Source organism: Paracoccus cavernae (genome assembly GCF_042430175.1).
GTDB lineage: Bacteria > Pseudomonadota > Alphaproteobacteria > Rhodobacterales > Rhodobacteraceae > Paracoccus > Paracoccus cavernae.
Map to the genome: position 1 here is coordinate 1 of NZ_JBHMDZ010000046.1, position 56384 is coordinate 56384.

55 protein-coding genes, 1 tRNA gene and 1 other RNA gene (1 of these 57 running past the window's edge) are annotated in these 56384 nt (G+C 63.6%); 32 read left to right on the forward strand and 25 right to left on the reverse strand.

The window, feature by feature from the left end:
• From ACFFUC_RS15240 to ACFFUC_RS15250, 3 genes are all read left to right on the forward strand, one after another.
• A partial coding sequence (locus tag ACFFUC_RS15240) for a helix-turn-helix domain-containing protein (RefSeq protein WP_377687688.1) occupies positions 1-366 on the forward strand: 366 nt, incomplete at its 5' end.
• Positions 363-1178 (forward strand): DNA cytosine methyltransferase, encoded by an 816-nt coding sequence (locus tag ACFFUC_RS15245; protein WP_377687690.1) that lies wholly within the window; start codon positions 363-365, stop codon positions 1176-1178. The genes ACFFUC_RS15240 and ACFFUC_RS15245, both read left to right, overlap by 4 nt.
• Positions 1179-1245: 67 nt before the next feature.
• The gene (locus ACFFUC_RS15250) at positions 1246-1971 is read left to right on the forward strand and encodes a tyrosine-type recombinase/integrase (protein WP_377687691.1); all 726 of its coding nucleotides are present in this window, start codon (positions 1246-1248) and stop codon (positions 1969-1971) included.
• A 98-nt stretch (positions 1972-2069) separates the two neighbouring features.
• On the opposite strand, the gene ACFFUC_RS15255 is transcribed toward ACFFUC_RS15250, so the two are convergent.
• Positions 2070-2154 (reverse strand) — tRNA-Leu (locus ACFFUC_RS15255).
• Between the two features lie 584 nt (positions 2155-2738).
• Here ACFFUC_RS15255 and ACFFUC_RS15260 point away from each other — a divergent pair.
• Positions 2739-3077, forward strand: a complete 339-nt coding sequence (locus ACFFUC_RS15260) for a P-II family nitrogen regulator (RefSeq protein WP_377687692.1) — start codon at positions 2739-2741, stop codon at positions 3075-3077.
• Positions 3078-3151: 74 nt separating this feature from the next.
• Positions 3152-4561 carry a type I glutamate--ammonia ligase gene (gene glnA / locus ACFFUC_RS15265; protein WP_377687693.1) on the forward strand — a complete coding sequence of 470 codons (1410 nt, stop codon included), beginning with the start codon at positions 3152-3154 and terminating at the stop codon, positions 4559-4561.
• A 66-nt stretch (positions 4562-4627) separates the two neighbouring features.
• On the opposite strand, the gene ACFFUC_RS15270 is transcribed toward glnA, so the two are convergent.
• Both ACFFUC_RS15270 and ACFFUC_RS15275 read right to left on the reverse strand, forming a co-directional pair.
• Positions 4628-5434, reverse strand: coding sequence for a heme-dependent oxidative N-demethylase family protein (locus ACFFUC_RS15270; RefSeq protein WP_377687694.1), 807 nt, complete (start codon positions 5432-5434; stop codon positions 4628-4630).
• Positions 5435-5481: 47 nt separating this feature from the next.
• A complete protein-coding gene (locus ACFFUC_RS15275) occupies positions 5482-6864 on the reverse strand; it encodes a GntP family permease (RefSeq protein ID WP_377687695.1) in 1383 nt (460 codons plus the stop codon).
• Positions 6865-7157: 293 nt separating this feature from the next.
• On the opposite strand from ACFFUC_RS15275, the gene purB reads away from it, so the two are divergent.
• The 4 genes from purB to gap all read left to right on the forward strand — a co-directional run bounded on the left by purB (position 7158) and on the right by gap (position 11155).
• Positions 7158-8465, forward strand: a complete 1308-nt coding sequence (gene purB, locus ACFFUC_RS15280; protein WP_377687696.1) for an adenylosuccinate lyase — start codon at positions 7158-7160, stop codon at positions 8463-8465.
• Between the two features lie 73 nt (positions 8466-8538).
• Positions 8539-9570, forward strand: coding sequence for a flagellar motor switch protein FliG (locus ACFFUC_RS15285; RefSeq protein WP_377687697.1), 1032 nt, complete (start codon positions 8539-8541; stop codon positions 9568-9570).
• Positions 9571-9879: 309 nt separating this feature from the next.
• Complete coding sequence (locus ACFFUC_RS15290) at positions 9880-10023, forward strand: hypothetical protein (protein WP_377687698.1); 144 nt, start codon at positions 9880-9882, stop codon at positions 10021-10023.
• 130 nt (positions 10024-10153) lie between these two features.
• On the forward strand, positions 10154-11155 hold the full coding sequence (gap, locus tag ACFFUC_RS15295) for a type I glyceraldehyde-3-phosphate dehydrogenase (RefSeq protein ID WP_377687699.1): 1002 nt from the start codon (positions 10154-10156) through the stop codon (positions 11153-11155).
• A 201-nt stretch (positions 11156-11356) separates the two neighbouring features.
• On the opposite strand, the gene ACFFUC_RS15300 is transcribed toward gap, so the two are convergent.
• Positions 11357-11671 carry an antibiotic ABC transporter gene (locus ACFFUC_RS15300; RefSeq protein WP_377687700.1) on the reverse strand — a complete coding sequence of 105 codons (315 nt, stop codon included), beginning with the start codon at positions 11669-11671 and terminating at the stop codon, positions 11357-11359.
• Positions 11672-11798: 127 nt separating this feature from the next.
• On the opposite strand from ACFFUC_RS15300, the gene pyrC reads away from it, so the two are divergent.
• The 8 genes from pyrC (at position 11799) to ACFFUC_RS15340 (ending at position 20316) form a co-directional block, all read left to right on the forward strand.
• Positions 11799-12842 (forward strand): dihydroorotase, encoded by a 1044-nt coding sequence (gene pyrC, locus ACFFUC_RS15305; protein WP_377687701.1) that lies wholly within the window; start codon positions 11799-11801, stop codon positions 12840-12842.
• Positions 12839-13510, forward strand: coding sequence for an orotate phosphoribosyltransferase (locus ACFFUC_RS15310; protein WP_377687702.1), 672 nt, complete (start codon positions 12839-12841; stop codon positions 13508-13510). Before pyrC ends, ACFFUC_RS15310 begins: the two co-directional genes overlap by 4 nt.
• A 119-nt stretch (positions 13511-13629) precedes the next feature.
• Complete coding sequence (locus tag ACFFUC_RS15315) at positions 13630-15126, forward strand: replicative DNA helicase (RefSeq protein WP_377687703.1); 1497 nt, start codon at positions 13630-13632, stop codon at positions 15124-15126.
• The gene (locus tag ACFFUC_RS15320; RefSeq protein ID WP_377687704.1) at positions 15123-15476 is read left to right on the forward strand and encodes a DMT family protein; all 354 of its coding nucleotides are present in this window, start codon (positions 15123-15125) and stop codon (positions 15474-15476) included. The genes ACFFUC_RS15315 and ACFFUC_RS15320 overlap by 4 nt, the downstream gene beginning before the upstream one ends.
• Positions 15463-16659 carry a multidrug effflux MFS transporter gene (locus ACFFUC_RS15325; protein WP_377687705.1) on the forward strand — a complete coding sequence of 399 codons (1197 nt, stop codon included), beginning with the start codon at positions 15463-15465 and terminating at the stop codon, positions 16657-16659. The genes ACFFUC_RS15320 and ACFFUC_RS15325 overlap by 14 nt, the downstream gene beginning before the upstream one ends.
• Before the next feature lie 87 nt (positions 16660-16746).
• Positions 16747-18141, forward strand: coding sequence for a helix-turn-helix domain-containing protein (locus ACFFUC_RS15330; RefSeq protein ID WP_377687706.1), 1395 nt, complete (start codon positions 16747-16749; stop codon positions 18139-18141).
• A gap of 365 nt (positions 18142-18506) precedes the next feature.
• The gene (locus ACFFUC_RS15335) at positions 18507-19817 is read left to right on the forward strand and encodes a DUF5930 domain-containing protein (RefSeq protein ID WP_377687707.1); all 1311 of its coding nucleotides are present in this window, start codon (positions 18507-18509) and stop codon (positions 19815-19817) included.
• Positions 19807-20316 (forward strand): bactofilin family protein, encoded by a 510-nt coding sequence (locus ACFFUC_RS15340; RefSeq protein ID WP_377687709.1) that lies wholly within the window; start codon positions 19807-19809, stop codon positions 20314-20316. Before ACFFUC_RS15335 ends, ACFFUC_RS15340 begins: the two co-directional genes overlap by 11 nt.
• Before the next feature lie 106 nt (positions 20317-20422).
• On the opposite strand, the gene ACFFUC_RS15345 is transcribed toward ACFFUC_RS15340, so the two are convergent.
• The 4 genes from ACFFUC_RS15345 to ACFFUC_RS15360 all read right to left on the reverse strand — a co-directional run bounded on the left by ACFFUC_RS15345 (position 20423) and on the right by ACFFUC_RS15360 (position 23477).
• Positions 20423-21286 (reverse strand): DUF2189 domain-containing protein, encoded by an 864-nt coding sequence (locus ACFFUC_RS15345; RefSeq protein ID WP_377687710.1) that lies wholly within the window; start codon positions 21284-21286, stop codon positions 20423-20425.
• 86 nt (positions 21287-21372) lie between these two features.
• Positions 21373-21867 carry a pantetheine-phosphate adenylyltransferase gene (gene coaD / locus ACFFUC_RS15350; protein ID WP_377687711.1) on the reverse strand — a complete coding sequence of 165 codons (495 nt, stop codon included), beginning with the start codon at positions 21865-21867 and terminating at the stop codon, positions 21373-21375.
• Between the two features lie 141 nt (positions 21868-22008).
• Entirely contained in the window at positions 22009-22449 is a 441-nt protein-coding gene (locus tag ACFFUC_RS15355) for a CBS domain-containing protein (protein WP_377687713.1), read from the reverse strand.
• A gap of 134 nt (positions 22450-22583) precedes the next feature.
• Positions 22584-23477: a LysR family transcriptional regulator gene (locus ACFFUC_RS15360; RefSeq protein WP_377687714.1), complete on the reverse strand. Its 894-nt coding sequence runs from the start codon at positions 23475-23477 to the stop codon at positions 22584-22586.
• A gap of 156 nt (positions 23478-23633) precedes the next feature.
• Between ACFFUC_RS15360 and ACFFUC_RS15365 the strand changes: the two genes are divergently transcribed.
• The 5 genes from ACFFUC_RS15365 (at position 23634) to ACFFUC_RS15385 (ending at position 29046) form a co-directional block, all read left to right on the forward strand.
• A complete protein-coding gene (locus tag ACFFUC_RS15365; RefSeq protein WP_377687715.1) occupies positions 23634-25133 on the forward strand; it encodes a CoA-acylating methylmalonate-semialdehyde dehydrogenase in 1500 nt (499 codons plus the stop codon).
• Between the two features lie 275 nt (positions 25134-25408).
• The gene (locus tag ACFFUC_RS15370) at positions 25409-26554 is read left to right on the forward strand and encodes an acyl-CoA dehydrogenase family protein (RefSeq protein ID WP_377687716.1); all 1146 of its coding nucleotides are present in this window, start codon (positions 25409-25411) and stop codon (positions 26552-26554) included.
• Between the two features lies 1 nt (position 26555).
• The gene (locus tag ACFFUC_RS15375) at positions 26556-27557 is read left to right on the forward strand and encodes an enoyl-CoA hydratase/isomerase family protein (protein WP_377687717.1); all 1002 of its coding nucleotides are present in this window, start codon (positions 26556-26558) and stop codon (positions 27555-27557) included.
• Position 27558: 1 nt separating this feature from the next.
• Positions 27559-28431: a 3-hydroxyisobutyrate dehydrogenase gene (gene mmsB / locus ACFFUC_RS15380; protein WP_377687719.1), complete on the forward strand. Its 873-nt coding sequence runs from the start codon at positions 27559-27561 to the stop codon at positions 28429-28431.
• Positions 28432-28563: 132 nt separating this feature from the next.
• Positions 28564-29046 carry a hypothetical protein gene (locus tag ACFFUC_RS15385; protein ID WP_377687720.1) on the forward strand — a complete coding sequence of 161 codons (483 nt, stop codon included), beginning with the start codon at positions 28564-28566 and terminating at the stop codon, positions 29044-29046.
• Positions 29047-29075: 29 nt separating this feature from the next.
• Here ACFFUC_RS15385 and recN read toward each other — a convergent pair whose 3' ends face one another.
• From recN to ACFFUC_RS15450, 13 genes are all read right to left on the reverse strand, one after another.
• On the reverse strand, positions 29076-30719 hold the full coding sequence (gene recN, locus ACFFUC_RS15390; protein WP_377687721.1) for a DNA repair protein RecN: 1644 nt from the start codon (positions 30717-30719) through the stop codon (positions 29076-29078).
• 6 nt (positions 30720-30725) lie between these two features.
• On the reverse strand, positions 30726-31574 hold the full coding sequence (locus ACFFUC_RS15395) for an outer membrane protein assembly factor BamD (protein WP_377687722.1): 849 nt from the start codon (positions 31572-31574) through the stop codon (positions 30726-30728).
• Positions 31575-31714: 140 nt separating this feature from the next.
• Complete coding sequence (lpxC, locus tag ACFFUC_RS15400; RefSeq protein WP_377687723.1) at positions 31715-32641, reverse strand: UDP-3-O-acyl-N-acetylglucosamine deacetylase; 927 nt, start codon at positions 32639-32641, stop codon at positions 31715-31717.
• A 235-nt stretch (positions 32642-32876) separates the two neighbouring features.
• Complete coding sequence (gene ftsZ / locus ACFFUC_RS15405) at positions 32877-34517, reverse strand: cell division protein FtsZ (RefSeq protein WP_377687724.1); 1641 nt, start codon at positions 34515-34517, stop codon at positions 32877-32879.
• 221 nt (positions 34518-34738) lie between these two features.
• On the reverse strand, positions 34739-36073 hold the full coding sequence (gene ftsA / locus ACFFUC_RS15410; protein ID WP_377687725.1) for a cell division protein FtsA: 1335 nt from the start codon (positions 36071-36073) through the stop codon (positions 34739-34741).
• Positions 36074-36112: 39 nt separating this feature from the next.
• Positions 36113-37168, reverse strand: a complete 1056-nt coding sequence (locus ACFFUC_RS15415; protein ID WP_377687726.1) for a cell division protein FtsQ/DivIB — start codon at positions 37166-37168, stop codon at positions 36113-36115.
• Positions 37156-38079: a D-alanine--D-alanine ligase gene (locus ACFFUC_RS15420; RefSeq protein WP_377687727.1), complete on the reverse strand. Its 924-nt coding sequence runs from the start codon at positions 38077-38079 to the stop codon at positions 37156-37158. The genes ACFFUC_RS15415 and ACFFUC_RS15420 overlap by 13 nt, the downstream gene beginning before the upstream one ends.
• Positions 38080-38220: 141 nt before the next feature.
• The gene (gene murB, locus ACFFUC_RS15425) at positions 38221-39141 is read right to left on the reverse strand and encodes a UDP-N-acetylmuramate dehydrogenase (protein WP_377687847.1); all 921 of its coding nucleotides are present in this window, start codon (positions 39139-39141) and stop codon (positions 38221-38223) included.
• Between the two features lie 72 nt (positions 39142-39213).
• Positions 39214-39510, reverse strand: coding sequence for a hypothetical protein (locus tag ACFFUC_RS15430; protein WP_377687728.1), 297 nt, complete (start codon positions 39508-39510; stop codon positions 39214-39216).
• A gap of 25 nt (positions 39511-39535) precedes the next feature.
• Positions 39536-39841: a DUF2484 family protein gene (locus tag ACFFUC_RS15435; protein ID WP_377687729.1), complete on the reverse strand. Its 306-nt coding sequence runs from the start codon at positions 39839-39841 to the stop codon at positions 39536-39538.
• On the reverse strand, positions 39838-41265 hold the full coding sequence (gene murC, locus ACFFUC_RS15440; RefSeq protein WP_377687730.1) for a UDP-N-acetylmuramate--L-alanine ligase: 1428 nt from the start codon (positions 41263-41265) through the stop codon (positions 39838-39840). Before murC ends, ACFFUC_RS15435 begins: the two co-directional genes overlap by 4 nt.
• Complete coding sequence (locus tag ACFFUC_RS15445) at positions 41262-42350, reverse strand: UDP-N-acetylglucosamine--N-acetylmuramyl-(pentapeptide) pyrophosphoryl-undecaprenol N-acetylglucosamine transferase (protein ID WP_377687731.1); 1089 nt, start codon at positions 42348-42350, stop codon at positions 41262-41264. Before ACFFUC_RS15445 ends, murC begins: the two co-directional genes overlap by 4 nt.
• A complete protein-coding gene (locus ACFFUC_RS15450; protein WP_377687732.1) occupies positions 42351-43517 on the reverse strand; it encodes a peptidoglycan glycosyltransferase FtsW in 1167 nt (388 codons plus the stop codon). It abuts the gene before it with no gap.
• Positions 43518-43910: 393 nt separating this feature from the next.
• Here ACFFUC_RS15450 and ACFFUC_RS15455 point away from each other — a divergent pair, with 393 nt between their 5' ends.
• The 7 genes from ACFFUC_RS15455 (at position 43911) to ACFFUC_RS15485 (ending at position 51029) form a co-directional block, all read left to right on the forward strand.
• A complete protein-coding gene (locus tag ACFFUC_RS15455; RefSeq protein WP_377687733.1) occupies positions 43911-44774 on the forward strand; it encodes an ATPase in 864 nt (287 codons plus the stop codon).
• Positions 44774-45700 carry a homoserine O-succinyltransferase gene (locus tag ACFFUC_RS15460; protein WP_377687734.1) on the forward strand — a complete coding sequence of 309 codons (927 nt, stop codon included), beginning with the start codon at positions 44774-44776 and terminating at the stop codon, positions 45698-45700. The genes ACFFUC_RS15455 and ACFFUC_RS15460 overlap by 1 nt, the downstream gene beginning before the upstream one ends.
• A 53-nt stretch (positions 45701-45753) precedes the next feature.
• Positions 45754-46623: a polyphosphate kinase 2 gene (ppk2, locus tag ACFFUC_RS15465; RefSeq protein WP_377687848.1), complete on the forward strand. Its 870-nt coding sequence runs from the start codon at positions 45754-45756 to the stop codon at positions 46621-46623.
• Positions 46624-46801: 178 nt separating this feature from the next.
• Positions 46802-47842, forward strand: coding sequence for an ABC transporter substrate-binding protein (locus ACFFUC_RS15470; RefSeq protein WP_377687735.1), 1041 nt, complete (start codon positions 46802-46804; stop codon positions 47840-47842).
• Positions 47843-47925: 83 nt separating this feature from the next.
• Positions 47926-49185 carry an alpha/beta hydrolase fold domain-containing protein gene (locus tag ACFFUC_RS15475; protein WP_377687736.1) on the forward strand — a complete coding sequence of 420 codons (1260 nt, stop codon included), beginning with the start codon at positions 47926-47928 and terminating at the stop codon, positions 49183-49185.
• Between the two features lie 93 nt (positions 49186-49278).
• Positions 49279-49633, forward strand: a transfer-messenger RNA (tmRNA) gene (ssrA, locus tag ACFFUC_RS15480).
• 100 nt (positions 49634-49733) lie between these two features.
• Complete coding sequence (locus tag ACFFUC_RS15485) at positions 49734-51029, forward strand: glutamate-5-semialdehyde dehydrogenase (RefSeq protein ID WP_377687737.1); 1296 nt, start codon at positions 49734-49736, stop codon at positions 51027-51029.
• 118 nt (positions 51030-51147) lie between these two features.
• On the opposite strand, the gene ACFFUC_RS15490 is transcribed toward ACFFUC_RS15485, so the two are convergent.
• Positions 51148-51627, reverse strand: coding sequence for a histidine phosphotransferase family protein (locus ACFFUC_RS15490; RefSeq protein ID WP_377687738.1), 480 nt, complete (start codon positions 51625-51627; stop codon positions 51148-51150).
• Between the two features lie 238 nt (positions 51628-51865).
• Here ACFFUC_RS15490 and ACFFUC_RS15495 point away from each other — a divergent pair, with 238 nt between their 5' ends.
• Positions 51866-52045: a DUF3553 domain-containing protein gene (locus ACFFUC_RS15495; protein ID WP_377687739.1), complete on the forward strand. Its 180-nt coding sequence runs from the start codon at positions 51866-51868 to the stop codon at positions 52043-52045.
• Between the two features lie 112 nt (positions 52046-52157).
• Here the strand turns inward: ACFFUC_RS15495 and ACFFUC_RS15500 are convergent, their stop codons facing one another.
• Positions 52158-52316 (reverse strand): hypothetical protein, encoded by a 159-nt coding sequence (locus tag ACFFUC_RS15500; RefSeq protein ID WP_377687852.1) that lies wholly within the window; start codon positions 52314-52316, stop codon positions 52158-52160.
• Here ACFFUC_RS15500 and olsB point away from each other — a divergent pair.
• A complete protein-coding gene (gene olsB / locus ACFFUC_RS15505) occupies positions 52245-52970 on the forward strand; it encodes an L-ornithine N(alpha)-acyltransferase (protein WP_377687849.1) in 726 nt (241 codons plus the stop codon). The two genes, ACFFUC_RS15500 and olsB, sit on opposite strands and share 72 nt — an antisense overlap.
• Positions 52967-53896 carry a lyso-ornithine lipid O-acyltransferase gene (olsA, locus tag ACFFUC_RS15510; RefSeq protein WP_377687740.1) on the forward strand — a complete coding sequence of 310 codons (930 nt, stop codon included), beginning with the start codon at positions 52967-52969 and terminating at the stop codon, positions 53894-53896. Before olsB ends, olsA begins: the two co-directional genes overlap by 4 nt.
• A gap of 112 nt (positions 53897-54008) precedes the next feature.
• Here olsA and ACFFUC_RS15515 read toward each other — a convergent pair whose 3' ends face one another.
• Positions 54009-55787: an SLC13 family permease gene (locus tag ACFFUC_RS15515; RefSeq protein ID WP_377687741.1), complete on the reverse strand. Its 1779-nt coding sequence runs from the start codon at positions 55785-55787 to the stop codon at positions 54009-54011.
• An 89-nt stretch (positions 55788-55876) separates the two neighbouring features.
• Positions 55877-56384, reverse strand: partial view of a TIGR00282 family metallophosphoesterase gene (locus tag ACFFUC_RS15520; protein ID WP_377687742.1) — the 3' portion only. The gene runs 326 nt beyond the window's last position; the window shows 508 of its 834 coding nt (coding positions 327-834); the start codon falls outside the window, past its right edge; the stop codon is at positions 55877-55879.

Below are 56384 nucleotides of genomic sequence, written 5' to 3' on the forward strand. Positions count from 1 at the left end.
GCCCCGCCTGCGCACATCTTTGGGCCGATGCCAAACGATGCACCCGATGACCTCAAGCTGGAGCGCGCGAAGTGGATCGCAGCACAAGCTTCCGCTGGCTATTCCACGCGCCAGATCGCGACCGCGCTGAACATCAGCCCCACTACCGTTCGCGGTGCCGGCGCGGTCGGCCGCGAGCTCGCGCCCGCCAAGCAGGCCATCGGCCTGCCCAGAGCAAGCTGGGAGGATCTGCACCCTGCGCCGCGCCACGAAACCGCGCCGCGCCCCTCGTTGGCGCGCACGCCACCGCCCGATCGCCAGAAGCAGAGCCAGATCGACAAGGTGATCGGGTTTATCCGCGAAATCCACGCCGAGTTCATGGCATGACCCTTCACCCCCACCTTCCCATGATCATCGACAGCTTCGCGGGTGGCGGTGGCGCATCAACCGGCATCGAGCTGGCGTTGGGACGCTCGCCCGATGTCGCGATCAACCATTCCCAAAAGGCGCTGGCGCTCCATGCAGCAAACCATCCGGAGACGCTGCACCTCGACAGCAATATCTGGGACGTCGAACCGCTGACCGTGACGCAGGGGCGGCATGTCGGCTTGCTCTGGGCCAGCCCCGACTGCAAGCATTTCTCGAAAGCCAAGGGCGGAGCACCCCGTGACCGCAACATCCGCGATCTGGCATGGGTCGTGGTGCGGTGGGCAAAGTGGGCCAAGCCAGACGTAATTTGCATGGAGAACGTCGAGGAGTTCACCACATGGGGGCCTGTCGATAATGATGGCCAGCCCATCAAGGAATTCGCGGGGCAGACATTCGACGACTTTATAAACGGCCTGAAGGCTGCTGGCTATCGCGTCCAATGGCGCGAGCTTCGCGCCTGTGACTATGGCGCACCGACGATTCGCAAGCGCTGGTTTCTTGTTGCGCGCCGCGATGGACGCCCCATCGTCTGGCCAAAGGCCACGCATGGCGATCCTGCATCGGCAGAGGTCAAAAAGGGCAAGCTCTCGCCTTGGATCGGCGCCGACAGCTGCATTGACTGGTCTCTGCCTTGCCCCTCGATCTTCGACACCAGCGCCGAGGTAATGGAAAAGCTCGGTCTGAAAGCCAAGCGACCGCTGGCCGACAACACCTTGGCCCGCATTGCGCGCGGCATGAAGCGCTATGTGATCGAGGCCGAGCGCCCTTAGCAAAGGAACCCAAGCCAACTACCGCCGTCACTGCGAGGAAATCCGGCTGAAGAACGGGGACAAGGATGTGCGCAGCTTCAGGCGCAAACATGCCCTCGCAGCGCGAGACGCGCTTCAGGCAACATGGTCGAAGGCCAACGAGCGCGTTGCCGTCCTGTCTGTGCTATGCCGCCACGCCGTCGACCTGGAGTGGATCGAGCGCAATCCCGTCGAAGACATCGCCAAGCTCGAGGGGGGAGAATACGAACCGTGGCCGTCAGACATGCTCTTGGCTTTCGAGCGCGCATGCGAGGAGCTCGGGCAGAAGACCGCTCGGGCAATCTACGAACTCGGGATTGGGACTGGGCAACGCCTCGGCGACTGCATCGCCATGCAATGGTCAGACTTCGACGGCGAATATATGGCCGTCGTGCAGGAAAAAACCGGCGTCAAGATCTGGATCTATTGCCCCTCGCGGCTGCGGACATACCTCGCGACGCTGCCTAAGGCCGGCCGCCACATTCTATCCAAGACGGCAACGGAACCCTTGGGAAAACGCGCAGTCCAGAAGGCCGTCGAAGAGGTCAGGGACAAGATCGGCGCCCGTCACGGCGCGAATCGTCTGGTGATCCACGGCTGGCGATACACGGCCGCCGTACAGCTCTCGGATGCCGGGTGCAGCGACGCCGAAATCCAAGCTGTCACGGGGCACAAAACCTTGGAGATGGTGCGTAAGTACCGCGCACAAGCCAACCAGAAGAAGGCGTCGAAGCGCGCACAGCTGCGCAGGGAACAGAAGGAGAGCGAGACGTGAACTTGCGAAAGAAATTGCGAAACTTCGATTTAGAGGCTCTTAAAACCGCCGCGAAAGCCGCTCGCGTTGCTTCTATTTTTCTCGCTAAATCAGTCATTTGGTACGGGTGGAGGGACTTGAACCCCCACGCCTCACGGCGCCAGAACCTAAATCTGGTGCGTCTACCAATTTCGCCACACCCGCATCCAAGCCGGAGTTGGCCAAGCCTGCTCCGGTCGCTGTCTCTTAGCAAAGGGTTTGCACCGATGCGAGAGGAAATCGTCACGAATCCAACGCCGGAACGCAGTCGGCTTTAGCCCGTTTTGCCTTCGGTCCGCGTGGATTCACGTGGATCAGCCGGAAGGCCGAGGCGGGCAGCTGCGGGCCCGCGCGATTGATGCGGGCACCGCCTCTATCCAAAGTCCTCCGCACCGGCGCGACGCGTCACTGCAAGACGACGAATCACCGCAACCCGACAAGGCGGGCACCCATCTCATCCGATGCGGTTTTCGCCAAAGAACCTGGCCCCCTACCCAATAATCAACCGCACAAACACCGCCCTCCCCCTCCGCATCCCTGCCCGCAAATCCGCGAAGCCAGAGCCGCGAGAAGGCCGCTCCCCGCAGGGCTACGGCCAGCACTTGCCTATAAATTAATCACAAAGCCCGAATTGCAGGCACTCCCCCGCGATTCCGGTTTTCCGCCCCGAGCGCCGCCGCATAGAGATGGACGCGCTCCGTCAAAGCGTCCAATCAGGGTTCAGGCAAGTCGTGAGGAAGGATCAGGCGATGAAGAAAGTCGAGGCGATCATCAAGCCGTTCAAACTGGATGACGTAAAAGAAGCGCTGCAAGAAGTTGGCGTTCAAGGTCTCTCGGTGACCGAAGTTAAAGGCTTCGGACGTCAGAAAGGCCATACCGAGCTTTACCGTGGCGCCGAATATGTCGTCGACTTCCTGCCCAAGGTGAAGATCGAAATGGTCCTGCCCGACGATCTGGTCGAGGCCGCGATCGACGCCATCGTCAGCGCCGCCCGCACCGAAAAGATCGGCGACGGCAAGATTTTCGTCACCCCTGTCGAACAGGCAATCCGTATCAGAACCGGTGAAACCGGCGACGACGCCCTCTGAACTCCTCCGCGCGATAGAAGATGACCCCGCCCGAGGCCCCAAGCGGCCCGACGGACCACCCAGAAAGGACAACCATGACCACCGTCTCCGACGTTTTGGCAATGATCCAGGAAGAAGACATCGCCTATGTCGACGTCCGCTTCACCGATCCCAAAGGCAAGCTCCAGCATGTGACGCTGGTCTCGGACCTCGTCGACGAGGACTTTTTCGAAGAAGGCTTCATGTTCGACGGCTCCTCGATCGCCGGCTGGAAGTCGATCGACCAGTCCGACATGAAGCTAATGCCCGATGCGGCTTCGGTCTATATCGACCCCTTCTATGCCGAGAAAACGCTCTGCGTGCATTGCGACGTGGCCGAGCCCGACACCGGCGAAGCCTATAACCGCGACCCGCGCTCGATCGCGAAAAAGGCCGAGGCCTATCTGAAGGCCACCGGCATCGGCGATGCGACCTATTTCGGCCCCGAGGCGGAATTCTTCCTCTTCGACGACGTGCGTTACTCGATCACGCCCCAGAAGGTCTCCTTCGAGATCGACAGCCACGACGCCGCATGGAACACCGATACGATCTACGATTCGGGCAACCAAGGCCACCGCGCGCCCCATAAGGGCGGCTATTTCCCCGTGAACCCGATCGACAGCGCCCAAGACATCCGCGGCGAGATGCTCTCGACCATGAAGCGCATGGGCATCAAGGTCGACAAGCACCACCACGAGGTTGCCACCGCGCAGCACGAACTGGGCATGATCTTCGGCGGTCTGGTCGAGCAGGCCGACAACATCCAGAAATACAAATATGTCATCCACAACGTCGCTGCCGCCTACGGCAAATCGGCGACCTTCATGCCCAAGCCCATGAAGGGCGACAACGGCTCGGGGATGCATGTGAACATGTCGATCTGGAAGGACGGCAAGCCGTTGTTCTCGGGCGACAAATATGCGGACCTCAGCCAGGAGGCTTTGTGGTTCATCGGCGGCATCCTCAAGCATGCGAAAGCCCTGAACGCGCTGACCAACCCCTCGACCAACAGCTACAAACGCCTGATCCCGGGCTTTGAAGCGCCGGTTCTGCGCGCCTATTCGGCCCGCAACCGCTCGGGTGCGGTCCGTATTCCGTGGACCGAATCGCCCAAAGCCAAACGCGTCGAGGCCCGCTTCCCCGATCCGGCAGCGAACCCCTATCTCGCTTTCGCGGCGCTTCTGATGGCCGGCCTTGACGGCATCAAGAACAAGATCGATCCGGGTCCGGCTTCGGACAAGGACCTCTACGATCTGCCGCCGGAAGAGCTGGCCGAAATCCCGACCGTTTGCGGCTCGCTGCGCGAAGCGCTCGAAGAGCTGGAAAAGGACATGGACTTCCTGCTGGCGGGCGACGTCTTCACCCGAGACCAGCTCGACAGCTACATCAAGCTGAAATGGGAAGAGGTCTATGCTTTCGAGCATACCCCCCACCCGATCGAATATGCGATGTACTACAGCTGCTGACCGGCAGCCCCCCGACAAGAAAGCCGCCCCGAGGGGCGGCTTTTTCGTATCCGGCCGCCCCCCGTCTCAGGCCGCCTCGCGGATCGGGAACTCCTCCAGTACCGCCTTCTGCTCGGCGGTCAGATCCTCTGGCAGGATGATCGAGGTATGGATCGAGAAAACCACCGCACCGCTTTCCGGCAGACGAAACAGGCACTGCCTTTCGACACGGATGAAAGGCAGATCGCCCTCGGGCACGCGGCCGATCTCTTCGGTGCGCGGATTGTGCAGCGGGGCATTCGAATGGTGGGCAGTGCCGCGCAACATGCCGATGCCCGGCCGGATCCCGTCCAGCAAACGTTGAACCCTTTTACCGATATCCTCGGTATATTTCGCGACCGGCTTGTGGATGCGCATCATCGGCCGCCCGAATTTCTGCGCCAGCGTCCAGCCCGCCGGAAAGCACAGGATCGCCCCACCCAAAAGATGCTCGCCCGCCCCCTCCGAGCCCTCGGGCACCTCCTGCATCAGGCAGAGATCCTCGGCCACCAGACGTCCCAAAGTCAGCAAAGGCTGTGCAGGATCGGCCCGAACCTCGACACCGTCCGGACGGCGGATCATCCCGCGCGGGCCGATCTCGTAGCCCCGCGCGGGCAGGCCGCGCAGAACCATTGCATAGAGTTCGTCCGCCGCTGCACGCGCCCCGACCGAAAGCCGGTGAACGGCATCTTCACGCTCGGCAATCAGCCGTTCGCGCAGTGCCATCTGGGCGGCAAAGGCATCGTCGACGATCAGCCAATCGGACTCGTCGACAGGGATCACCCCCGGCAAACGCCGCGTCCTCGGGTCCATCCACGGCGCAAACCCCAAAGACTTCTGAAAGATCGCTTCCATTTCCCAACCCCTTGGCTTTCCTCCCATTCTTCATCATTCAAATACCCTTAGCCAAGACTGCCGAGCAAGATCACGACGATTGTCGCAATCACCGGAATGGCGACCGAGACGACAAAGATGTCGCTGTAGCTTTTCTTGTGGGTCATGCCGGTAATCGCCAGCAAGGTGATCACCGCACCGTTATGGGGCAGCGCGTCGAACCCGCCCGAAGACAGCGCCGTCACGCGGTGCATCAGCTCCATGCTGATGCCCTGATCGCGCGCCATCGTCGCGAACTGCTCGCCCAGGGTGTTCAACGCAATCGACATCCCCCCCGAGGCCGAACCCGTAATCCCCGCCAGCACGTTCACCGCCACCGCGAGCGAGGCGACCGGATTGCTCGGAAACAGCCCGAGCACCGCATCGCGGACAAAAGCGAAAGCCGGAAGCGAGGCGATGACCGCGCCGTAACCCACCTCCGATGCCGTGTTGAAGATCGGCAGAAGCGAGCCCATCGTGCCGCTGTTGATCGTCTCTTTCACCGCGACAAAGCGGCGCCAGTTCAGGGCAACCGCCGCCACGATCGCCGCCGTCAGCGAAATGATGATCGCCCAGATGCCGGCGACTTTCGCCAAAGTCGTCTCGCCGTAAACCGGCTCGGCCAGATATTCGGCGCTCATGTTCGGAATGACGAGATAGGTGAACACCGCATTCAGCGCGATCACCATGACCACCGGCGTGATCGCCGAGGCAAAGCCGGGCAAGTCGGCGTCCTCGGGCAAGGTACTATCGGCCGCGGTCGCGGCATGAACCCCATAGCCCTCGCCCCGCCCTGCAGCAGCAGCCGCCCGCCGGTCGAGCCAAAGCGTGCCGCCGATCAGCATGATCAACCCCGCCAGCGTCCCCAGAAACGGCGCGGCAAAGACATTGGTACCGAAAAACGGGATCGGAATGGCGTTCTGGATCGCTGGCGTGCCGGGAAAGGCCGTCATGGTAAAGGTGAACGATCCCAAAGCGATCGCCGCGGGCAGCAGCCGCTTGGGAATATCCGAGCGCCGGAACAAGGCATTCGCGATCGGATAGATCGCAAAGGCCACGACGAACAGCGAGACCCCGCCGTAGGTCAGAACCCCGCATGCGAGAACCACCGCCAAAATCGCGCGATTGGCCCCGACCTTGTCGACGATTCCTTCGGCAATGGTGCGCGCCGCGCCGCCGTCGGCCATGACCTTCCCGAAAATCGCCCCCAGCAGGAACAGCGGGAAATAGGTGGTCACATAGCCGCCCAAAGACTTCATGAAGACCTGCGTATAGGTCGCCAGAACCGGCGCACCTCCCGACATCAGCACCGCCAAAAGCGCCATGAGCGGCGCGAGGATCAAAACGTTGATGCCCCGATAGGCCAGATACATCAGCAAAAACAGCGACAGGAAAATCCCGATTAGCCCCATCTTTCCCCCCAATATCGATTTGTCCAATTGACCCGAGCTTGGGCGATTTTCCACGCGGGGGCAATGAACCACGCCGAACAGGCGATCCGCGACCCTCACCCCTCAAGCCGCGGCGAGGGGAATCACCCGAAATCCGCGCCCGTGGGCTGTCTGCGATCCGGAACAGGGAAATTTCCGCGCCTTTCCCGACCGCTTGGCAGGTTTTGCGCCTTCTTCATCACCCAAATACCCCGGCCAAGGTTGCTCAAAAGCGCGTCCCGCGCTAAATCGCGGTCAACTATTTGGAGGCACCGATGATCCCGCGCTATTCCCGCCCCGAAATGACCGCCATCTGGTCGCCCGAAACCAAGTTCAAAATCTGGTACGAGATCGAGGCCTATGCCTCCGACGCCCAGGCCGAGATCGGGGTGATCCCGAAAGCCAGCGCCGAGGCGGTCTGGAAGGCCAAAGACGTCGAATTCGACGTCGCCCGCATCGACGAGATCGAGGCCGTGACCAAGCATGACGTCATCGCCTTCCTGACCCATCTTGCCGAGCATATCGGCCCCGAAGAGGCGCGCTTCGTCCATCAGGGCATGACCTCCTCGGACGTGCTCGACACCACGCTCAACATCCAGCTCGTGCGCGCGACCGACATCCTGCTCGCGGATATGGACCGCCTGCTCGCCGCGTTGAAAACCCGCGCTTTCGAGCACAAGGACACGGTCCGCATCGGCCGCAGCCACGGCATCCATGCCGAGCCGACCACGATGGGCCTGACCTTCGCCCGCTTTTATGCGGAAATGGAGCGCGGCCGTCAGCGTCTGGTCCATGCCCGCGCGGAAATCGCGACCGGCGCGATCTCGGGCGCGGTCGGCACCTTCGCCAATATCGACCCCTTCGTCGAAGAATATGTCTGCGAGAAACTGGGCCTGACCCCCGAGCCGATCTCGACCCAGGTTATCCCGCGCGACCGTCACGCGATGTTCTTCGCCACGCTCGGCGTCATCGCCTCGTCGATGGAAAACGTCGCGATCGAGATCCGCCACATGCAGCGCACCGAGGTCCTCGAAGCCGAGGAATATTTCTCGCCCGGCCAAAAGGGTTCGTCGGCGATGCCGCACAAGCGCAACCCCGTCCTGACCGAAAACCTGACCGGCCTCGCCCGCCTCGTGCGCATGACCGTGGTTCCGGCAATGGAAAACGTGGCCCTTTGGCACGAGCGCGACATCTCGCACAGCTCGGTCGAACGCGGCATTGCGCCCGACGCGACCATCACGCTCGATTTCGCGTTGAACCGTCTGGCCGGCGTGATTGAAAAGCTGGTGATCTATCCGGACAACATGCTCAAGAACATGAACAAGTTTAAAGGTCTTGTCATGTCGCAGCGCGTGCTTCTGGCGCTCACCCAAGCCGGTGTCTCGCGCGAGGATGCCTACCGCCTCGTGCAGCGCAACGCCATGAAAGTCTGGGAAAAAGGCGCGGATTTCAAAACCGAGCTTCTGGGCGATGCCGAAGTCACCGCGGCCCTGTCGCCCGCCGAAATCGAAGAGAAATTCGACCTTGGTTACCACACCAAACATGTCGACACGATCTTCCGCCGCGTTTTCGGCGAGGCCTGAGACCCGGGGCTAACCGGCCGTTAGCCTTTCTCTGCCAATCTGCCCCCGAGTCGCAAGAATCGGGGGTATTTTCATGTTCATGGACGACGGCTTCGTCACCAAAGTGCTGACCTCGCGCCAGAAGGCCGCGATCGTGGTGCGCTATTTGCTGACGACGGGCGACGACCTCGACCTCTCGGCCTTGCCCCCCGCCGCGCAGGCCGGCCTTGCCGAGGAAATCGCCTCGATGGAGCTGATCGACAAGGATACGCGCGATGCGGTGGTCGACGAATTCTGCAACCAGATCGAGGCGATCGGCCTCCATTTCCCCGGCAATATCGACGGGGCGCTGAACCTGCTTCAGGGGCATCTTTCCGACAATACAACCTCGCGACTGCGACGGCTGGCGGCGCTGTCGGGGGCGAGCGATCCTTGGGAAAGGATCGCATCGCTGCCGGTCAAGATTCTCGCCGAACTCGCGCGGACCGAAGCCGTCGAGGTCGCGGCCGTCATGCTCTCGAACCTGCCCGTACCGCGCGCCGCCGAAACCTTCGGCCAGATCGACCCCGAGCTCGCGCGCCAGATCGCCTATGCCATGTCCCTGACCAGCTCGATCGAGGCGCCGGCGCTGCACCGCATCGGCATGGCTCTGGTCCATGCCGCCGATCTCGTACCCCAGCCCGCGCTCGACAGCGGTCCGGTCGAAAAGGTGGGCGCGATCCTCAACTTCTCGCAGGCCGCAACCCGCGAGACCGTGCTTGCGGGACTTGACGACGACGACGCCGATTTTGCGGAAAACGTGCGCAAGGCCATCTTCACCTGGGCCAATATCCCCGCCCGTATCGATCCCCGCGACATCTCGCGCATCACCCGCGAAGTGGACGGGATTACCTTGATCAAGGCCATGGCGGGTGCCAAGGGCAAGGACCAGCCGACGGTCGATTTCATCCTCTCGGCCCTGTCCTCGCGTCTCGCCGATTCGATGCGCGAAGAGATCACCGCTCTGGGCAAGGTCACCGCCAAAGATGCCGAAGAGGCGATGAACGCGGTCGTCGCCGCCATCCGCAGGATGGAAGCAGCGGGCGACCTCTTCCTGATCGCCGCCGATGCCGAAAGCGAAGATTGACCCTGCCCTCCTCCGGCCCGAAAAAACGCGGCGCAGGGCAATATGCAGGGAGAGGCAAGCGTCGGAACCTGCACGCATGCTGCCTTGCCCCTTTGCGGCGCGACGCGCAGGACTTGCGGACCCGCAGCATATGCGGAAGCGCTTGCGTCACGCGGGCGGCTTGCCTAGCAATCAGCTCGGGCATGGCCAAAGCCTTGCCCGCGCGGCACCCTTCAAGACGGGACGTCGCGCTTGCTGTCCGGCCGTCTCGGGCGGGGTCGATCAAGACAAAGCCGCGGCAATCGCAACCGTGGCGGTCAAGGAGCTGCGATGAGTAATCAAAACGCCATCTGGTTGGCCGCCTTCGTCGTCGCGGTCTTCGTGATCGACGCCTTGGCCTTTGGCGGCCACCTGCCGATTTTTCTTGGAAAGCAGTTTGCCGAGCTGATCGAGTATCTCAGCTTCTGGCGCTAACACCCGCCTTCTGGCGCTAACATCCGAGTTCCGTCGCCTTTTCCGCTCATATTGCGATCCCGACATTTGCAATCGCCTTGAAATGCTGGCTATTTGCAGCCGAACCCTGAATCAGCGGCAGAGGAATACCATGACTGTTAAGGTAGCAATCAACGGCTTCGGACGTATTGGTCGCAACGTGCTTCGCGCGATTGTGGAATCGGGCCGGACCGATATCCAGGTCGTCGCGATCAACGATCTCGGCCCGGTCGAGACCAACGCGCATCTGCTGCGCTTCGATTCGGTCCACGGCCGCTTCCCGCATGAAGTCAAAGTCAGCGGCAATACGATCGACGTCGGCACCGGCCCGATCGAAGTCACCGCCATCCGCAACCCGGCCGAACTGCCCTGGGGCGATGTCGATGTCGCGATGGAATGCACCGGCATCTTCACCGATCGCGAGAAAGCCAAGATCCACCTCGAGAACGGCTCCAAGCGCGTTCTGGTCTCGGCTCCCTCGAACGGCGCGGACAACACCATCGTCTTCGGCGTCAACGACAAGACCCTGACCAAAGACCAGCTGGTCGTCTCGAACGCGAGCTGCACCACGAACTGCCTGTCGCCGGTCGCCTATGTCCTCAACGAAGCCATCGGCATCACCAAAGGCTTCATGACCACGATCCACAGCTACACCGGCGACCAGCCGACGCTGGACACGATGCATGGCGACCTCTACCGCGCCCGCGCGGCCGCTTTGTCGATGATCCCGACCTCGACCGGTGCGGCGAAAGCCGTCGGCCTGGTTCTGCCGGAGCTCAAAGGCAAGCTCGACGGCGTCGCGATCCGCGTGCCGACCCCGAACGTCTCGGTCGTCGACCTGACGTTCGAGGCATCGCGCGCCACCTCGGTCGAAGAGATCAACGAGGCGATCATCGCCGCGTCGAACGGCAAGCTCAAAGGCGTCCTCGGCTTCACCAACCAGCCGAACGTCTCGATCGACTTCAACCACGATTCGCACAGCTCGGTCTTTGCGCTCGACCAGACCAAAGTCATGGAGGGCAACTTCTGCCGCATCCTGACCTGGTACGACAACGAATGGGGCTTCTCGAACCGCATGTCCGATACCGCTGTCGCCATGGGCAAGCTGATCTGATCGCGACTGCCGCATTGCCGCAAACAAAGACGCGCCCCGAAAGGGGCGCGTTCTTCGTTCGGCCTGTCGCTTGCCGATCCTGATCGGGATCACTTGCGGGGGCCTATGTCTTCCTCCGAACCGGACCTGCCGGCCCGACCTCTTTTCCTCGTTCGCCGCTGCGGATCGTTCCGCCCGCGACCGGCCTCAACTCGAGCGGCCTCAGCTCGACTTGCTCAACCGGCGCGCATTGGCCTTGGTGCGGCGACGATAGGGACGCAAAGCCGCCGAAACGACCTGATCGGCGCGTGCGCCGCGTGCCGCAGCCCGCAAGGCCGCCGTCATCGCTTCATTCGCGGCATCGGCCTTTTCCTGCACCATGCGTTGCGGTTCGCCGGCATCTTGATGGACCAGCCCCATGAGGCCCGCGGTCCGCATGGCGATCACAGCTTGCGAGTCCCAGGCGATCTGGGCCATCTGCTGCCAAAGCGCCCAAGGGGCGAACATGGCATTCGGGCCGAAATATCCTGATTTCATCTCTTTTCTTTTCCTTTCCTGTCGCGCAGTTCCAATGCTGAACCTCTAAGATAGTGATGCCAAGTTCCACTTTAGGGCAAGAACCGCCCTTTCATTGTCGCGCGACAACGCAATATAAGGCGAAATCATGACGCATTCATTGACAATCAGCCGCCCCGACGACTGGCATCTGCATTTGCGCGATGGCGCGATGCTGGATGCAGTTTGCGGATATTCCTCACATTTCGGCCGCGCGATCATCATGCCGAACCTTGTGCCTCCGGTCGTGACCGCAGAGCAGGCCGCCGCTTACCGCGACCGGATTCTCGCCGCGCGCCCCGAGGGCATGACGTTGCGTCCCCTGATGACGCTTTACCTCACGGAAGCCACAAATCCGGCCGATATCGTCGCGGCCCATGCGGCCGGGATCATCTCGGCGGTCAAGCTGTATCCGGCGGGTGCGACGACCAATTCCGCCAGCGGCGTGCGCGATTTCGACAAGGCCCGTCCGGTGTTCGACGCCATGGCCGAGGCCGGCATTCCGCTGTGCTTCCACGGTGAAGTCACCGATCCGGAAGTCGATATTTTCGACCGCGAAGCGGTTTTCATCGACCGCGTGCTTGAACCGATCCGCCGCGCCCAGCCTGCGCTGCGCGTGATCATGGAACATATCACGACGAAAGACGGTGCAGACTACGTCCGCTCGGGCGACAATATCGCGGCGACGATCACCACCCATCACCTCGTTATCAACCGCAACCACATCCTCGTGGGCGGGATCAAGCCGCATTACTACTGCCTGCCGGTCGCCAAACGCGAAAGCCACCGTCTGGCTTTGCGCGAAGCCGCGACCTCGGGCGATGGCCGCTTCTTCCTCGGGACCGATTCAGCGCCCCATCCCGATCACGCCAAGGAAAGCGCCTGCGGCTGTGCGGGTTGCTTTACCGCGCCCAATACCATGTCGATCCTCGCCCATGTCTTCGAGGAGGACGGCGCGCTCGACAAGCTCGAGGCCTTCACCTCGCTCAACGGTCCGGCCTATTACGGCCTGCCGGTCAACGCCGACAAGATCCGTCTGGTCAAGCGCGACACTCCTGCGGCATATCCCGCGAAAATCCAGGCCGGCGACGAGACGGTAACCGTCTTTGATCCCGGCTATCCCCTGTACTGGCATGTCGAGGACGCCCAATGACCCTGCCCTTCCCGCCCCGCGAAGAAATCGCCCGCCTTTCCGCCCGCATGCTGCTTGAAATCGGTGCCGTCCATTTCAACGCGGTCGAGCCCTATACCTATGCCTCGGGCCTCAAGGGGCCGACCTATATCGACTGCCGCAAGCTGATCTCCTTTCCGCGCATCCGCTCGACCTTGATGGATTTCATGGCGGCGACGGTCCTGCGCAATGCGGGCTTCGATGCTTTCGACAATATCGCGGGCGGCGAGACCGCGGGTATCCCCTTTGCCGCGCTGGTCGCCGAACGGCTTGAACTGCCGATGACCTATGTGCGCAAGAAACCCAAGGGTTACGGCCGCAACGCCCGTATCGAAGGCGCGATGACCGAGGGCCAGCGCGTCCTTCTGGTCGAGGATCTGACCACCGACGGCGGCTCGAAGCTGAGCTTCGTCGATGCGATCCGCGAAACCGGCGCGACCTGCGGCCATACCGCCGTGATCTTCTACTACGACATCTTCAAGGATACGCCGAAACGCCTCGGCGATCACGGGGTCGAACTGCATTACCTGTGCACCTGGTGGGATGTTCTCGCCGAGGCACGCGAGCAGGGCAAATTCGACAAGGCGACGCTTGACGAGGTCGAGGCCTTCCTGTCCGATCCGCGGGCATGGCAGGCCGCGCATCCCTGATTGATATGCACCGGCGGTCCGGATTGCGCTTTGCATGCCGGACCACCAGATTTGCGAGATAGCCCCAAGCCCCGCTTTGTGAGATAAGCGGGGCTTCACTGACTTGAGGATCGAGAGAAATGACCGAGCTGCGCGCTTTGGAAATCAGACCCCCGGCGGAACTCGCCAGCGCAGCAGCCGAGCAGGCCGTCCCCTTCTCGATCGAGGCGGAGCAGCAGCTTCTGGGCGCGCTTCTGACCAATAACGAGGTTTTCGACCATGTGACGCGCATCATCGCGCCGCCGCATTTCTACGACCCCGTGCACCGCCGCATCTACGAAATCTGCGCCGAGCGGATCACCAAGAACGCGCTGGCGAGCCCGGTGACGATCAAAGCCTTCATGGAAAACGATCAGGGCCTGAAGGATCTGGGCGGTCCGGCCTATCTGGCGCGACTGGCGGCAGCGGCGATCTCGTCCCATGCCGCGCGCGATTATGCGCAGATGATCCGCGAATTCGCACTGCGCCGCGATCTGATCGGGCTCGGTCAGGACATCGCCTCGCGCGCCTCGCATGTGACGGTCGACGACAATGCCGAGGACCAGATCAAGGCCGCCGAACAGGTGCTTTACAAGCTCGGCGAACAGGGCGTCGCGGAACGTGGTTTCCAAAGCTTCCTTTCGGCCGTCACCGGTGCCTTGAACGCGGCCAATGCCGCATATAGCCGTGGCGGCGGGCTTTCGGGGGTCTCCTCGGGGCTGGTCGATCTCGACCATAAAATGGGCGGCCTGAACCGTTCCGACCTCATCATTCTGGCCGGTCGCCCCTCGATGGGGAAAACCTCGCTTGCCACCAACATCGCCTTCAACGTCGCCAAGGCGCACCGGATGGGCGAGTTGCCCGACGGCTCGCACGGCACGGTTTCGGGCGGCGTCGTGGGTTTCTTCAGCCTCGAGATGTCGGCCGACCAGCTCGCCGCGCGTATCCTGTCCGAAGCGGCCGAGGTCCCGTCCGAAAACATCCGCCGCGGCGACATGTCCGAGGACGAATTCCGCCGCTTCGTGCAGGCCGCGCATGATCTGCAGAACTGCCCGCTCTATATCGACGACACGCCCGCGCTGCCGATCAACCAGCTTGCAGCGCGCGCGCGCAAACTCAAGCGCACGATGGGGCTCGATCTGCTGATCGTCGACTATCTCCAGCTTCTGCGCGCGGCCACCGCCAAGGACAGCCGCGTCAACGAGGTCTCCGAGATCACCCAAGGGCTCAAGGCCGTCGCCAAGGAGTTGGATATCCCCGTGATCGCGCTGTCGCAGCTCTCGCGTGCGGTCGAAAGCCGCGAGGACAAGCGGCCGCAGCTTTCCGACCTGCGCGAATCCGGCTCGATCGAACAGGACGCCGATATCGTGATGTTCGTGTTCCGCGAGGAATATTACAAGGAACGCGAGAAGCCCGCCGATCACGAGCTGGACAAGATGGCGACCTGGCAGCAGGTCATGGAGGCCTGTCACGGCAAGGCCGAGGTCATCATCGGCAAGCAGCGTCACGGTCCGATCGGCACGGTCGAGCTGAGCTTCGAAGGCCGCTTCACCCGTTTCGGCAATCTCGAGAAACACCGCTCCAACTGGGATCAATGATGTCTCTGCCCATTCCGGCCGTCACCATCGGCCTGCTGCTGGCCTCGAATATCTTCATGACCTTCGCATGGTACGGCCACCTGAAATACAAGGCCGCGCCCCTGTTCATCGTCATTCTGGCCAGCTGGGGCATCGCCTTTTTCGAATACCTGCTGCAGGTGCCCGCCAACCGGATCGGCTATGGCCATTTCAGCGCGGCGCAGCTGAAAACCATTCAGGAAGTCATCAGTCTTTCGGTTTTCGCGATCTTTTCGTGGGCCTATCTGGGCGAGAAGATCACTTGGCAACATGGGATCGGCTTTGCGCTGATCTGTCTGGGCGCGTGGTTCGTTTTTCATGACTGGAGCTAAGGGCGCGGCAAGATCCGCCCCGCATATCGCGACGCTGGTTCTGATCTCGGGGCTGGCGGCGCTGTCGCTGAACGTCTTCCTGCCCTCGCTGCCGGGCATGGCCAGGCATTTCGAGGTCGATTACGCGACGATGCAGCTGTCGGTTTCGGCCTATCTCGGGGTGGGTGCGCTGATGCAGCTGGCCTCGGGGCCGATCAGCGACCTCTTCGGGCGGCGTCCGGTGATGCTGGTGGCACTGGTCGTCTTTCTGCTCGCGACCATCGGCACCGTTTTTGCCCCCGACGCGCAGAGTTTCCTTGCCTTCCGCCTCACTCAGGCCGTGATCACGGCAGGCTTCGTGATCTCGCGCGCGATGGTGCGCGATCTCGTGACCGGCGAGAATGCCGCGAGCCTTCTGGGCTATGTCACGATGGGCATGTCGATCGTGCCGATGATCGCGCCGGTTTTCGGCGGTATCCTTGACGAGGCCTTCGGCTGGCAGGCCAATTTCGTCCTGATGGGGGCCTGCGGTCTGGCGGTCTTCCTGCTGTGCTGGTTCGATCTGGGAGAGACCGCGCAGGTCAGCAGCCAACCGTTCAAAAGCCAGCTTTCCTCCTATGGAGCGCTGGCGCGGTCGGGGTTGTTTTGGGGCTATGCCGCGACCATCACCCTCGCTTCGGGCTCGTTCTTCGCCTATCTCGGCGGCGCGCCTTTTGTTGGCTCCGAGGTCTTCAACCTGACCTCATCGCAGGTCGGCTATTGGTTTGCCGCGCCCTCGCTGGGTTACGCGCTCGGCAACTACATCTCGGGGCGGTTCGCCATGCGCATCGGGATGCGGCATCTGATTACGGCCGGGGTTCTGGTCTCGACCGTCGCGCTCGGTCTGGCGTTTCTGGCCGATCTCTCGGGTCTGCATCAGCCCTTGATCTTCTTCGGATCGGTTGCGGCTTTGGGGCTGGGCAACGGGCTTTTGCTGCCGAGCGCCAATGCCGGCATGATGAGCGTGCGGCCCGAGCTGGCCGGCACCGCCGCAGGTCTTGGCGGCGCGATGAGCGTGGCGGGCGGCGCGGCGCTGGCGGCGCTGGCCGGCGCGCTCCTTCACGACGACAGCGGTGCCTTGCCGCTTCTGGCCGTGATGCTTGCCTCGGCCGTCGCTTCGGTCGCGACCGTGATCTATACGCTCAACCGCAGCAAACGTCCCTGACCGCAGCCTGATCACGCTCTTGCCTTGCCCCTTTGCAAAGCCTATGCGCATTTTGCAAAGAGGGTACAGCAAAGGGCGGAGCAAAGAATGGCCACGCAAAAGATCTATGCCGGTGCCGCCCTGCGCGAAACGCGGGCTCGCGCCAAGCTGACCCAACGCGCCTTTGCCGACCGGCTCGGCGTGTCCCTGCCCTACCTGTCGCAGATGGAGAACAACCACCGTCCGGTTTCGGCGGGGGTTCTGCTGAAACTCGCCTCCGAATTTTCGCTGGATCTGAGCGCGATGGCGGTAGGCGACGCCGACCGCATGGTGGTCGATCTGGCCGAGGCTTTGGCCGATCCGGTCTTTGACGCGCCTCCGGGCATGATCGACCTGCGCCTTGCCACCAATAACGCTCCTGCCTTCGCCCGCGCATTCCTCCAGCTTTACCGTGCCCATCGCGAGGGGCAGGAGCGGCTGGCCGCGCTGGACGAGGCGCTGGGATCGGGGATGCAGAACACCGCCTCCTCGCCTTGGGAAGAGGTCCGCGATTTCTTTCACTACACCGACAATTACATCGACGCCGTGGACCGCGCCGCCGAGCATTTCGCCATGGCCGAGCCCGACATGCCCCCGCTCGAGCGCGCGATCCAAGCGCTTGGCCAGCGCGGCATGCGGCTGAGCACCGCCGAACTGGGCACCAGCGTGGTCTTTCGCCGCGAGGGCGACCACATCACGATGAATGCGGCCGCGAACCGCCAGACCCTGGCCTTCCAGCTGATGCATCTGATCGCGCTCGAGACGCGCGGCACCCTGCTCGATGCCACGCTCGAACTGGCGCGCTTTCGCAGCGACAGCGCCCGCGACATCGCCCGCGTCGGGCTCGCGAACTATTTCGCCGGTGCCGCGATGATGCCCTATTCGCGCTTTCTTGCAACCGCACAGGCCGAGCGCCACGACCTCGAGCGCCTCGCGCATCTGTTTCACGCCTCGCTCGAACAGGTCGCGCACCGGCTGTCGACCATGCAACGCGCGGGCAACAAGGGCGTGCCCTTCTTCTTCGTACGCGTCGATCAGGCCGGCACGATCACCAAGCGCCATTCCGCGACGCGGCTGCAATTCGCGCGTTTCGGCGGGGCCTGCCCGCTCTGGACGGTGCATCAAGCCTTCGAGACCCCGACCCGCTTCCTGCGCCAACTGGCCGAGACGCCGGACGGCAAGCGCTATCTTTGCCTGTCGCGCGATGTCTCGAAACCGGGCGGGACATTCAATGCGCCGATGCGGCGCTTCGCGATCTGTCTGGGCTGCGAAATCACCCATGCCCGCGACATGGTCTATGCCGACGGTCTGGATCTGAGTAACCCGAATCTCTTCGAGCCGATCGGGATCTCCTGCCGAATCTGCCCGCGCCAGAACTGCCACCAACGCTCGGTTCCGCCGGTCGACCGCATGATATCCATTCCCGAGGATCGGGCAGGACCGCTGCCCTACAGCTTTTCCTGACCGGCAAAAGGTCGCAGAAAACGTGACGTCTCGGCGCCCGAAAAGTGCTCCGAACCGGCCCTTCAAAGCGCATGAATCGTCGGGTTCCGTCCGGAGGACGCGCTTTCCGTCACCTTTTCGCGCATCGGGAATCACCTGCAATCGTTAACCGAAATTGAAATTTCAGGCGGCGCGAACGCGTTTATTGGCATCCGGTTCCCGTATTTCGGCGAAAATTCGCCAGTACCCCCCAGATTTGGCGGCAAATTGCCAAATGTTCTATTCGTTCCGATCGTGGATGTTGCAATCAAGGCACAGTTCCGGTTTACCCGTTCCATCAGCGACCGAACCTCTGCTCGGCCCGGTTGCTCCAACAATAATGGACAGTGACCTTGGGCCTCACCAACCGCTTGAACGCGACGCTGGAACGCTGGCTGCCTGAACAGCGTCTCTTTCTGAAATCCGATGCCAATGCGCGATTTGTCCGCTTGCGTCCGTTGACCCAACTGGGCGCCCTGGGGGGCGTCGCTCTGGTCTTCGGCTGGACGATCATCGCCAGTTCGATCCTCGTGATCGGCACGGTCAGCGAGGGCTCGTCGCGCGATCAAACGGTTCAAGCCCAACATGCGTTCGAGGCCCGCCTCGCCGCCCTTTCGGCAGAGCGCGACCTGCGCGCCACCGAAGCGGCCGCCGCGCAGAGCCGCTTTGCGGTGGCGCTGGATCAGGTCTCCTCGATGCAATCGCAGCTGCTCGCTTCGGAAAGCAAACGCCGCGAACTGGAAACCGGGATCGGCGCGGTCCAAGCCACCCTCCACAACACCGTTCTCGCGCTCAATGCGAGCAAAGGTAAGGATGCGGCCGAAGGCGAGCAGGCCACGGCGCAGCTCGACGCCGACCGCATGTCGGAATTCTCGGTCGCTTTGGACATTCTCTCGGGCGAGCTGAAACAAGCCGCGTCCGACCGCCTTCAGGCCGAAAGCGATTCCGCCGAAGCCCGTCGCGAGGCACAGGAAATCGCGCTCGAGCGTGACCGGATCGTTGCGCGCAACGACGCGCTCTTTGCCGAGATAGAAAGCGCCGTCACCGTCTCGACCGAGCCGCTGGACCGCATGTTCCGCCGCGTCGGCATGGACCCCGATGCGCTGCTGCGCAAAGTCCGCGCCGGCTATTCGGGAACCGGCGGCCCGCTGGAGCCGGCAGGCTACTCGACCCGCGGCAATGCCGCGATCACCCAGAACGACGCCAAGGTCAAAGAGATCATGGTTTCGCTCGACAAGATCAACACCTACCGCATCGCCGTCGACAAGCTTCCGCTGGCCATGCCGGTCAAGAACGCCTTCCGCTACACCTCGCCTTACGGCGCGCGCTGGGGTCGTCGCCACGAAGGCATCGACATGGCCGGTCCGGTCGGAACCGCGATCTATTCGACCGCAGACGGCGAAGTGATTTTCGCAGGCTGGCAGCGCGGTTACGGCAATCTCATCAAGATCCGCCACGAGCTCGGCACCGAGACACGATACGGTCATCTGTCCAAGATTCGGGTAAAAGTCGGGCAAAAGGTATCGCGTGGTGCCCAGATCGGTGATATGGGCAATACCGGTAGATCGACCGGATCGCATCTTCACTATGAAGTCCGCGTAGAAGGTCGTTCCGTGGATCCCATGAGTTTCATCAAGGCAGCCCAAAATGTTTTCTAAGACCCGTGTCACCGAGCCAGGCCCCCGTCAGCAGCCGGCGGCTGAAACTGAAACGACGCCGACCCGCAGCTTTGACACGACGCCAAGCTACGAAGCCCCCTCGGCACCCGCTCCGCGTCAACGCGGCACGCCGTCGGTTCTCTCCGCCGACCTGATCGTCACCGGCAACATCAAGACCGCTGGCGACGTCCAGATCGAAGGCACTGTTGAAGGCGACATCCGCGCCCATCAGTTGATCGTCGGCGAAACCGCAACGATCAAAGGCGAGATCGTCGCCGACGAGATCGTGGTCAACGGCCGTGTCGTCGGTCGCGTGCGCGGCCTCAAAGTCCGCCTGACCGCAACCGCCCGCGTTGAAGGCGACATCGTCCACAAGACCATCGCCATCGAATCCGGTGCGCATTTCGAAGGTTCGGTCCAGCGTCAGGACGACCCGCTCCAGAATGCGTCCATGGCGAAACTCGCCCCGCCGCGCACCAGCTCGTCGGATGCCGAATAAGCAGGCTGTGCAAGCGCAAGCTTGAGGGAATGAGGAAAGGGCGGCCCTTCGGCCGCCCTTTTCCTTTCGGATTTTCGGATCCCTGGGCCCATAGGGCCCCCTCGCCTCAAAGGCTCTCGTCGCTGTCGGGCATCAATTGGCGGTACATGTGCCAACTGGCATGACCCAGAACCGGCAGCACCACCAGAAGGCCCAGAAACAGCGGCAGGATCGCCGCAAAGAGCAGTCCCGCGATGACGATGCCCCAAAGCAGCATCACGCCCTTGTTGTCCAGCACAGCCTGAAAGCTCGCGATGATGGCCGAGATCAGATCGACCTCACGGTCGAGAATCAGCGGCAGCCCCACCACCGTCACCGAAAAGAGCACGCCCGCGAAACCCGCGCCGACCACGGTGCCGACCGCCAGCATGACCAGCCCGCGTCCCTCCAGCAGGATCCCGGGCGAGCTGCTGATGTTGGTCAGCGAGGACAGCCCCATGAACAAGGCAAAAGTGGTATGGGCGACAAAGACCCAGAACATGAACAACAGCAGGATGACCATCGCCATCGAAGGCACCTGCCGGTCCTTTTGCGCGACCACCACGCGCAGAACGGCGGGCCAATCGAGCGGCTCGCCCAGCTCGATCCGCCGGCTGACCTCGTAAAGGCCGGTCGCGGCGAAGGGGGCCAGCAGGGGAAAGCCAACGATAAAGGGCATGAGCAGCCATTCGTTGCCGAAGGCAAAAGCCACCGCCGCCATCATCAGCCCGCCAAGCACATAAAAGGCCGAGAAAAACAGCCCGAAGGCAGGCGCACGGCGGAAGTCGCGCCAGCCCGCCGCCAAAGCCGAAGGAACGGCGGCCGCGGTGATGACCGCATGATCGGGAATGGGATCGGGCCCACGATCGAGACGGCCCTCGGCCGAAGTTTGATCGCGTCTTTGGTCGCGACCCGACACGGGGCTCTGCGGTTCCAGAACGGTTTTCGACATCTCCACCTCCACGCTGTCCGTGGAAGTCTAGCAAGTTGCCGCCCCGCTTGTCCCGAAAAAGGGCGCGTGACGCGCCCTTTGTGCACTCAGCGCGCGAATTGCTCGCGCAGGGCGGTGTTGACCGAGGGCGTCACGAATTTCGTCACGTCGCCGCCCATCCGCGCGATTTCCTTGACCAGCTTCGAGGCAATCGCCTGACGCCGTGCATCCGCCATCAGGAAAACCGTCTCGATGCTGGAATCCAGCGCGCGGTTCATCCCGACCATCTGGAATTCATATTCGAAATCGGCAACCGCCCGCAGGCCGCGCACGATGATATTGGCGCCGACATCGCGGGCACAATCGATCAGCAGGTTCTCGAACGGGTGGACAATGATCTCGCCGCCGGTTTTCGCCATGATCGCGTCACATTCGTGGCGCACCATCTCGACGCGGCGCTCGAGATCGAACAGGGGCTTCTTGTCGCGGTTGATCGCAACGCCGATCACCAGCCGGTCCACCAGCGCCATTGCACGCTGGATGATATCGATATGACCCAAAGTGATCGGATCAAACGTCCCCGGGTAGAGGCCAATGCGCATGTGAAATCCTTTCGCCTCGGTTTCGCAAAAGGTGGAACAGGATTCTGCTGCCGGATGCAAGAGGCGGGCCGCGCGAGAAAGCCGCGATGATGCAATCACAACGCGCGCGGCACCGGCCCCGAAAGGGACCGGCGGACGAGCTTATGCCCCCATGATCATGCCGGTCAGGGCCTCTTTCTCGGCATGAAGCTCTTTGAGGCGCGCGGAAACCGCATCCCCGATCGACACGAGGCCCAAAAGCTCGCCCTTGTCGTTGACGACCGGCAGGTGGCGGAAGCGCCCTTCGGTCATGCGCTCGAGGATGGTCAGCGCATCCTCGCCCGTGGTGCAGGTCACGAGCTTGCGCGTCATCAGCTCGCCGATCGGCCCGTTCAGGATCTCGGGGCCGTTGCGGCCCAATGCGCGCACGATATCGCGCTCCGACAGAATGCCGCTCGCCGTCTTGCCGTCATCCTCGCTGACGACAACCGCACCGATGCGGCGCTCCGACAAGATGCGGGTCGCCTCGGCAACCAATGTATCGGGATGAACCGTCACGATTTCATTCGAGGCTTTCATCGAAAGGATCTGATTTACAAGCATCCCGTCTTCCTCCTGCATGTCTGTGGCGAATGAGCAAATAAGTCAAACCTGCCACATCGGGGCCATGCGTCAAGCCCGACCTTCGCGCGCCGCGTCTTTAGAACCGTGTGGCGCAACCCTGCCCCTGCCCCGCGTCAGGGGCTGACCAGCGCCTCGAGCCTCTGGACCTCGGCGCGCAGCCCTGCCGCGAAAGCATCGGCGAGCCGGTTCATCCGCCCGGAGCGCCGGTCGTCGGCATGGCGGATCAGCCAGAAGCTCCGCGTCAGCGAAATCTCGTCGCGCAAGACCCGCCTCACGCCCGGCGCAAAGGGAATCGCGAAATCATGAACGATCCCGAGCCCGCCCGCCGCGCGGATCGCCTGCAGCTGAACCGACACCGAATTCGAGGTCAGCGCCGCGGTTTCGGCGCCTGTCTCGGCCAGATAATCCAGTTCGGAATCGTGGATCATGTCGGCAATATAGCCGATCATCTGATGACCCTTCAGATCTGCGCGGCTGAGAAGCGGGGGATGGGCGGCGAGGTAATCCTCGTGCGCGGCGAGGTGGAGCTTGTATTCCGTCAGCTTCTGCACCGTCAGCCGTCCGCTTTGCGGCGGCGAGACGCCAACCGCCATATCCGCCTCGCGCCGCGTCAGGTTGAAAAGGCGCGGCTGGGCGACGATCTGGACCTCGAGGCCGGGATGATCGGCGCAAAGCCGCGCGCAGACTTGCGGCAAAAGGTAATTGGCGCAACCGTCCGGCGCGCCGATCCGCAACTGGCCGGTCAACTCGTCATGCCCGCTCAGCGCCTCGCTTGCGCCCTGAAGCGCGGTCTCAGCGGCCTCGGCATGGGGGATGAGACGCTGGCCCTCGGCGGCGAGCTCGTAACCCTGCGGCGTCTTGAGAAAGAGCTTTGCTCCCAGCGATTGCTCGAGCCGCGCGATCCTGCGCCCGACGGTCGAGGCATCAACCCCGAGCTTGCGCCCCGCCGCCGAAAGGCTCTCGCCCCGCGCAACGGCGAGAAAGATGCGCATGTCGTCCCAGTCCATTGCGACCCCCTGCCGCCGGCCGCGCTTTTTACGCGGCGTTTCAAGCCTCGGCTTTGCATTTATGCAAAACGCTTTTGCCAGCCTTCCTCTTTTCGCAGCAGTTGCGCAAGGCTATCCTTTGGACAACTTTGGAACAGACACCTTTGGGAGGATGCGATGGAAGAGCTTTATCACTGGATCGACGGCAAGGAAGTCAAAGGGACGACGGGCCGTTTCAGCGACGTCTACAACCCCGCCACCGGCGAGATCATCGCCCGCGTGCCGCTGGCCTCGCCGGCAGAGCTCGACGCCGCCATCGCCAGCGCCGAAAAAGCGCAAATCGGCTGGGCCGCGACCAACCCGCAGCGCCGCGCCCGCGTCATGATGAAATTCGGCGATCTCATCAACGCCAATATGGACAAACTGGCCGAGCTGGTCAGCCGCGAGCATGGCAAGACCCTGCCCGACGCACGCGGCGACGTGCAGCGCGGTCTTGAAGTGATCGAAGTCTGCATGGGCGCGCCCGCGATGCTCAAGGGCGAGTTCACCGATAACGCCGGTCCGGGGATCGACCTTTATTCGATGCGCCAGCCGCTGGGTGTGGTCGCGGCGATCACCCCCTTCAACTTCCCCGCGATGATCCCGCTGTGGAAAATGGGTCCGGCGCTTTCGGCCGGCAACGCCATGATCCTCAAACCCTCCGAGCGCGTGCCCTCGACCGCGCTGATGCTTGCGAAACTGGCGCAGGAAGCCGGTCTGCCGGACGGCGTGCTTCAGGTCATGAACGGCGACAAAGAGGCGGTCGATACCCTGCTCGACCATCCCACCATCCAGGCTCTGGGCTTCGTCGGCTCGACCCCGATCGCGCAATATATCTATGGCCGCGCGGCAACCAACGGCAAACGCGCCCAGTGCTTCGGCGGCGCGAAGAACCACATGCTGATCATGCCCGATGCCGATCTCGACAAGGCGGCGGATGCGCTGATCGGTGCGGGCTTCGGCGCGGCGGGCGAACGCTGCATGGCGATCTCGGTCGCGGTTCCGGTCGGCGATGCAACGGCCGATGCGCTGATCGAGCGCCTGATCCCGCGCATCGAAAAGCTCAAGGTCGGCCCCTATACCGCCGGCAATGACGTCGATTTCGGCCCCGTCATCACCGCCGCCGCGAAAAGCCGCATCGACGGTCTGGTCAACAAAGGCGTCGAGCAGGGCGCGAAACTCGTGGTCGACGGGCGCAACCTGCGCATCCAGGGCTACGAAAACGGCTTCTTCGTCGGTCCCTCGCTCTTCGACAATGTCACCGCCGACATGGACATCTACAAGGAAGAGATCTTTGGTCCGGTCCTCTCGACCGTGCGCGCGCAATCCTACGAGGAAGCGCTCAAGCTGGTCATGGACAACGACTACGGCAACGGCACGGCCATCTTCACCGCTGACGGCGACACTGCGCGCGATTACGCAAGCCGCGTCAATGTCGGCATGGTCGGCGTCAACTTCCCGATTCCGGTGCCGCTGAGCTACTACACCTTCGGCGGCTGGAAGAAATCGGCCTTCGGCGATCTCAACCAATACGGTCCCGACGCCTTCCGCTTCTACACCAAGACCAAGACCGTCACGACGCGCTGGTTCTCGGGGATCAAGGACGGCGCCAACCTCAACTTCAAAGCGCTCGACTAAGCGCGCCGTCGCATGGGTATTTGGGTGACAGAGAAAGCAGCCTTTCTTCATCACTTAAATACCCCGAACTTCGAAGGGGCAGGTCACGCTGCCCCTTCATCCTTTGACGAGGCGCACACGCAGAGCGCGAAATCGCCGCGATTCACTCGCCCAGAACGGCACAAGCCCGACTTTGCACATCCGGACAAAATGGGGCGCGAGGGGTGACGGGCGGTTGCCCATGATCGCGATTGCGTCGCATAACCGACAAGACGAATTCAACGGAGGAGGGCCGCATGGATTTCGATCTCAACGAAGAGCAGCAGGCCATATTCGAGATGGCGCGGGATTTCGGGGCCGAGCATATCGCCCCCCATGCGCTCGATTGGGAGCGGGCGGGCACCATTCCGCGCGCGCTTTGGCCCGAACTCGGCGCTTTGGGGCTTGGCGGGATCTATGTCGGCGAGGAATACGGCGGCTCGGGGCTGAGCCGGCTTGACGGCACCATCATCTTCGAGGCCCTCGCCATGGCCTGCCCCTCGGTCGCGGCGTTCCTTTCGATCCACAACATGTCGGCGGCGATGATCGACAAATTCGGCTCTGACGAATTGCGCGCGCGTTTTCTGCCCGATATCTGCACCATGACGAAAGTCGCCTCCTACTGTCTGACCGAACCCGGCAGCGGCTCCGATGCAGCGGCACTGCGCAGTCGCGCCGAGGCCGGCCCCGAAGGCTGGCGCGTGAACGGCACCAAGGCCTTCATCTCGGGCGGCAGCTATTCCGATCTTTACGTCACGATGGTCCGCACCGGCGTGGACGGTCCCAAGGGCATCAGCGCTTTGGTGGTCGAGGACGGCGCGCCCGGTCTCAGTTTCGGCGCGCTCGAGCACAAGATGGGCTGGAGGGCGCAGCCGACCTCGCAAGTCCAGTTCGACGACTGTCTTGTGCCCGAGGCCAACCTTCTGGGCAGCGAGGGCAAGGGATTTTCCTATGCGATGGCAGGGCTCGACGGCGGGCGGCTCAATATCTCGGCAACGGCTCTGGGCGGCGCGCAGGCGGCCTTCGACGCGACCCTGCGCTATATGGGCGAGCGGCGCGCTTTCGGGCAAAGCCTCGACCAGTTTCAGGCCCTCCAGTTCCGTCTTGCAGAGATGGAGACCGCGCTGCAGGCCGCACGGGTCTTTTTGCATATGGCGGCGGACAAGCTTGACCGCGGCACGGCGGATGCGACGAAATTCTGCGCAATGGCCAAGCTCCATGTGACCGATGCCGCGTTTGATGTCGCCAACCAATGCCTCCAACTGCATGGCGGCTACGGCTATCTCGCCGATTACGGGATCGAGAAAATCGTGCGCGATTTGCGCGTCCACCAGATCCTCGAAGGCACCAATGAAATCATGCGGCTCATCATCGGCCGCGCAGTTTTGAGCGAAAGGGGCTGAGATGAACGACCTCTCGATCCGCAAGGACCGCAAAGCGGGCCGCATCACCTTTACCCGTCCGCAGGCGCTCAATGCGCTGAGCCACGAGATGGCGCTGGCGATCATCGACGCGCTGAGCGACTGGGAGAACGACCCTTCGGTCGCGCTGATCATCATCGATGCCGAGGGCGATCGCGCCTTTTGCGCGGGCGGCGACATCGCGGCGGTCTATCAGGCCGGCAAAGCGGGCGACCACAGCGTGGGTCAGGTCTTTTTCGCCGATGAATACCGCATGAACGGCATGCTCGCCGATTATCCCAAGCCGGTCGTGGCCTTCATGCAGGGCTTCGTCATGGGTGGCGGCGTCGGCGTTGGCGGCCATGTCGCTCACCGCGTCGTCGGCGACAGCACGCAGGTCGCCATGCCCGAGACCGGCATCGGCCTTGTTCCCGATGTCGGCGGCAGCTGGCTGCTGGCGCGTGCGCCGGGCCGGATCGGCGAATATCTCGGCCTGACGGGCGGACGGATGGATGCGGGCGACGCGATCCATGCGGGCTTTGCCGATTTCTACCTGCCCGAGGCGGAATGGCCCGCCATGATCGACAAGCTTGCCGAAAGCGGCGATGCGTCCCTGCTCAAGGGCCGCCCCGCCCCGCATTCGGCTTTGGCCGACCGCGACCTATCGGCATTTGGCGGCCGCAGCGTCGCCGATATTGTCAAGGCGCTCGAGGCTGCGGACAATCAGGAGGCACTCAAGCCCCTGCGCCGCAACTCGCCTTTGTCGATGGCCGCGACTTTGGCGATGGTGCGGGCGGCGCGCGGCGACCAGCGCATGCAGGAATCGATCAGCCGCGAATACCGTTTCACCTATCGCGCCACCGCAGAGAGCGATTTTATCGAAGGGGTGCGCGCCCAGATCATCGACAAGGACCGCAACCCGCAATGGCAGGCCGATGCAAGCCCCGCCAAGGTCGAGGCGATGCTCGCATCGCTCGGGAGCAACGAATTGGCATGGGAGCAGTAAGATGAAGATCGGGTTTATCGGACTGGGAAATATGGGCGGGCCGATGGCTGCCAATCTCGCGAAAGCGGGCCATGAGGTCGCGGGCTTCGACCTGTTCGCGCCGATGCCCGAGGGCGTCGCCAAAGCCGCCAGCGCAGCCGAGGCCGTCGCGGGCGCGGATGTCGCGATCACCATGCTCCCCAATGGCGCGATCCTGCGCAGTGTCGCCGACGAGATCGTCCCCGCGATGGCGGCTGGTGCGGTTTTCTGCGACTGCTCGACCGTCGATGTCGCCAGCGCCCGCGCCGTGGCCGAACAGGCCGATGCCACGGGGCTCGGTGCGCTTGATGCGCCGGTTTCGGGCGGGATCGGGGGTGCTTCGGCCGGCACGTTGACCTTCATGGTCGGCGGTTCGGATGCGGCCTATGCCAAGGTTCTGCCGCTCTTCGAGATCATGGGCCAGAAATCCGTCCATTGCGGCGCCTCGGGGGCCGGTCAGGCCGCCAAGATCTGCAACAACATGATCCTCGGCGTCACCATGATCGCGACCTGCGAGGCGTTTGCGCTGGCCGACAAGCTGGGCCTCGATCGCGGCAAGATGTTCGATGTCGTCTCGACCTCGTCGGGCTACAGTTGGTCGATGAATGCCTATTGCCCCGCGCCGGGTGTCGGGCCGAACTCGCCCGCGGATAACGGCTACAAGCCTGGTTTCGCATCCGAACTGATGCTCAAGGACCTGCGCCTGTCGCAGCAAGCCGCGCAGGATGCCGATGCCGACACGCCGATGGGCAAGCTGGCAACCGCGCTTTACGGCAATTTTGTCGAGGACGAGGACGGCAAGGGGCGCGACTTCTCGGCCATGCTGCCGCGGTTCGCCAAACGCCATCGCGTGTGATTTCGGCAACAGTTTCTCCCTTAACCGCTTTTGGCGGAAACCCGGGACAAATCTGACGGGTTGGATCTAATACGGCGTCCCCGTGATGCCGTATTCCTTTTTGTTCCGTAACAAACAGCACGCTCCAACCCGATGGCACCGTCTCTTATCAAAGCCTGCGTCCGCTTGGTTTTTGCCAGCTCTTTCGTTTTGGTCCTGGCCGTATTCGGCACCAGAACGGATTCGCAGGCACAAAACGTCGCAAAGCAGAGCCTGCCGCAGGCGCATGACAGCGGGCGGCAGTCGCAGAGCGGTGCTGCAGAGGCGCGCGCCCTGTGGACCAGCCTGCACGGCCCCTCCGGACAGGCACATGGCACCATGCAGGGCTCGGCGGCAATGACGGGCAAGGCCGCGTTCCGGACCGACCGCGCTGTGGCGAGCTGTGCCAAATTGCGCGTGGGTGCCGAGGTCGACACCCAGCGTCTCCACGTCGTGACCCGCCCCGGCCTTTACGGCATCGGGGCCGCGCCACGCGGCAGCTCTTATGGAATCGTTGACGGTCGTCTGGTGCGCTTCGACCCCGATACGATGCGCGTGCAATCGGTGGTGCGCAGGGTCGAAGCCATTCTCGACTAGGCCCCGCATCGCGCCCCGAGAGCCGGATCTCAGCCCTTGAGCAGCGCGCGGGCCGCATCTTTGGCGGCATCGGTAATCTCTTCGCCCGCAAGCATCCGCGCCAGCTCCTCGACCCGCTCTTCGGCATCGAGCGCCGCGACTTTCGAGGTGGTCATGCCCTTGGCGACCGATTTCGCGACGCGGAAATGATGGCTGCCCAAAGCCGCGACCTGCGGCGAATGGGTCACGACCAGCACCTGCGCATCGCCTGCCAGCTTGGCCAACCTGCGCCCGACCGCATCGGCGGTCGCGCCGCCGACACCACGGTCGATCTCGTCGAAAATCAGGACCAGAGCCTCGTTGCCGCGCGCAAGACTGACCTTGAGCGCCAGCAGGAAGCGCGAGAGCTCCCCGCCCGAAGCGATCCGGTCGAGCGGACCCGAGGGCGCGCCGGGGTTGGTCGCAACCGTAAAGGTCACGGCATCGCGCCCGTCGGGACCGGCCTCTCCGGCTTCGACGCGGGTCTCGAAAACCGCGCGCTCCATCTTGAGGGGCGCAAGCTCGGCCGCCATGGCCTCGTCGAGCAGCTTGGCACCCGCACGACGCTTGGCCGTCAGACGCTCGGCCTCGCGCTCGAAATCCGCCTCGGCCAGCGACAAGGCACCCTGCAGCCGCGCCAGATCCCCCTCGCCCGCATCAAGCGCGGCAAGGCGTTGGCGCAGGGCATCGGCCAGCCCCGCCAGATCATCGGCCAGAACGTCGTGCTTGCGCGCAAGCGCCCGCAGAGCAAAGAGCCGCTCTTCGGTCAGCTCCAGATCGCGGGGGTCGAAATCCATCGCGTTCAGCGCGGCCTCGACACCGGCGCTGGCATCGCCAAGCTCAATCAGCGCGCGTTGTAGCGCGGCGGCCGGTGCCTCGAGCGTACCCTCGGCGCGATCGGCCGCGGATTCGAGCCAGCGGTTGGCGTCCAGCATCGCGCCCTCGGCCCCGTCCGGCCCCAAGGCCTGCAAGGCGCGCGCAACATCGACGCGGATCTTTTCGGCGCCCTGCATGGCGCGGCGGCGGATGTCGAGCTCGGCCTCTTCGCCGGGCTTGGGGTCGAGCTTGTCGAGCTCGGCCACGGCATGGCGCAGGAATTCTTCCTCGCCGCGTGCGGCGGCAAGGCGGGCCTCTGCGGCCTCGAGCGCGGCACCGGCCTCGCGGCGGACCACCCAGGCGCGGCGCGAGGCCGAAAGATCGACCGCCGCGAAAGCATCCAGCAACGCACGGTGGCCGCGCGGGTTGAGCAGACCGCGATCATCATGCTGGCCGTGAAGCTCGACCAGCGTTTCCGAGAGCGCGCGCAGCACCTCGCCCGAGGCGCGGCGGTCGTTGATCCATGCGGTCTTGCGGCCCTCGGACTGGTTGACGCGGCGCAGGATCAGCTCGTCGCCGACGGGAATGCCCGCCTCTTCGAGAACCGCTCGGCCCGGATGGGATGCGGGCAGATCGAACACCGCCGTGACCTCGCCTTGTGCCGCGCCCGCGCGCACCAGATCGGCGCGCCCGCGCCAACCCAGCACGAAACCCAAACAGTCGAGCAAAATGGATTTGCCCGCGCCGGTCTCGCCGGTCAACACGTTGAGACCGGGATGGAAATCGAGTTCCAGCCGGTCGATCAACAAGACATCGCGGATATCAAGATGCCGCAGCATCGGGGCTTACAGCCACTTGCCTTGAATGACCTGACGATAGACGTTCGTCAGCCAGCTGTTGCCCGCAGCGACAGGTTCGAGCCCGCGCGCGTGAAGCTGGTTATAGGCGTCCTGATAGAAGGGCGAGGACTGGAAGTTGTGACCAAGGATCGCACCCGCCGTCTGGGCCTGATCATTCATGCCAAGCGCCAGATAGGCCTCGGTCAGGCGCAGCAGGGCCTCGGGGGTCTGGGTCGTGGTCTGGTATTCCTCGACGACGACGCGGAAGCGGTTGATCGCCGCGGTGTAATGGCCGCGCTTGAGGTAGTAGCGCCCGATCTCCATTTCCTTTGCCGCAAGGTGGTCGAAGGCAAGGTCGAATTTGAGAATCGCCGAACGCGCATATTCGCTGTCGGGATATTCCTCGATGACTTCGCGCAGGGATTGGAGCGACTGGAAGGTCAGGCCCTGGTCGCGGCCGACATCGTCGATCTGGTCGTAATAGCTCAGCGCCAGCAGATATTTCGCGTAAGCCGCATCCTCGTCACCCGGATAGGTGTCGATGAAGCGCTGCGCCGCGCCGCGGGCGTCTTCGTATTCGCGGGCACGGTGATAGCTGTAGGCCTGCATGATCAGGGCGCGCTTGGCCCATTCCGAATAGGGATAGAGACGCTCGACCTCGCCGAAGTAATGCACGGCATCCTTCGGCTTCTTGTTGTTCTCGAGCTCGAATTCGCCGCGCTTGTAGATCTGCTCGGCGGTGAAGCTCTCGAGTGATTCGGTCTTGCTGGCGCTGCTCTCTTTCGAGCAACCGGCAAGCAGGGCCACGGAGAGTGCCATTGCAACCAAGGAACCCGCCGATCTGAAACCTGCCATCATGTCCTGCCTGTCAGAATCCATTAACTCACCAATGGCCGACGGCCACAGCGCCGATCTCCTAGCACAGAAAATCCGGCTGCGCAAAATGCCAAAGCATTCCAAAGGAGGTGTTTTCCATCGATTGGTCTGGCAATCGCTTACGCGACCGCCAGTTCACCAACCCGCGGGGCCTGACGAAAGACGCCTGCGCCCGGAAGACGCTTGTGCTGACCCTCGGTCAAAGTGACCCATTCCCAAGCGTCCGGCGCGGCGAAAAGCGCACGCAGAAGCTTGTTGGTCATGGCATGGCCGGCGCGGTGGCCCGTATAGCGCGCCAGCAGCGGCGCACCGGCCAGCGCGAGATCGCCGACGGCATCGAGCATCTTGTGGCGCACGGCCTCGTCCTGATGGCGCAGGCCGCCGGGCGAGAGCACTTTGTCGCCGTCGATCACAACTGCGTTCATGAAGGTACCGCCGAGGGCGAGGCCCGATTTCTGCATCGTCTCGACGTCCGAGAGGCGGCAGAAGGTGCGGCTGTCCATCAATTCGCGCACGAAAGCGCCATTGGCCATGTTCAGGCTTTTTTCCTGATGACCGATCGCGGCATCGGTGAAGTCGATGTCGAAATGGATCTCGAGGTTGTCGGCCGGCGAAAGGCGGGCAAAGCCTTCGCCGTGATGGACCTCGACCGTGCGCAGAACGCGGATGGCGCGCAGCGGCGCGGCTTGCGCACGCACTCCGACCTCTTCGATACCCGCCACGAATTGCGCGGCCGAACCATCGAGGATCGGCACTTCGGGGCCGTTGATCTCGATCAGGGCATTGGTGATGCCCAGGCCCGAAAGCGCGGCCATGACATGTTCGATGGTCGAGATGGTAACCCCGTCCTCGCCCTCGAGCAGCGTGCAGAGCTGCGAAGGCTTGACCAGATCCCAACGGGCCGGAATGCGCAGACCGCCAAGGTCGGTGCGCGAAAAGACGATGCCATGATCCACGGGCGCAGGCAGAATCGCCAAGCGCACGGCTGCACCGGAATGCAGGCCGACACCGCGGAACTGAGCTTTGCGTGCAATCGTGTATTGCATGATAACCGCCGAATTTCTCTGTCTCACTCCGGCGGCAGGACGATCCTGTGCCGGTATGATCTCAGTTAGGCATGGGGCGGTCAGGTCTCAATTAACGAATTATGACTCGATGTAACAATCGGACTGCATTCCTGACATAACCTTGCCGATGGAAAACAAACCTTTGATTTCAAAATGAAAAAGGGCCGCTTGGCGGCCCCTTCCCTCTTATGACTGTCGCGATTTCGTGATCGGATCAGTTTGCCTGACGACGCAGGAAAGCCGGGATTTCGACACGGTCATCGGCGCGATCAGGGCTGGCCAGATCCTCGAATCCGGCGTCGAAACCGCTTTTCTGGCGGCTGGCGACACGCTCGCTGACGCGTTCGGCGATCGAGCTCGGCGCGGGTTTTTCCTGCGGCTGCTCCTGACCACCGGCCATACGTTCGATCATGCGGCCGAGGCCCGCCATACGGCCCATGCCGCGGGCGCTTTCGGGCTGCGGCGCCGGAGCGGCTGCGCGCGGCTGAGGCGCACGCTCGGCCGGAGCCTGCTGCGTGGCACGGCGCATGCGGTCGAGCACTTCCGGCGAGGGCGAGCCTGCCGTCGGGCTCGGCGCGCGGCGCGGAGCGGTGAAATCGGCCGCATCGCCGGTCAGCGGATCGGCTGCCGGACGGCGCTGCTCGACCGGACGATAGGCCGGTGCGGGCATATCCTCGGCCGGAACCTCGGACGCATACTCGTTCGTCTGCGGACGCGGGCTCGGGGCTGCGACCGGCGCATGGCTTGCTTCGGGCGCTGCGCGACGCGGGGGCGGCGGCAGGTCGTCTTCGTCAACCATCGGCGCGGCGGCGGGCTTTTGCGCGACCGGCGGGTTCTGGGTCAGCGGCTCGCGCAGGCTGCGGCGCTGCGGGTCCGAGGCCAGCATGTCTGCCGAGTCGATGCCGGTTGCGACGACCGAAACGCGGATCGAACCGTCGAGGCTCGGGTCCAGCGTCGAGCCGACGATGATATTGGCTTCGGGATCGACTTTCTCGCGGATCTTCTCGGCGGCTTCGTCCATCTCGAACAGGGTGAGGTCGTAGCCACCCGTGATGTTGATGAGCACGCCTTTCGCGCCTTGGAGGCTGATTTCGTCCAGCAGCGGGTTCGCGATCGCCTTTTCGGCTGCCTGAACGGCACGGTTCTCGCCCGAGGCTTCGCCCGCACCCATCATCGCCTTGCCCATCTCGTCCATGACCGAGCGGACGTCGGCGAAGTCGAGGTTGATCAGGCCCGGGCGGACCATCAGGTCGGTCACGCCTTTGACGCCCTGATAGAGCACGTCGTCGGCCATGGCGAAGGCTTCGGTGAAGGTGGTTTTTTCGTTGGCCAGACGGAAGAGGTTCTGGTTCGGGATAATGATCAGCGTGTCGACGACCTTCTGCAGGGCCTCGATGCCCTCGTTGGCCTGACGCATGCGCTTGGCACCTTCGAACTGGAAGGGCTTGGTGACGACGCCGACGGTCAGGATGCCCATTTCACGGGCGGCCTGCGCGATGATCGGGGCCGCGCCGGTACCGGTGCCGCCGCCCATGCCGGCGGTGATGAAGCACATATGCGCGCCCATCAGGTGGTCGACGATGTCTTCGATGGTTTCTTCGGCGGCTTTCGCGCCGATCGAGGGCTTCGCACCTGCGCCCAGACCTTCGGTCACCCGCGGGCCAAGCTGGATGCGCTGTTCGGCGCGCGACTGGTGGAGTGCCTGTGCATCGGTATTGGCGACGACGAACTCAACACCATCGAGCTGCTTTTCGATCATGTTATTGACGGCATTGCCGCCCGCACCACCGACGCCGAATACGGTGATCCGCGGCGACAGTTCCTGATCTTCGTTCAGCATCAGATTAAGGTTCATTGCTCGACTGCCTTTGCCTGTTACGCCGGGCAATGCGGGCCACCCGGACGAATCCCCCGTTTATTAGCGACAAGCCTACCCAGAAACTTGGCAAGCGTCACCCGAAAAACACAGTTATCATACAAAATGTCGCGCAAGCAATGTTCCGACTCGGCGGTATATTGCTCATGCAACTTCATATGGTGGGAAACCTCCCACCAGCCACCTTCTGTCGTGGTCGCTTACCAGTTGTTTTTAAACCAACGATAGGCGCGGCGCAGCGAGCGGGCCGGATAACTTTCCGCAGGCATTTCAAAGTCCCACCACTCGTCTTGCGGATGAGCGGTCAGCAGCGCGAGACCGATTGCCGAGGCAAATCCCGGTGCGGTTGCGGAATGCGCGAGGCCTTGAATGCGCAGAGGACGGCCGATGCGGACGTTCTGGCCCAGCATCCGGCTGGCCAAAACATCGAGGCCGGGGATCTGGCTGCCGCCGCCGGTCAGCACGATCTGGCGCGAGGGCAGATGGTCGAAGCCCGAAGCATCGAGAATCGCGCGCACCTCTTCGAGGATTTCCTCGACACGCGGACGCATGATGCCGATCAGGTCGGCGCGGCTCACGGTGCGGCGGTCGCGCTCCCAATCGCCGGTCTCGCCGCCCAGCTCGATCATCTCGGAATCGTCGCGCCCCGTGGCTTCGAGCCCGCCGTGGAGCGTCTTGATGCGCTCGGCGACCTGATGGGGCACGCGCAGGCCCTTGGCGATATCGGTGGTGATCAGATCGCCCCCGATCCGCGTCGCATCGGCGAAGATCATGTGCTTGCGGATGAAGACCGAAACGCCGGTCACGCCGCCGCCGAGGTCGATACAGGCCGCGCCGAGCTCCTGCTCGTCCTCCACCAGCGAGGCGAGCCCGCTGACATAGGAGGCCGAGGCCACCCCCGCCAGCTCCAGATCGCAGCGGCGGATACATTGCACGAGATTGCTCGCGGCATCGCCGTCGATCGTCAGCACATGCATGTCGCAGGCCAGTTTCGCGCCGGAATGTTCGCGCGGATCCATCAGCCCCGAACGGGCATCAACCGCGAAATTCACGGGTTGCGCATGGAGAACCTCGCGACCGCGACCGAAATCGGGCACGTCGCAAGAGGCCAGAACCCCCGCGACATCCTGCTCGGTGACCTTGCCGTTATTGATGACGATCTCGCCCGCCAGACCGTAAGAGGCAGGCCGCGCGCCCGAGATGCAGGCGATGACGTGATCGACGCGCACCCCCGCGATCTTCTGCGCCGATTGCACGACGGTGCGGATGGCGCGTTCGGTCTCGGCCATGGTCTCGATCTCGCCGAAACGCATCCCGCGCGAGCGGGTGGTGGCGGCACCGATGACGCGGAAGTTGGACTGGCCCGCCATCGGACCCACACCGTCGGTCTCGCGGAACTGGCCGGGGCCGTCGAATTGCAGGATCAGACAGGCGATTTTCGAAGATCCGATATCGAGCACCGCGATCACACCGCGTTGCATCGCCTGACGCCGCATGTTCCGCATGGCGCGCTGGCCTTGATACAGGTCCTTCATTGCCCTTCTGCTCCCTCAACAAAGTGTTTTTATAAAATTTTATCCGTTTTTCTTCTTGGCAGGCGGCGCGGCTTTCGCGGCCTTTTCCTTCTCTGCCTTCTTGATTGCCTCGGGGTCGAGCGGCTGGCCGTCCTGGCCCAGTTCGACCTGACCGCGTGCGCGGCGAATGGCGTTTTGTGCGTCCAGACCAATGCGCACCGAGGGACGCCCCTCGGAGCGCATGTCGACGACCGCGACATCGCGACCCAGAACATCCTGCGCCTTGTCGAGCGCGATCACCCGCTCCAGCGCCGGCAGCGGGCCGTCAACCGGCAGCATGATGCGCTGGCCGCGATCGAGAACGAGATCCCAGCGGCGCTCTCCGACCCGCTCCAGCCCGCGCATGCGGGGCAGGATGGGACCGGCTGCGTCCAGCAGCAGCATCGCTTCGGCGGCGGCTTTGTCGGCCCCCTCGCCCGCGATCATCGGCAGGTCCTTGCGGACATCGCGCGAGGTCGCCGAGGCGACGCGGTGGCCGGTCTTGTCCAGAAGCTCGATCCCGCGCGAATGGCGCCACAGCACCACCGGCACACGCTCGGTCACGACGGCGGTCAGAACGCCGCCGGGCTGGATGCGCAGCTCGACCGATTCGACCGCATCGAGCTTGAGCACGCGGGCCCGGAGCGCCTCGAGGTCGATGTCGAAGCTCGAAGCCGGCAGCGTCACCGGCAGCATGGCGCGCAGGCCCTTGTCGACGACAGGCGACGCGCCCTCGATCGACATGTCATGGACCATGAATTCTTCGCGGTTCTGGATCTTTTCGATCACGCCCGTGATGCCGCCCGAAAGCTGGGCGCGACGGGTCTCGTCGGACAGCCAGATGCCGATGGTCAGCGCGATCAGAAAGCCCGGCAGACCGACATGCATTATCTTGCGGACGAAGGGCGTCAGCCACATCCGGTGCAGTCGGTAAGCCAGCCGCGACGGCGCCGGATCGCGGCGCGGGGCGTTGCGGCTCTGGCCCTGAGGTTGCGGGCGCATCGGCGCATTGCGCGCGGGCGTCGGCCGGCTGCCGAAACCCGAAGTGCCACGCTGCTCGGGAGTTACGCCGAACATAGCGCCTCCTCGACGATCCAGCGGCACAATTCGGGGAAGCTGATCCCGAGATGGGCGGCCTGTTCGGGTGCAAGCGAGGTCGGCGTCATGCCAGGCTGGGTATTGGTTTCCAGCAGGATCAGCCCGTCAAGGCCGCGGCTGTCGTCCCAACGAAAATCGGTGCGCGACAGCCCCTTGCAGCCAAGCGCCGCATGGGCGCGGACCGCGAAGTCCAGGCAGGCGTTGGTGATCTCGGCGGGAATGTCGGCGGGAACCACATGGCTCGAGCCGCCGACGGAATATTTGGCGTTGTAGTCGTACCAGCCCGTCGTCTTGATCTCGGTCACGGCCAAAGCGCGATCGCCCATCACGGCGACCGTCAGCTCGCGGCCCGGCGCATAGGTCTCGACCATGACGCGGGCGGGCATCTCGTCGGACAGCTGCGGCGGGCCGTTCGCGGCCTCGTGCACGATATAGACCCCGACAGAGGAGCCTTCGTCATTGGGTTTCACGACATAGGGCGGCGGCAGAAGATGGCCCCGACGCACCGCATCGCGGTCTGCGATCAGGCTTTCGACGACCGGCAGACCGGCCTGACGGAACACCTCTTTGGTGCGGCTTTTGTCCATCGCCAAAGCCGAGGCGAGAACGCCGGAATGGGTATAACGGCAGCCCAGCCATTCAAGCATGCCCTGAACGCAGCCATCCTCGCCGAATCGGCCGTGCAATGCGTTGAAGCAGATGTCGGGCCGCACCGCAGCCAGCTGCGCAGGCAGATCCTTGCCCGCGTCAATTTCGGTGACCTCATACCCCGCCTGCCGCAGCGCCTTCGCGCATTCACGTCCCGACGACAAAGACACCTCGCGCTCGGCCGAGGGCCCTCCCATCAGAACAGCGACTTTCGGGGCCGTCCTGCTCGACTCGCCCGCCACGTCTTGCCTTTCATCCTGTTTAATCAGGATTTTCTGAAATAGGCGCAGACCCTGCCGCGGTAGATTCCGCGATCATGCCTGCGTTTTTAGATAGTAGCCGTAAAGCCTTTGCCGCAAAAGACCTTTTTCATACAAAATGACCTAACCGGCGGGGCTTGGCTCACCAATCCGGATGACTTCCCACTGCAGTTCGAGACCCGCGCTGGCGCGCACGCGCTCGCGCACCAATTCGCCCAGTGATTCGAGATCGGCGGCGGTCGCATTTTCCGCATTGATGAGGAAGTTCGGGTGCTTCTCGCTCATCATCGCGCCGCCCAGACGGTAGCCGCGCAGGCCTGCGGCATCGATCAGCGACCAGGCCTTGAGCTCGTGGGTGTCGTCCGCGCGTCCGGTCGAGGAAAAGCCCGCCGGATTGCGGAAGGTTGAGCCAGCGGTGCGGTCCTTGGTCGGCTGGCTCGCGTCGCGACGCGCCAGCTGGTCCTCCATCTTCGCATGAAGCGCGGCGGGATCGCCCTTTTCGGCGCGAAAGACCGCGCGGGTCAGCACCCAACCCTCGGGCAGGTTCGAGTGGCGATAGCCGAAGCCCATGTCTTCACAGGACAAAACGACCTCGCGCCCGTCGCGGGTGACGGCATGGACCTCGAGCAGATGGTCGGCGACATAGCTGCCGTAGCACCCCGCATTCATCCGCACCGCCCCGCCGATCGCGCCGGGAATCGTGCGCAGGAAGGTCAGGTCTAGCCCCTGATCGGCCGCTTTGCGCGCGACATGGGCATCAAGCGCCGCCGCGCCCGCCGTGACGCGCTCGCCGTCGAAGGCAATCTCGTTGAAGCCGCGTCCGAGCCGGATCACCACCCCCCTGATCCCGCCGTCGCGCACGATCAGATTCGAGCCGACCCCGATCGGAAAGACCGGAACGGAAGGATCGAGACCGCCAAGAAATGCCACGAGATCCGCGCAATCGGCAGGCTGGAACAGCCAATCGGCCGGCCCGCCTACGCGCAGCCAGGTCAGATCGGACAAAGGACGGTCGGCGGTCAGCGCACCGCGGGGCGTGGGCATATCGGTCATGGAGAGCGCCTTAACATGTTCGCGGACAGATCAGAAGCGAAAGGAACGTCGTGAAAAGGACCTCTAGCCCGCGCGCCGGATCATGGCGCGTGCCATCGCGAGCAACCCCGCGCCAAGCCCGCCCAGAATGGCTGCGAAGGCCAGCAGGACGACGAGCAGGAACCAGAGCGAGAGGCCGAAATGGTCAAGAAGCCCCGTCGCGAAATAAAGCCAGATCCCGAAGAGCAAAAGCACGATCCCCGCGCAGAGTCCGTTGACCACGCTCCAGTCGCGCTCGGCGATTGCGCGCAGCAAAAGCGCGCCAACCTGCCAGGCCACAAAAAGCGTCGCGATGGTGATCAGGGGGAAAAGGCGGTCCAAGCGGGATGTCCGGCGGGCAAGGAGATCACTCCGCCGCGGTCGGCGGGACGGAATGGGCGCGGGCATAGGCCTCGCGGCGGCGGCGCCACGCGTCGAGCGGCTGCCAGACCAGAACCGAAAGGCCGAGCGCGAAGGCCAGAACCCCCGGCCCCGGCCCCCAGACAAAGGTCATCCAGCCAAGCGCCGGCACGCCGAGCGCGACGACGACCCAAAAAGCCGTCGCCCGCCACCGCAGACGCAGGAAAGGCACGAGGCTTGCGGCAACGGCCCAGATCACGACCATGAGCAGCGCGGCTTCGCCCGCATAGGGCTGGGCGGCCAGCGCCGTCACGCAGCTTTCTCCTGCAGCAGTTGCGGAAGATTATTGGCCCAGGTCGAGATCGTCCCCGCACCGAGGCAGACCACCATATCGCCCGGACGCGCCTGTTCGCGCACGAGGCGGGCAAGGTCGGTTTCGCTGATCACGGCACGGGCATGGCGGTGACCGTGGGCAATCAGACCGGCAACGAGATCGTCGCGGCTTGCTCCCGGAATGGGGTCTTCGCCTGCTGAATAAACCTCGGCGATGGCCACGACATCGGCTTCGTTGAAGCAGGTGCAGAAATCCTCGAAGAGGTTGGAAAGCCGCGTATAGCGGTGGGGCTGGTGCACCGCGATGACGCGGCCCTTGGTCGCCTGACGCGCGGCTTTGAGCACGGCCGCGATCTCGACCGGATGGTGGCCGTAATCGTCGATGATGGTAACGCCGTCGACTTCGCCCACGCGGGTAAAGCGGCGGCCGACGCCCGCGAATTTCGCCAGAGCGTCGCGGATTTCGGAGCGTTTCATGCCCAGATGGCGCGCGACCGCAACCGCCGCCAGCGCATTCGAGACGTTGTGGTCGCCCGGCATCGGCAGGGTACAGCCCTCGATCAGCGGGATCTCTCCGTCATTGAGCGCGGCCTCGCCCTGAAGCGCGATGTCGAAATGCGCGATCCCGTCCTCGTAACGCAGGTTGATCGCGCGCACATCGGCTTGGGCATTGAAGCCGAAGGTGCGGACGCGGCGGTCGGTCAGTTTGCCGACCAGAGCCTGCACCTCCGCATGGTCGGTGCAGCAGACCGCGAGACCGTAGAACGGGATGTTCGACACGAAGTCGAGGAAGCCCTTGCGCAAAGCGTCGAAGCTGCCCCAATGCTCCATATGCTCGGGGTCGATATTGGTCACAATCGCGATAGTGGCGGGCAGGCGGTTGAACGAGCCGTCCGATTCGTCGGCCTCGACCACCATCCATTCGCCCGCACCGGCCCGCGCATTCGAGCCGTAGGCATGGATCACGCCGCCGTTGATCACGGTCGGATCGATTCCGCCCGCATCCAGCAAAGTCGCGACCATCGTGGTCGTCGTGGTCTTGCCGTGGGTGCCGGCAATCGCGACATTCGACTTGAGGCGCATGAGCTCCGCCAGCATCTCGGCACGGCGCACGACCGGCAGGCCGCGACGGCGCGCTTCCTCGAGCTCGGGGTTGCCCTTTTTGATCGCGGTCGAGATGACGACGACGCCGGCTTCGCCAATGTTGTCAGCGCTTTGGCCTTCAAAGATGGTCGCGCCGAGCCCCTCGAGCCGGTCGGTGATCTTGGAGCGTTTGGAATCCGAGCCCTGCACGCGATAGCCAAGGGTGATCAACACCTCGGCAATGCCCGACATCCCGATGCCGCCAATCCCGACGAAGTGGATCGGCCCGAGTTCGCCGGGAAGTTTCGTTGCTGCATTCATCTGCCAAGTTCCGTCACTAAATCTGCAAGGCGGGTCGCCGCATCGGGGCGCCCGAGAGAAAGGGCCCCGGCGGCCATTTGGGTGGCGCGGCCCTCATCGGAAAGGATCGACCGGATGTCGCGGTTCAGGCTCTCGGCGTCAAGCACCGATTCAGGCAGGACCACGGCGGCCCCCGCCTCGGCCAGAGCCCGCGAATTCGCGGTTTGGTGGTCGCCGGTGGCGGCCGCGAAGGGGATGAGGATCGAGGGCCGCCCGATCGCGGTGATATCGGCGATCGAGGATGCGCCCGAGCGGCTGACGACCAGCTGGCAGGCCTCGAGCCGTTCGGGGACATCATCGAAGAAGGGCTTCACCTCGGCGTCGATACCGGCCGCGAGATAGGTTTCCCCGACGCGCGCGGCATCTTCGGGGCGGGCCTGATGGCTGATGCGCAGTCGGGCACGCAGATCGTCGGGCAGAGCCGCAATCGCCTCGGGGACGATATCCGAGAGAACGCGCGCGCCCTGGCTGCCGCCGATCACGAGAATGCGCAGCAGCCCCTCGGGGGGGGGCGCATGATAGGGCGCACCGGCAAGGGCAAGCACATTGGCGCGGATCGGATTGCCGGTATGGACGCCTTTGGCGCCCTTGGGCAGGTCGGTCGGCCAGATGCCGCAGGCGACCAGATCGACGCGCGAGGCAAAGGCGCGGTTCACGCGGCCCATGACGCCGTTGGCTTCGTGGATCATGCGCGGAATGCCCAGCGTCAGCGCCGCCGACATCGCGGGAATGGTCGGATAACCGCCGAAACCCACCACGATCGCCGGCCTGTCGGCCTTCATGTTGGCGCGCGCCGCCATGACGCCCGCCGCGATGCGGAAGGGCACGCCCAGCTTTGCCGCCGCGCCGCCGCGCGCCGTGGTCGCGGATTTGACGACCTCGCGCACCACCTCGGCGGGGAAGGCCCCCGCATAGCGCGCACCGCGGTCATCGGTCGAAAGCTTCACCCGCCAGCCGCGCGCCAGAAGCACCTCGGCGAGGGCCTGTGCGGGAAACATATGGCCGCCGGTTCCTCCGGCGGCGATCAGACACAAGGGTGCCGGCATTTAGTGACCTCGTCCAAGAACGTCGCTGATTTCGCCCTGGGGCCGCGTCCGGGTCAGCGCAAGCAGCATCCCGATCGCAATGCCCGAGGCGATCACCGACGAGCCGCCGTAGCTGACGAAGGGCAGCGTCATCCCCTTCGCGGGCAAAAGCCGCACGGCGACACCCATATTGATCAACGCCTGCACGCCGAAGGCACAGGCAAGGCCGGTCCCTGCGACACGCACGAAAGGATCGCGCTCGCGCGTCAGGCGGTTGAGCGAGCGCACGACAATCGTGCCGTAAAGCGCCAGAATCGCCAGCACCATGATCAGCCCGTATTCCTCGGCGGCGACCGCGATGATGAAATCGGTATGCGCATCGGGCAGCGACCATTTCACCGAGCCTTCGCCCACGCCCACGCCGAAGAAGCCGCCCTCCTGAATGGCGTTGGTCGCATAGCCGAGCTGGGTGCGCGGATCGACCTCGGCCGCAAGAAAGCCGTCGATGCGGCGGGCGAAGTGGTCCGAGGCCTCATAGGCGAAGACTCCGCCGATCAGCGTAGCCCCCATGACGCCGAGCAACAGCATGAGCGGCGCGCCGGCCACGAAATACATCACGCACCACGAAAACAGCACCAGCGACGCCTGCCCGAAGTCGGGCTGGAGCGCGAGCAACAGCACCACGGTAAAGGCCACGACGAAGGAGTAAATCTTGCCCGGAGGCCCGCCCAGCTCGTCCGCCGCCGCGATGAACCATGCGCATAGCGCGACGAAGCAGGGCTTGAGAAACTCGGACGGCTGGATCGACATCCCGCCCGGCAAGCGCAGCCAACGCACCGCGCCCTTGCCGAAATCCGTGCCGATCATCGGCAAAAGCATGATCGCGATCATGGCGAAGGCAAAGCCGATCACGCCCCAGCGCCGCACCTGTCGGGGCGACATCATCGACACGATCAGCATCACGAAAAGCGCCATGGCCCCGAAGACCGCCTGTCGCGTAACGTAATAGAACTGCGGAAGATTGTTCTTCTCGGCCAGCGGCACCGAAGCGGCCAGACCAAGCAGGAGCCCCATTGCAAAGAGCCCCAGAACACAGGCCAGCGACCACCGGTCTACGGTGCGCCACCAGCGTGGAAGAATTGGATCACCTGCCCGAACGGGCGTGGTCCCAAAGACCATCTCGGTCATGGAGGATACCGCCGTCACTGCCTCTGTTTCGCCCGTTTGCCGGGTCTGAGGGCAAGCATAACGTGGAAGTGGCCGCCGTGCTACAGGTGATTTTAGTTTTGCCGAAAATGGCCATGCGGGTTTGACAAGCCTCCGGGGCGGGCCTAGCAACATCGCCTCGCTATTTGCGCGATTTGCATATTGCGGCACACAAATGGTTGCGCAGGGGGCAGGATCTGCCCCGACGGCAAGCACGACCGCCCAGCAGCCCCTCCGTGCCGCCCACGTCCCCCTTTCTTCTTGCCCGCGAGGCGACTACCTATCCGTGACGCCATTGCGGCTGCATCCGGCCCCGACCGGCGCGCATCGCCGCACGACAATGACCGACAGGACAAGACCGCCAAGGGGGCATGCATGATTTACAAGACCGGCACGGAATGGCTGGCCGCACCGCACAAGCGCGTGCTGTTTTTCGGCATGTCCGGCTTGGGCAAGACCTATCTTGCCGCCATGCTGCGCGGCTCGGGCGAGTGGTTCCATTACTCGATCGATTACCGCATCGGCACGCGCTACATGGGCGAGCTGATCGCCGACAACTTCAAGCGAGAAGCGATGAAGGTCCCTTTCCTGCGCGAATTGCTGCTGTCGGATTCGGTTTATATCGGCTCGAATATCGCCTTCGAGAATCTCGCGCCGCTGTCGACCTATCTCGGCAAGCCGGGCAGCGAGACCAAGGGCGGCCTGCCCTTTGACGAATATATGCGCCGTCAGAACCAGCACCGCAGCGCCGAAATCGCCGCGCTTCTGGATACGCGCCATTTCATCCAGCGTGCGCGCGAGATCTACAACATCCCGAATTTCGTCTGCGATTCGGGCGGCTCGATCTGCGAGGTCGTCGATCCCGAAGACCCCGAGGATCGCGTGCTCAACGCGCTCGAGTCCGATCTTCTGCTGGTCTGGATCAAGGGCTCCGACGCCCATACCGCAGAACTGGTGCGCCGTTTCGACCGCGCACCGAAGCCGATGTATTACCAGCCGGAGTTCCTCGACCGCGCCTGGACCGACTACCGCCTTGAAAAAGGCCTGACGGAAGACGAGGTAAATCCCGACGACTTCATCCGCTGGACCTATGCCCGCGCCCTTGCCCACCGTCAGCCGCGTTATGCGGGGATGGCGCGGCGCGGCGTCACCATTCTGGCCGAAGAAGTCGCCGAAATCCGCAGCCCGGAGGCGCTTTGCGCGCTGATTGCACGGGCAATCGACCGAAAGGAAAACTGATGCCGATCACGCTTCATGAAGACTTGCCCGCCTACCGCATCCTGTCGGACGAAGGCGTCATGGTCATGTCGCCTGGTCGCGCAGATACCCAGGACATCCGGCCCTTGCGCATCGGCCTGCTGAACCTGATGCCCAAGAAGATTCAGACCGAGAACCAGTTCGCGCGGCTGATCGGGGCGACGCCCCTGCAGATCGACCTGCATCTGATCCGCATGACCAACCACGAGACCAAGAACACCGCCGCCGACCATATGGCCGCTTTCTACCGCCCCTTTTCCGAGGTCGAGGAATCGGGGCTGAAATTCGACGGCCTGGTCATCACCGGTGCCCCGATCGAGCATCTCCCCTTCGAGGAGGTGACCTATTGGGACGAGCTCCAGCGCGTCTTCGAATGGACCCAGACCCATGTGCATTCCACGATGGGCGTCTGCTGGGGCGGCATGGCGATGGCCTGGCACTTCAACCAGTTGCCGAAACATCTGCTGACCGAAAAGGTCTTCGGCTGTTTCCGCCACGACAACCTCGCCCCCGCGAGCCATTTCCTGCGCGGCTTTTCGGACGACATCCTTGTCCCCGTCAGCCGCTGGACCGAGGTGCGCCAATCCGACATCGACCGGATCGACGGGCTGGAGACGCTGGTTTCCTCGCCCCAGTCCGGTCCCTGTCTGGTCGAGGATGCCGGCCACCGCGCGCTCTATGTCTTCAACCATTTCGAATACGACAGCACCACGCTGAAGGACGAATATGATCGTGACGTAGCGGCAGGGAAACCGATCGAGGTCCCCGCGAATTACTACCCCGAGGACGACCCGAGCCGAACGCCCAAGAACCGTTGGCGCAGCCATGCCCATCTGCTCTACGGCAACTGGATCAACGAAATCTACCAGACGACCGCCTTCGACATGGATCTCATCGGGAAAGGGTAAGGATGGCCAAGGACAAGCAGGACAAAGCGGAAACCGGACCGGATGGGCCGGATATGACCTTGCCCTTCGTGGGCGCGATCACCCGCTATCTGGAAAAGGATGCGCCCAAAGAGATGCGCAAACTGATCCGCTCCGCCGATCCCAAGCAGATCCTCGACCCGAGCTTTCCCTATTCCGAAGAGATGAAATCCAAGGAATACGACGCCCATATGGAGGCGCTCCAGATCCAGCTGGTGCGCATGATGTCCTCGATCATCACCACCGGCAAACGTCTGGTCGTGATCTTCGAGGGCCGCGATGCCGCCGGCAAAGGCGGCACGATCGAGCGGGTGCGCGAGAACCTCAACCCGCGCTCGGCCGCGATCGTAGCCCTGCCCAAGCCGACCGAACGCGAGGCGGGGCAATGGTATTTCCAGCGCTATACCGACTGGCTGCCTGCTGCGGGCGAAATCGCGCTTTTCGACCGCAGCTGGTATAACCGCGGCATCATCGAACGCGTCTTCGGCTTTTCGACCGACGAACAGCGCGAGGCCTTTTTCCGCCAGCTCACCCCCTACGAGGAAATGCTGGTCGACGACAAAATCATCTTCGTCAAAATCTGGCTCGATGTCGGACGCGCGGAACAGCTGCGCCGCTTTCTCGAACGCGAAAGCGATCCGCTCAAGCAGTGGAAGCTGAGCACGATGGATGTGCAGGGCCTGTCGAAATGGGACGAATATACCCATGCGATCCGCGACACGCTGGCACGCAGCCACAACAGTTTCGCGCCCTGGACGGTGATCAGGTCCGACGACAAGCGCCGCGCACGGATCGCGGCGATCCAGACCATTCTCCATGCCGTGGATTACGCAGGCAAAGAGCGCGCGGTCATCGGCCATCCCGACGGCCGCATCGCGGGCGGGCCGGAGCTGCTGCAAGGCTGAAACCCGCTCCCCGCCGCGGCGCAGGGTCCCGCACCGGAGAGCCGCCGATCCGCCGGCTAACAGCGAAGTGATGCCCCCCGAGCCTGTCTCTTGGGGCATCTCGCCCCGAAGCCGCTTGCGAGGGGGGCAAGCCCCCGTTAGCGTTTGTCAAATGCGCTTTGCTCTGAAAGGCCCAAGGATGACCTTTTTCCGCTCTACTGCCCTTTTCCTCGCCATGTCGGCTCCGGCCTTCGCGGCCGATCCGGAATTCACGGTCTTCGACTGGGCCGGTTTCGAGGAGCCCTCGATTTTTCAGGGCTATATCGACAAATACGGCCAGTCGCCGACCTATGCCTTCTACGGCGATGACGACGAGGCTTTCCAGAAGCTCGCCTCGGGCTTCAAGGCCGATGTCGCCCATCCTTGCAGCCAGATGGTCTCGAAATACCGCGATGCCGGTCTGATCGAACCGTGGGACACCTCGAAAATTCCCGCTTTCGACACGATCGAGGCGCGCTTCCTTGATTCCGAAGTCTTCAAGGACGATGAGGGCGTCTGGTATATCCCGACCGATTGGGGCGCGACCGCCATCGCCTACAACACCGAAACCGTACCGGCCGAGGATGTCTCGACGCTGCAGGTTTTCGTCGATCCGAAATATCAGGGCCGCACCTCGCTGCCCGACAGCGCGGATGATGTCTGGGCCTTGGCCTATCTCGCGACCGGCACCACCGACTGGACCGATGTCACCGACGAGCAGTTCCAGAAAGCGGCGGACTGGCTGCGTCAGGCGCATCAGAACGTCGCCGCCTATTGGTCGGACCCGTCCGAACAGGCGCAGCTGATGGCTTCGGGCGCGGTCGATATCGCATGGTCGTGGAACGACGGCGTCGTCTATCTGCAAAACGACAACTACCCCGTCGGCTTCGAGCGCGCCCCGAAAGAGGGCTCGTCGATGTTCTTCTGCGGCTATGTGAACCTCAAGAACGGTCCGGGCAAAGAAGACAAGGCCTATGACTACATCAACGCATGGCTCGCGCCTTCCGCCGCCAAGGCGCTGCTCGACACGATCGGCTACGGCCATACCTCGACCGTCGCGATGGATACGATCAAGGACGAGCCCGCGGTGAAAGACGGCCTCTCCGAGACCAACGCCCCGATCCTTTCCCAGACCCCGAACTCGCCCGAGCAGCGTGAACGCCAGCTCGCCGAATTCGAGAAAGTCAAAGCCGGCTTCTGATGAAAGCCCCCTTGCCCGCCCCACCTGCCCCAAGCCAGTCTCGGGTCAGGGGCGGGCTTTCCATTTGCCGACAGATAATTGCAATGACATCCGCTTCCTCCTGCCTTTCCCGTTCGGGCCGCCGCGCCGCCGCAATCTGCGCGCTCGCCGCGCTTTCGCTGCATCCCGCAGGCGCGCTTTTGGCGCAAACGGCCGAACCGGCGGGAGGGATGACGGGCGCAAAGGCCGCGCAAGACATTGCGACAGATGCGGCGGGCAGCACCTTGCCCGACCTCTCCGCCAGCCTGCCGCCCAATCTGCCCGAAACCACCGCTCCTGCGGGGAAAAGCCCGAAAGTGGCCATCGGCGCGGGGGCGAGCGGCGCGGGTATGCCGGCAATTTTCGCCACTTTCGCCAATGGCGTGACGCTGCAACCCCATGTGCCCTATTGGGCGCCTTCGGGGTTCCGCCCCCTGACGATGGATATTTATTCGCCGCCGCCTTCGGTCGATAAGCCGCAGGCGGGCTTTCCGATGCTGATGTTCATCCACGGCGGCGGCTGGGCCACGGGCGATGCGCAAACCAGCAATCCGATCGCCGATTTCCCGCAGCTTCTCGCCGAAATCGCGGCGCAGGGCTATGTCGTCTCGTCGGTCAACTACCGGCTCAGCGGCGAGGCGAAATGGCCCGCGCAGGGGCAAGACATCAAGGCCGCGCTGCGCTACCTGCGCTCGACCGCGCACGATTACGGCATCGACCCCGCACGTTTCGCGACATGGGGCGTCTCTGCGGGCGCGCAGCTTTCCGCGATTGCCGCCACCACCTGCGGCGTGGAGGATTTGCAGCCGGAGTCCCAGATTCTGCCCAATCTGCCTGTCCTCGGCGTCCCCGAGCTTGACCGTCACGGCGAGATGCGCAGCAACAACAGCGACTGCGTTCAGGCCGCCATCGCCTGGTCGGGGGTCTACGACATGTCGACCCTGACCGATCAGGCGCGCCTTGCCGGTGCGATGTCTCGCGAATTGGGCACTGCGCCCGAATGGCGGCTTTTGGGCTGCATCAGCGGGGCCTGCCCGCAAGACAAGCTCGCCTCCGCCAGCGCGGTCCAGCGCCTGAGCAACGACGCGCCGCCGATCCTGTTGATGACCGGCAATGCCGACAAGATTATGCCCTATACCCAGACGCTGGAATTCGCGGGCGCGCTCGAGGTCGAAAAGATCCCGCACGAGCTGGTGATCATTGCGGGCGCGGGCCATAATTTCATCGGCCAGAACGCCACAGAGACGCGCCGTTCGACCCAGACCGCGCTCGACCACATGCTGACCTTCCTGAGCATCCACCTCGCACCCAAGCCGCAGGGCTGAGCGCGCGCGCAGCCGCAGGAACACCACCCGCGCCCCTTCCGCGCCCACCCGCACCGCCCCAAGCCGCCGCCATTCGCTTCCTGCTGCCCGCACCACCTTGCGGGCAGCAGGAAGGCGACCTATATTCAATCTGTTCGGAGCAATCCGGACTATGGACATAAACGCGCATGTAATAAGCGGATCGGACCCGGGGGCGGTACCCGGCGACTCCACCAACAATCCCTCGTTGGGGGCGAATGGGGTCGAAACAGGATCGACGAACGTCTAAAGATGTTTGCTTTGTCTCGGTGAGCTACCACCGATATCGGTGCAAATTGTACAGTTGCCAACGACAACCGTGCTCCGGTCGCTCTGGCTGCGTAAGCAGTTCGAGTTACCGAAACTTAAGTCCTTGCGCTTAGCCGCGTAAGGCGGGGCCCGCAGGAGCCTGGCAACAGAATCCTGCACTTTCCCCCTTCACATCTTGCAGCTTGCGCGGTCATGCGCGGGATTATGCTGGTCTTTGGCCCCTCGCGCCCCTATCTCTGGCGCATGAGGAGACGAGCAAGATGAACGACCTGACCCAATCGCCGAGCGCCGGGCTTTCCGACGCGCAAGCCGATGCCCTGATCGCCGAGCTTGGCGCCAAGGCACGCGACGCCGCCGCCGAACTTGCAGAAGCAACCGCCGAACGCAAACACGCCGCCCTGATCGGTGCGGCCGATGCGCTGATCGCCGCGACCGGCTCCATTCTGGATGCCAATGCCGAAGATCTGGTCTTTGCCGGTGAAAAGGGTCTCTCGCCATCGATGATAGACCGACTCCAGCTTGATACCGGCCGCATCCGCGCGATGGCCGACGGTTTGCGCGCGGTGGCCGAGCAGGCCGATCCGGTCGGGCAGGTGCTGGCGGAATGGGACCGTCCCAACGGGCTCCATATCCAGCGCGTCTCGACGCCGCTCGGCGTGATCGGAGTGATCTATGAAAGCCGCCCCAACGTCACCGCCGATGCCGCGGCGCTTGCGCTGAAATCCGGCAATGCCGTGATCCTGCGCGGCGGCTCCGAAAGCCTGAACTCCTCGGCCGCGATCCATGCCTGTTTCGTGCAGGGCCTGCGTCAGGCACGCCTGCCCGAGGCCGCGGTCCAGATGGTCGCGACCCGCGACCGCGCGGCGGTCGGCGCGATGCTGCGCGCGCAGGGCATCATCGACGTGATCGTGCCGCGCGGCGGCAAAGGTCTGGTCGGCCGCGTCCAGTCCGAGGCCCGCGTGCCGGTTTTCGCCCATCTCGAAGGCATCAACCATGTCTATGCCGATGGCGATGCCGATCTCGAAAAGGCCCGCCGCGTCATCCTCAACGCCAAGACCCGCCGCACCGGCGTTTGCGGTTCGGCGGAATGTCTGCTGATGGATCGCGCCTTCTACGACAAGCATGGCGCGGTCCTGATCGAGGATCTGCTGAAAGCCGGCGTCGAGGTTCGCGCCGACGGCACGCTCGCCGCGATCCCGGGGGCGAGCACCGCCGCGCCCGATGATTTCGGCAAGGAATATCTCGACATGATCATCGCCGCGAAACTGGTCGACGGGGTCGACGGCGCGATCGAGCACATCCGCCGCTTCAGCTCGGGCCATACGGAATCGATCCTGACCGAGAACGACGCGACCGCCGAACGCTTCTTCAAGCGGCTCGACAGCGCGATCCTGATGCGCAATGCCTCGACCCAGTTCGCCGATGGAGGCGAATTCGGCATGGGTGCCGAAATCGGTATCGCGACCGGCAAGATGCATGCACGCGGGCCGGTCGGAGCCGCGCAGTTGACGAGCTTCAAGTATCTCGTCACCGGCGACGGAACGATCCGTCCCTGATGCGCCGGACCGGAAAGCCCCGCGTCCGCACCATCGCTCCTGCGTCTTGTACGCAGGGGCCGCTCACACCCCCGAACCCCGCTTCGCGGCAGGCCGGTTGGTGAAGCCCCCCGCCCGCTCAGAAGGCGATTTCGCCGCCGTTTTCATCCATCTCCCAATGGATCGTGCGGCATTCCTGCCCCGCGAACATCGCCAACAACCCGAATTGCACTTCGGATGGCGCAAGGTCGGGCAATTGACCGCTCTGGAGCGGCAAGCCGTCCTTGTCGAGCCAGCTCCACAGCGTCGGATCGACCTTGACCCGCGTCGCCTCCGCGACCAGCCGCCAGCCGCGCGCACCACGGCAGATCAGGACGCGCCCGCCCCAGGGCATCGCCGTTTCCAGACACATCAACGCCAGAATGACCATCCGGCCCTCGCTGCGCGGCAGGTCGCCGGTCGCATCGAAGTTCACGCGCAATCGACCGTTGCGGTCGAAACTGTGCAAAAGCGTGGCCAGTTCGTTGCAGCTGATGCGCTGCCCTGTCGAGGTATGTCCAAAAGCCATGCGGAACAGGGTGATGCGGTCGCGGGCAGCGTCGACGCTATCCGTGATCAACTGCATTTCCGAGCTACGCTGAATTCCCGGAAACTCGCCGGAGAGCTGCAGCAGCTCTACCCCGTTTCCAATGGCACCAAGAGGTGAAATCAAATCATGGCAAAGACGAGACCCGACCAGGGCTGCAATTTTCTCGGCGAGCGTAGAAGTTGCTGGCTCGCCGAAACTCCCGGCTATCATTGTTTCGAACTCCTTTAGGATTTAAAGCTATCCGGTTGCGCTTAGAGATTGGACGATCATGAATCAGATCCTTGAACCAGGCATGTTTGTGCGCCACCCGACCGCACCGGATTGGGGTTTGGGGCAGGTCCAGTCGCGGATCGGCGACCGCATTACGGTGAATTTCGAGAACGCTGGCAAACAAGTGATCGACGGAAGCAAAATAGAGCTTGTCCTCATCGTAAATTGCTCCTCCTAGCTCACATGAATCAGGGTTAATGCAACCTTTGCGTTAGTCAATATGAATGTTAACAACCCCAACACGATCACAGGAGAGCGGTTGAAATGTCACAAAGCGCATCCTTTCCAGCTCAATCCGCAACAAAATGGCCTTCGCGCTCATGATGCCCGACACTGCAAATTTCCAGACAAGGCTTGCGGTCAGCGAAAGCGACCTGCTGGCCGCGCAGCGCTTGCGATACCGCGTATTCGTTGAGGAATTGGGTGCCGACGGGCCCCTCGTTGATCACGAAAACCGCTTGGAACGCGACGAATTCGACCCTTTCGTCGATCATCTCGTGCTGATCGACCCCCGCCGCTCCGAGGCGGATCTCGAGCATGTCGTCGGAGTTTACCGCCTGCTTTCGGGCGAGCGTGCGGCAGCAATGGGACGGTTTTATTGCGACGGCGAATATGACCTTATGACGTTACGTCATTCAGGCCGCCCGATGCTCGAACTCGGTCGATCCTGCGTCGATCCGGCCTATCGCGGCGGTACGGGCATGTTCCTTTTATGGAACGCTTTGGCCGAATATGTTCTGAAAAACCGAATCGAGCTGCTCTTCGGCGTGGCCTCGTTCCACGGCACGGATGTGGCCGCTTTGGCCCAGCCGCTGGCATGGCTGCACCACCACCACCTCGCCCCGCCCGAGCTGCGTCCCAAGGCCCTCGCCGAGGGGTTCCAGAGCATGGATCTGGTCGCACCCGAAGCACTTGACCGGCGCGAGGCGATGCTGGCGATCCCGCCCCTGCTCAAGGCCTATCTGCGCATTGGCGGCGTCATCGGCGAAGGGGCCTTTGTCGATCATGCCTTCAATACGACGGATGTGATGCTGGTCGTCGACACCACCACCATGTCGGAAAAGCACCGCCGCTTTTACGACGGACGGACGGCCCGGACATGAGCGGTCAAGACAGCGCGACCCCGCCCTCCGGCGCCGCCTCCGAAACAGGCGCGGAGCCCCGACAAGACAGGCAAACCGCCGGCGCCGCGCCCGCAGCCCGCGCGCCCGCCAACCGCATCACATGGTCGGACGAGGCCCCGCCCGAGCCGCCGCGCCCCGGTTTGTTCGGCTGGGTCCTTGTCGTGATCCGCGGCCTGCTGATCGCGCTTGTGCTGGGCTTGGGCGTTTTGCTGATCATCCCGCTGCGCCTGATCGAGCGCCTGTTCAGCGGCCCGCGCAGGCCCGTCACCGGCCCTTGGGTCCAGATGGTCTGCAAGCTTTGCCTGCTGGTCATCGGACTGCGCACCACGCGGATCGGCAAGCCGATGAAAGGCGCGGGCGCGGTGGTCGCAAACCATTCGAGCTGGCTCGACATTTTCGTGCTGAACGCGGCGATGCCGGTCTTTTTCGTCTCGAAAGCCGAGGTCGCGAGCTGGCCCGGCATCAATATCCTGACGCGCGTCACCGATACCCATTTCGTGACCCGCGACCCCAAGCTTGCCCGCCAGCAGGCCGAGGAATTCGCCGAGCGCACCCGCGCGGGCCATCGCCTGCTGTTCTTCCCCGAAGGCACCAGCAGCGACGGCCGCCGCATCCTGCCCTTCAAGCCGACGCTCTTTCAGGGCTTCCTCGATCCGGCCCTGCCCGAGGGGCTTGCGATCCAGCCGATGACCGCGACCTATCATGCCCCCAAGGGCCGCGATCCGCGCTTTTACGGCTGGTGGGGCAGTCTCGATCTGGGTCCGCATCTGTTGGCCGTGCTCTCGCAGCCGCGTCAGGGCCATGTGAGCGTAGTTCTGCACGAGCCGATCCCCGTCGCGGGCGAGACCCGCAAAACCCTTTGCGCAGCCGCCGAGGCCGCAATCCACGAGGGCTTCGAGGGCTAGCCCCCTTCCGACGGATCAATGCGAAAGGGGCGGGAGATCATCCCGCCCCTTTTCGTTTGTCCTTCGGTGCCGTCCGGTTCCGGCACCCGAGCCAGCGGCCTTCCTGCGCGCGTCAGAGCGGCCAGAACAGCGGGATCGTCAGACAGGCCACCAGTCCGGTGACGATATCAAGCGGGATCCCGACACGGACGAAATCGCTGAACTTATAGCCGCCCGGGCCATAGACCATCATATGGGTCTGATAGCCGATCGGCGTCGCGAAGGCGACCGAGGCCGAGAACATCACCGCCACGACATAGGCGCGCGGATCATGGCCGAGCTGCTGCGCCAATGCGATGGCGATCGGCGTCAGGATGACGGCAACGGCATTGTTGGACAGGATCTCGGTCATCGCGAGGCCGAGGAAATAGACGCAGACCAGCGTCATGAACGGCGGCATCCCCTTGAGGAAGGGCGCGACGAAATCGACGATCAGCTGGACCGTGCCGGTATGTTCGAGCGCCTCGCCGATCGCGAGCATCGAAAAGATCATCGCCATCAGACGCGCGTCGACAAAGGTAAAAGCCTCTTCGGCATCGACGCAGCGCGTGATCAGCAAAAGCGCCGTCGCAAGGAAGGCAAGCGCCATGATCGGCGCGACATTGAGCGCCGCCAGCACCACGACCGCGACCAGCGCGCCGATGGCGATGGGCGCGCGGTCACGCCGGTAAGGCCGTGCCGAGGGGCGCGAGACATCGACGAAATCCATATCCGCAGCGAGGCGCGCGATATCTTCGGGCGCGCCTTCAAGCAAAAGCGTATCGCCGACGCGCACCACAAGGTCGTCCATCTGGCGGCCGATATTCTGGCTGCGCCGGTGGGCGGCCAGAACATAGACCCCGTAGCGCCGGCGCAGGCGCATATCGCCCAGACGCCGCCCGACCAGTCGTGCGCCCGGCGTGATCAGCACCTCGACCGTCTCGGTGGCGACAGAGCTGAGCTTGTCGACCAGACGCAGATCCTTGCTGCCCTGCATCTCGAGCAGGTTCGACATCTCGGTACGCAGGACGACGCGGTCGCCCGCCTCCAGCGCCACGCCCGTCAGATCGCGCCGGAGCGAGGCATCGCCGCGCAAAACGTCGATCACCCGCACCGCCTCGCGCTTGAATTGCGGCACCGACATGACCTCGACGCCGATCAGGCTGCTGTCCTCGGGAATGGCGACTTCGGTGAAGTATTTCATCTCGCGCTTTGTTCCGAGGAAGCTGGCAAGCGAGGTCCGCTCGGGCAGAAGTTTGCGCCCGATCAGCGCGAAATAGGCGACACCGGCAAGAGTGACGGCGATGCCGACGGGGGCGATCTCGAAGATCCCGAAGGATTCCATGCCTTGCTTCTGGACAACCCCGTCCACGAGCAGGTTGGTCGAGGTCCCGATCAGCGTGATCATCCCGCCCATGACTGTAAAATAGCTGAGCGGCATCAGCAGCTTGGACGGCGCGATCCCCGCACGAAGCCCGACCTGGATCACGATCGGGATCATCACCGCCACGACCGGCGTATTGTTCATGATCGACGAGGCCACGATGACGAAGGCGAATAGCGCGCAGATCGTCAGGATCGGCCGCTCGACCGCGCGCGACGAGATCACCCGCGTCATCATCTCGAGAGAGCCCGTCCGCAGCAGCCCGCCCATGATCAGGAACATGAAGGCGATGGTCCAGGGCGCCGAGTTCGACAAGACCCCCACCGCGCTCTCGAGCGGCAAAAGCCCGAGGATCAGCATCGTCGCCGCCGAGCCGATGGCGATGACTTCGGGCGGGTATTTCTCGAGAACGAAAAGCACGAAGGTGAATGAGACGATCACCAGCGCGGCAATGGAGGCGGTGGTTCCTGTCAGTTCGAATCCGAACATGATGTCTGTCCCCGAGAGAGGCCTTGGGCCCTTGATCCGACCGCGCCGAAGCGGCGCGGCGATTGTTCAATGCATCCGTTGCGGAAAGCCTATTTCGCCGCATCCGTTTTGGGCGCGGGCGATTGTGCCAGACGGCCGCCGCGACGCACCATCTCGATCGAGGTCGCAAGGCCGGTGCGGTCGTTGGTCGTGACCAGCACGCCGCAAAGCGTGGCCTCGCCCTCGGCCGGCGTGAAGCGCTCGCGCGTCATGCCGGTGAGGAAGCGGCGCATCGGCTCGGCTTTGTCCATGCCGATGATGCTGTCGTAATCGCCGCACATGCCGGCATCGGTCAGATAGCCGGTGCCGCGCGGCAGGATCTGCGCATCGCCCGTCGGCACATGCGTATGGGTGCCCACGACAAGGCTGGCGCGGCTGTCGCAATAATGGCCGATCGCCATTTTCTCGCTGGTGGCCTCGGCATGGATGTCGACCACGGCGGCCTGAACCAGACCTCCGGCCGGATGCGCGCGCAACACCGTATCGAGTGCCGAGAACGGATCGTCGAAGGGGCGTTTCATGAAGACCTGCCCCAACACCTGCGTCACGAGGATCTTG

Excerpts from the sequence above, each read along its gene's own strand:
- ACFFUC_RS15290 (WP_377687698.1), top strand. The coding sequence starts at position 9,880 with ATGAGTAATCAAAACGCCATCTGGTTGGCCGCCTTCGTCGTCGCGGTC.
- ACFFUC_RS15415 (WP_377687726.1), bottom strand. The coding sequence starts at position 37,168 with ATGTTCGGCGTAACTCCCGAGCAGCGTGGCACTTCGGGTTTCGGCAGC.
- ACFFUC_RS15460 (WP_377687734.1), top strand. The coding sequence starts at position 44,774 with ATGCCGATCACGCTTCATGAAGACTTGCCCGCCTACCGCATCCTGTCG.
- ACFFUC_RS15470 (WP_377687735.1), top strand. The coding sequence starts at position 46,802 with ATGACCTTTTTCCGCTCTACTGCCCTTTTCCTCGCCATGTCGGCTCCG.
- ftsZ (WP_377687724.1), bottom strand. The coding sequence starts at position 34,517 with ATGAACCTTAATCTGATGCTGAACGAAGATCAGGAACTGTCGCCGCGG.
- ACFFUC_RS15300 (WP_377687700.1), bottom strand. The coding sequence starts at position 11,671 with ATGAAATCAGGATATTTCGGCCCGAATGCCATGTTCGCCCCTTGGGCG.
- ACFFUC_RS15485 (WP_377687737.1), top strand. The coding sequence starts at position 49,734 with ATGAACGACCTGACCCAATCGCCGAGCGCCGGGCTTTCCGACGCGCAA.
- ACFFUC_RS15445 (WP_377687731.1), bottom strand. The coding sequence starts at position 42,350 with ATGCCGGCACCCTTGTGTCTGATCGCCGCCGGAGGAACCGGCGGCCAT.
- ACFFUC_RS15455 (WP_377687733.1), top strand. The coding sequence starts at position 43,911 with ATGATTTACAAGACCGGCACGGAATGGCTGGCCGCACCGCACAAGCGC.
- mmsB (WP_377687719.1), top strand. The coding sequence starts at position 27,559 with ATGAAGATCGGGTTTATCGGACTGGGAAATATGGGCGGGCCGATGGCT.
- ACFFUC_RS15450 (WP_377687732.1), bottom strand. The coding sequence starts at position 43,517 with ATGACCGAGATGGTCTTTGGGACCACGCCCGTTCGGGCAGGTGATCCA.
- ACFFUC_RS15260 (WP_377687692.1), top strand. The coding sequence starts at position 2,739 with ATGAAGAAAGTCGAGGCGATCATCAAGCCGTTCAAACTGGATGACGTA.
- coaD (WP_377687711.1), bottom strand. The coding sequence starts at position 21,867 with ATGCGCATTGGCCTCTACCCGGGGACGTTTGATCCGATCACTTTGGGT.
- ACFFUC_RS15515 (WP_377687741.1), bottom strand. The coding sequence starts at position 55,787 with ATGTTCGGATTCGAACTGACAGGAACCACCGCCTCCATTGCCGCGCTG.
- ACFFUC_RS15285 (WP_377687697.1), top strand. The coding sequence starts at position 8,539 with ATGTTCATGGACGACGGCTTCGTCACCAAAGTGCTGACCTCGCGCCAG.
- ACFFUC_RS15475 (WP_377687736.1), top strand. The coding sequence starts at position 47,926 with ATGACATCCGCTTCCTCCTGCCTTTCCCGTTCGGGCCGCCGCGCCGCC.
- recN (WP_377687721.1), bottom strand. The coding sequence starts at position 30,719 with ATGCTGCGGCATCTTGATATCCGCGATGTCTTGTTGATCGACCGGCTG.
- ACFFUC_RS15315 (WP_377687703.1), top strand. The coding sequence starts at position 13,630 with ATGACCGAGCTGCGCGCTTTGGAAATCAGACCCCCGGCGGAACTCGCC.
- ACFFUC_RS15320 (WP_377687704.1), top strand. The coding sequence starts at position 15,123 with ATGATGTCTCTGCCCATTCCGGCCGTCACCATCGGCCTGCTGCTGGCC.
- ACFFUC_RS15385 (WP_377687720.1), top strand. The coding sequence starts at position 28,564 with ATGGCACCGTCTCTTATCAAAGCCTGCGTCCGCTTGGTTTTTGCCAGC.
- ACFFUC_RS15270 (WP_377687694.1), bottom strand. The coding sequence starts at position 5,434 with ATGGAAGCGATCTTTCAGAAGTCTTTGGGGTTTGCGCCGTGGATGGAC.
- ACFFUC_RS15340 (WP_377687709.1), top strand. The coding sequence starts at position 19,807 with ATGTTTTCTAAGACCCGTGTCACCGAGCCAGGCCCCCGTCAGCAGCCG.
- ACFFUC_RS15375 (WP_377687717.1), top strand. The coding sequence starts at position 26,556 with ATGAACGACCTCTCGATCCGCAAGGACCGCAAAGCGGGCCGCATCACC.
- ACFFUC_RS15275 (WP_377687695.1), bottom strand. The coding sequence starts at position 6,864 with ATGGGGCTAATCGGGATTTTCCTGTCGCTGTTTTTGCTGATGTATCTG.
- pyrC (WP_377687701.1), top strand. The coding sequence starts at position 11,799 with ATGACGCATTCATTGACAATCAGCCGCCCCGACGACTGGCATCTGCAT.
- ACFFUC_RS15360 (WP_377687714.1), bottom strand. The coding sequence starts at position 23,477 with ATGGACTGGGACGACATGCGCATCTTTCTCGCCGTTGCGCGGGGCGAG.
- murB (WP_377687847.1), bottom strand. The coding sequence starts at position 39,141 with ATGCCCACGCCCCGCGGTGCGCTGACCGCCGACCGTCCTTTGTCCGAT.
- murC (WP_377687730.1), bottom strand. The coding sequence starts at position 41,265 with ATGAATGCAGCAACGAAACTTCCCGGCGAACTCGGGCCGATCCACTTC.
- ACFFUC_RS15330 (WP_377687706.1), top strand. The coding sequence starts at position 16,747 with ATGGCCACGCAAAAGATCTATGCCGGTGCCGCCCTGCGCGAAACGCGG.
- ACFFUC_RS15245 (WP_377687690.1), top strand. The coding sequence starts at position 363 with ATGACCCTTCACCCCCACCTTCCCATGATCATCGACAGCTTCGCGGGT.
- ACFFUC_RS15355 (WP_377687713.1), bottom strand. The coding sequence starts at position 22,449 with ATGCTTGTAAATCAGATCCTTTCGATGAAAGCCTCGAATGAAATCGTG.
- ACFFUC_RS15325 (WP_377687705.1), top strand. The coding sequence starts at position 15,463 with ATGACTGGAGCTAAGGGCGCGGCAAGATCCGCCCCGCATATCGCGACG.
- ACFFUC_RS15495 (WP_377687739.1), top strand. The coding sequence starts at position 51,866 with ATGAATCAGATCCTTGAACCAGGCATGTTTGTGCGCCACCCGACCGCA.
- ACFFUC_RS15365 (WP_377687715.1), top strand. The coding sequence starts at position 23,634 with ATGGAAGAGCTTTATCACTGGATCGACGGCAAGGAAGTCAAAGGGACG.
- olsA (WP_377687740.1), top strand. The coding sequence starts at position 52,967 with ATGAGCGGTCAAGACAGCGCGACCCCGCCCTCCGGCGCCGCCTCCGAA.
- purB (WP_377687696.1), top strand. The coding sequence starts at position 7,158 with ATGATCCCGCGCTATTCCCGCCCCGAAATGACCGCCATCTGGTCGCCC.
- ACFFUC_RS15395 (WP_377687722.1), bottom strand. The coding sequence starts at position 31,574 with ATGGCAGGTTTCAGATCGGCGGGTTCCTTGGTTGCAATGGCACTCTCC.
- ACFFUC_RS15310 (WP_377687702.1), top strand. The coding sequence starts at position 12,839 with ATGACCCTGCCCTTCCCGCCCCGCGAAGAAATCGCCCGCCTTTCCGCC.
- ftsA (WP_377687725.1), bottom strand. The coding sequence starts at position 36,073 with ATGAAGGACCTGTATCAAGGCCAGCGCGCCATGCGGAACATGCGGCGT.
- gap (WP_377687699.1), top strand. The coding sequence starts at position 10,154 with ATGACTGTTAAGGTAGCAATCAACGGCTTCGGACGTATTGGTCGCAAC.
- glnA (WP_377687693.1), top strand. The coding sequence starts at position 3,152 with ATGACCACCGTCTCCGACGTTTTGGCAATGATCCAGGAAGAAGACATC.
- ppk2 (WP_377687848.1), top strand. The coding sequence starts at position 45,754 with ATGACCTTGCCCTTCGTGGGCGCGATCACCCGCTATCTGGAAAAGGAT.
- lpxC (WP_377687723.1), bottom strand. The coding sequence starts at position 32,641 with ATGCAATACACGATTGCACGCAAAGCTCAGTTCCGCGGTGTCGGCCTG.
- ACFFUC_RS15370 (WP_377687716.1), top strand. The coding sequence starts at position 25,409 with ATGGATTTCGATCTCAACGAAGAGCAGCAGGCCATATTCGAGATGGCG.
- ACFFUC_RS15345 (WP_377687710.1), bottom strand. The coding sequence starts at position 21,286 with ATGTCGAAAACCGTTCTGGAACCGCAGAGCCCCGTGTCGGGTCGCGAC.